Source organism: Thiosulfatihalobacter marinus (assembly GCF_016019955.1).
Taxonomy (GTDB): domain Bacteria; phylum Pseudomonadota; class Alphaproteobacteria; order Rhodobacterales; family Rhodobacteraceae; genus Shimia; species Shimia marinus_A.
In genome coordinates this window covers 569,874-626,861 of sequence record NZ_JAECRZ010000001.1, presented here as the reverse complement: position 1 = coordinate 626,861, position 56,988 = coordinate 569,874, and the positions used below count along the sequence as shown (strand labels likewise).

The window sequence follows — 56,988 nt, the reverse complement described above, 5'->3', positions numbered from 1 at the left end:
TATATTGGCTGTAGAATGCGCCGAACGCAGGTCGGGCCACATTTGTGCCAGCAATGTTGCTCCCTGGACTTTTGCCCGACGCCGGTGATGACGTGGCTGTTCCGCGCCTTTCGAACCGTCATCCATATCAGTGATGCCTTCGGTCCCCAAGCGAAGAGCAGGTGCTGGCCCGGCGGGAGACGAGCCGACTCGTCCAGACCATCGACCTAAAGATCCAGACGACCGAGCGTAAACCGGATGAAATTGTCAGCCGTGGGATCTCTGCGGCGCTCCAACAGGTGGCGGCACCTGCCCGCCTGGCAATCGATCTCCAGGCGGGTTTCCGGGGAATCCCATGCCGGGACTGGTGCCAGAGTTACAACTTAAGCCAAAGACACGACCGGATGGCCGACAGCGCCTTGGCTGCAAAAGCCTATTCGGGCCATGCCGGGACCAGGCCGAAAAATGCGTGACAAACGGGCGCAAGGCCGATTCCGTGCTTGAACCTAAAGCAGCTTGAGGGTGCACAAAGTGGTCAGCGAACCGCATAGTTCGGTTCGAACGTGAATGACAGGAGATGATGATGAAAAGAACTCTGGCGGCGGGCAGCGTGTTGCTCGCAATGACGGGTGCGGCGGTCGCGCAAGGGGCGCCGGTGATCGAGGTGCTGAAGCAAGAGTCTTGCGGCTGTTGCGGGGGGTGGGTTACCGCCATGCAAAAGGCCGGTTTCACACTTGACGTGCGCAACGTGTCGGGCGACGAACTTTATGCCGCAAAAGAAGCGTCCGGTTTTTCCGACGATCTATGGGCCTGCCATACCGCGAGCGTTGCCGGTTATACGATCGAGGGCCACGTTCCGGTCAGCGAGGTCAAACGCCTTCTGGAAGAACGCCCTGATGTATTGGGGATCGCCACGCCGGGCATGCCAACCGGTTCGCCCGGCATGGAATACGGCAATGAACGCGAGGCTTTTGACGTGGTCCTGGTGAACACCGACGGACGCCAGCAGGTCTACGCCTCCTACCCCGGCAACTGAAACCGTCGCCGCGCGCAGAACGCACAATACCCACCGCTGGTCAATTCGTACCGGCGGTGCCTTGCGTTTGTCATTTGACCGGATAAGGGCGGGCCGTGAGTTTTTCTGTTTTCGATCCCCTCGGACCTGCACTGTCTCCGCTGACGCTTGTGGCGATGGCCGGTCCGGTTTGGCTTTACCTGCGTGGAGCGGCCAGGGTACGACTGGTTGGAGAGCGCGTCGGCGCCCTCCGCCATAGCTTGTTCGCCCTCGGCGTAGTTGGTCTTGTGCTGGCCAATAACGGCCCGTTGGCCGATACCGGGCAGCGGTTGTTTTCCGCCCACCAGGTTCAACACCTGATGATCCGGCTTATCGGGCCGATGCTGATCGTGCTGGCGTATCCATGGCCAACCCTGCGCGCCGGGCTGCCGCGCCGGTTCCGGCATATGCTTCGCAGCTTTGCCAGGCGTCCGGCCTGGCAGTTCGCCGCACGCGGCCTGACACGTCTCGATATCAGCTTCGCCCTGATGATCGCCGCACTTTATCTCTGGCAAGTGCCTGCGTTGCACAACGCCGCGCTTGAATGGCCACCGCTTGCGCTTCTTGCGCATCTGGGCATGACAGCTGCCGGTCTCAATTTCTTTGCAGTCACACTCGACCGGCGCGATGCACCCGAAGGCGCGGCCCAAAGTCTGCGGCTGCTGGCGCTGGTCGGGATCATCCTGTCCAACATCCTGTTGGGATCGCTGACGACGATGAAAGGCATGGTGCTTTATGGCGCCTACGATGCCGAACGGCTCTGGGATCTTGCACCGCTGGATGATGAAACAATTGGCGGCTACCTGATCTGGGTTCCATCCTCTTTCGTCATCATCGCCGCAATCATCCTGGTCTTCAATGGTTGGAACAAGGCCGAAATCCAACGATGGAACGCCCGCAATACCTGGACCAGGTCGAATGCCGCCGCGCTGGACTTTCCAGAAACCGCCCAGGAACTGCGCCTCAAGATCGCAGAGCCCAACAGGCGAATGGGCCGAACCCTCGCGCTGGTTGCCGCCGCGATGTTTGCCGCCGTGATGATTACAGGCGCCACGATCATCTATGCGTTCTGACCGCCGCCAGCACCGATCACCGCCGCGTCGTGATGCGCGTGATCGGGATGCTCGAATTCCAGCGTTGAATGGTGGATGCCAAACTCTTTCGCCAACATTCTCTTGATGTCGCGCTTGACAGCTTCCATCCTGTCCCAATGCTCTCGGGCGACAACGATATGCGCGTCCACGCAGACGCGCTCTTCGTCGATCTGCCAGAAATGCACCCGATGCATGTCCTCGACCCCCTGAACGCCGGCGACACACCGGATCATTTCCTCGATTTCAATCTCCGGCGGACTGGCCAGCATCAACAGGCGGATTGTGCCACCGATCTCGGTAAAGGCCAGATAGAGGATGTAGATTGCGATGCCGATCGTGATTGCCGGATCGATCCAGCGAATATCGTAAAGCAGAATAAGCGTTCCGCCCACGATCACCGCGACCGAGGACAACGCATCCGACAGGTTGTGCAGGAACAGCGCGCGAATGTTCACGCTGCCCTTCTGCATGGAATATGTCAGCATGGCCGTAAGCGTATCGACAATCAGCGCCACACCGCCCAGGATCACCACCCACCAGCCAAGCACCTCGGGCGGGTCGATCATCCGCATCCCACCTTCATAGATCAGGTACAGCCCGATCACGATCAACGTGGTGTAGTTGATCAGCGCCGCAACGATCTCGATCCGCTGATAGCCAAAGGTCATCTGCCCATCCGCCGGCCTGCGCGAGATCTTGCGGGCGCCAAAGGCGATGACCAAAGAGGCCATATCCGAAAAATTGTGAATTGCATCAGCGATCAGCGCAAGCGACCCGGCAAAAAGACCCCCGACAATCTGTACGACCGTCAGCAGCCCGTTTGCCCAGATCGCGATCGCAACGCGCCGGTCGCCCGACGAGGGATCGATATGTGTATGGCCTTCGTCGTGTGGCATGTGGGATTTCCATAAATCAGAGAACAGGGATCAGCAGTACCGCACCGGCTGGACAACCCGTTGCGTTTCTTGCCCTCGCGCCCTGCTGGCGCCAACCTCCAGGTCACGCCGGTTGCGCTGGTCGTGGGCCGCATTCCGGCAGCGCCGCGTCAACGGCACTGCGTTCGTTGATCTTGTCCAGGTCACCCCGGTCCGGCCACGCGCCCCGGCATTGCGGACAATCGACGATCACGATTTCCCGCCAATTGGACATCGACCGCGTCACGTTGCACCGCGGGCACAGCGTCTGGAGGTATTGGGAGGCATGTGTTTCTCGGCGTCCCCACCGAGCCCATGAATTCATTGGCCATGCGCCAGAGCCCCCTTTGTCGCGGGCGCGGTTGCACGCTTGCCGCCCGTTGGCGCACCACCATCGGCCTTGCCCTTCAACAGTCTCAGCGCATTCATCACCACCAGTATCGACACCCCCACATCGGCGGCGATTGCCCCCCACATGGATGCCATGCCAAATGCCGTCAGCCCGACGAATATCGCCTTGGTTGCCAGCGACAGGCCAATATTCTGCCGGATGATCCACATGGTCCGGCGCGAATGCCCGATCAGCCAGGGCACCTTGCCGATATCGTCAGTCATCAGGGCGATATCGGCGGTCTCGACCGCCGCATCCGATCCGATAGCGCCCATGGCGATGCCGAAATGCGCCCGCGCCATCGCCGGCGCGTCGTTCACCCCGTCGCCGATCATCGCCACCATGGCGTGGTGTTCCACCAATTCCTCGATCGCCGTCACCTTGTCTTCGGGCAACAGTTCGGCACGCACTTCGTCGATGCCGACTTCGGCGGCGACAGCCCGCGCTGTGCGTTCATTGTCACCGGTCAGCATGACGATGGTTTTCACGCCCTGCGCGTGCAGACGCGCCACGATACCCCGCGCGTCCGGGCGGATGCGATCACGCAGTTCCATCACACCCAGCAGGCCGTTGTCATCGCCAACCGCAACCAGCGTGCTTCCGGCGTCTTCGATCCGGTCGCGCAGCTCGCCCGGCAGACTGGCGTCCGCCTTCTTTTCGGCGGCAAACCGGTCCGACCCAAGCCAGACGGCGCGCCCGTCCAGCACCCCTTCGACACCGCGACCAGGAACGGTCTGCGTGTCCTCAGCCACGTCGGAACCGATGCCGTCCCGCTTGGCCCGAGCCAGAATGGCGCGCGCAAGCGGGTGCGAAGACCGCGCCTCTAATGCCGCCGCGACCGTCAGCAATTCGGTTTCGGATGTGCCGCCCAGCGGATACAGGCCCGCCACCTCCGGCTCGCCTTCGGTAATGGTGCCCGTCTTGTCCATGGCAAGCGCCGTGATCCGCCCCGGTGCCTCGACATAGGCGCCGCCCTTTATCAGCACACCATTTCGTGCCGACGACGCCAGGGCAGCAACAATGGAAACAGGTGTGGAAATGACCAGCGCACAGGGACATGCTATGACCAGCAAGACCAAGGCATTGTAAAACCAGTAATCCCACGCGCCCCCCGCCAGCAATGGCGGCAGCAGGGCGATGGCAATGGCTAACACCATCACGATCGGCGTATAGACACGGGCAAACTTGGCCACCCATTGTTCAACCTCGGCCCGCCGCGAATGCGCTTCGCCAACCATTCGGATGATCCTTGACAGAACGGTGTCGCCGGCCGGCTTGGTCGCGCGTACGGTCAATGTTCCGACGCCGTTGATTGTCCCGGCATAAACTTCATCACCCGGTTCCTTGGGAACTTCCGCGCTTTCGCCGGTAATCGGAGCCTGGTTGACACTGCCGATCCCGTCCACCACTTCACCGTCAAGCGGAATGCGGTCGCCCCCACGCACCACAAACCGGTCCCCCACGGAAACTTGCGCGGCAAGCACGTCTTCCTCGGTGCCGTCCTCGCGGATCACCCGCGCCGTCGGCGGCGCCAGATCCAGCAGCGCGGCGACCGCGTTGCGCGCCCGCCCGACACTCCAGCTTTCCAGATACAGCGAAAGCGAAAAGAAGAATGCCACCGTCGCGGCCTCGAAATATTCGCCCAGCCAGATCGCGCCAGCCACCGCGACGATCATCAACAGGTTCATGTCAGGCGAGAGCCGCCGGGCCGAAGACCAGGCCTTTGGCGCCACAAGCCAGGCGCCAAATATGATGGCCGCCAGGAACACAAGGCTTTCCACCAGCGGCATCGGCACGTCGCCATGTCCCGAGAACAGCCGCACCGCCCCGCCAATGCCGTTTTCGACGATGTGATAGGCAAATCCGGTCGCCCAGAACACGCCGCTGACAGCGGTGAAAAACCGTTGCCGCTTCAGATGTGCCGCCTGATCCGCCGCCGCGCTGTCGGCATCCCAGGGCTTTGCACTCATTCCGGTGCTTCCGACCAGTTTGATGATCCTGTCATCCGCCAGCGCCTTGCCGCTGTCCAGCACGGTCATCCGGCCGTTGATGACATCAAATGCCAAATGCTCGGTCCCGCCAACAACCGGCCCCAACACCTTGTTCAAGATCGCGACTTCCTCGGCGCAATCCAGCCCGTTCACCCGGAAACTGCGCCCTTTTGCGGTCACGTCCCCCACCGGACCAATATCGCCACACATCGCCCCCTGGCCAGAGCCACAGCAGGCGCCCTCGCCCTGACCATGCGTGTGGTCATGTTTGTGATCGGAGTCGTGATCGTGCGAGTGTCCATCATGCGCCATTTATGTCTCCTGGAGCGAATCAGCTTTCCGGTCACAAGATAGGAGCTACAGCAACTATAGGATCAAGCCGGTTTCGCAGAGAACTTTTCAAACGCCCTTGCGCCCGCCGCACTCGCCATTCCTTGGCACAAAGTTGCGCGCCGATCACGACGGGCAAGCGCCAGGCAACACATTCGCCACGCCCTTGCTTGACACCCGACTGCGCGCACCATACTGAGATTGCGAATTGTTCGCATGAAAAGACCCCCATATGTCCGACGCACCCAAAGAGCTTGCGGCCTTCCCCGGCAAGGGCGGTTGGAAACAGGACCGGCGCTCGCCAAGCCTGCCGGAATCGTATCACTCTGTGGCCGTGCGGCCCGGATCGTTCCTGCGGCGTTTCCTGTCCTTTTTCGGCCCCGGCTATCTTGTTGCCGTGGGATACATGGACCCCGGCAACTGGGCCACGTCACTGGCCGGCGGCTCTGCGTTCGGCTATACGCTGTTGTCCGTCATATTGTTGTCGAACTTCATGGCGATCCTGCTCCAGGCCCTGGCCTTGCGCCTGGGCATCGCAAGCGGCCGCGACCTGGCACAGGCCTGCCGCGACGCTTTTCCGGGCTGGACAAGCAACGTGCTCTGGGTGCTGGCCGAGGCGGCAATCATTGCGACGGATCTTGCCGAAGTGATCGGAACGGCGATCGCTCTGAACCTGCTCTTTGACATACCGTTGGAAATCGGCGTGGTTCTGACCGCGCTTGACGTGTTTCTGATCCTCTGGCTGCAAAACAAGGGGTTCCGGTATCTCGAGGCGGTGGTGATTGCCCTGACCACCGTGATTGCCGCGTGCTTTGCGGTCCAGATGGCCTATGCGGACCCGGTGATTGGCGACGTGCTGGCGGGCTTTGTTCCACAAGTGGACCTGATTACATCGCCGGTAATGCTGTACCTGTCGCTTGGCATCATCGGCGCCACCGTCATGCCACACAACCTGTATCTGCATTCCTCGATCATTCAGACCCGCGACATCGGAACCACCCTGAAGGACAAGCGCCAGGCCATTCGCCTGGGGACGATTGACTCGACAATAGCCCTGATGTTCGCCCTGTTCATCAACGCCTCGATCCTTATTCTTGCATCGGCTGCGTTTTATACGACCGGCCAGTTCGAGGTTGCTGAAATCCAGGACGCCCACCGCCTGCTTGACCCGACACTTGGCACCACGATCGCGGGCACCCTTTTCGGAGTGGCCCTTCTGGCTTCGGGATTGAACTCCACCGTCACGGCAACGCTTTCCGGACAGATCGTCATGGAAGGGTTCATTCGCCTGCGCGTCTCGCCCGTGGCGCGCAGGCTGATCACACGCGGCATCGCCATTATACCGGCTGTGTTCGTGACCGTGTTTTTCGGGGAAAGCGGGACGGCGAAACTGCTGATTGCATCACAGGTGGTTCTAAGCCTGCAACTGCCCTTTGCCATCGTACCTTTGATCTGGTTCACGTCCGACCGCGAGAAAATGGGTAGCCTGCCGGCACCGCGCTGGTTGACAACCGTCTGCTGGGGGATCGCGCTGGTTCTGATCGTCCTGAACCTGAAACTGATCTTTGATGTCGCGACAGGGGCTGTCGCGCTGTGAGGCGCGCATGATGCCAGGGCCCCGACAGCACCCGCTGTCCGTGCAGCCCTCATCGCCGCGTGGCCGGTGGCCAAAACCACGGCTCGCCCCCTCCCCGTTCGCTCCGCCTGATCGCAACAGAACTCGGCGGCGTTTCCGGCGGACCTCCATGGCCAACCGGGCCATCACTATGGGATGGCCCGGTCGGATTGGTTTCTCTCACGCTCAGTCGCTGGCTCTTTGCATCGCCGTTTCCAACCGCTTGATATCGGCATCGCTCAGCTTTGGCCGGTCAAGTTTGATGGTCAGCTTGTCGAGCTTGGCGGTCAGCGCGAAAGGTGGCGTATAGTCGGCATCATTGACACCCGTCAACGTGTCCGACCCGATATCAAATGCCTCGTCCCATTGCAGGATCACCGGCAACGTTGCCTTCATCTTCTGCGTATCAACGTCGATGCCATCTACGCGCAACGTACCCGTGCCGCCCTTTCCGATCCCGCTCGAGTCGTTATAGGCCAGTGTTCCATTGCCAAGCCCGTCATATTTGAAGTCGAACTCGACCGTATGTTTGCCTGGTGTCAAGGCGTCCTTGCCTTCCCATTTGATCCGGTTGAGATCAACCATGTTCCAAAGGAACACGGGCTTGCCATCCTTCGGGTAGAACCCGTATCCGCCGAACCGGCCGCCGGACGTAAGGATCATCCCCTCGGCACCGCCTTCAGGCACCTCGATTTCGGCCGTGATCGTGTAAGAAGTGTTGATCAACAGCGGAGAGTCGCCCTGCGGCAATCCTGTCATCGGCCGGATGTAGACAAACTCGTCGCGTCCCGCCGTGATATTCGGGCGTGGCGCCACGAGTCGCGCCTGCACCGAAGCATCCATGGGGAAAACCCGGTACTTCTTGGCTTCCTCGACGAACAGCGCCTTCATTTCCTTGACCTTGTCGGGATGATCCTTGGCAATGTCCGTTGTCTGGTTCATATCCGTGGTCAGGTCATACAGCTCCAGCACCTGATTGTTCAGCGGATCGGGGTTCGCCACCCCGCTGATCTCCCACGGCGCGCGATTGACTTGCGTACTCAGCAGCCAGCCCTCGTCATAAAGCGCCCATTGGCCAAACATTTCAAAATACTGCCGCTTGTGGCGACTTGGCACATCAGCGTTTGCAGCATCAAATGTGTAGGCAAAACTCGTGCCTTCAATCGGACGCTGCTTGATACCGTCTACTTCATCTGGTGCCGGGATACCGGTGACTTCGAGGATCGTAGGGACAACGTCGATCACATGCATGAACTGATCGCGTCTGCCGCCCTTGTCAGAAATACCCTTTGGCCAGGACACAACCATATTCTGACGGATGCCGCCAAGACGCGAGGCATTCTGCTTGAACCAGTCAAAAGGCGGGTCAAAAGCCCATGACCAGCCGGCCGACATGTGGTTATAGGTCTGTTCTGTTCCCCAGACATCGTACCATTTCATCTGGGTTTCGGCCGGAATCGCGTTGAGCCCGTTAAAGAACGCAACTTCGTTCGGTGTTCCAAGCGGACCACCTTCGGCCGAGGTACCGTTGTCGCCATTGATATAGATGATCAGGGTGTTATCCAGTTCCCCGATTTCGTCGATTGCCTGGATCACGCGCCCGATCTCATAGTCACTATAGGCTGCATAGGCCGCGAACACCTCCACCTGCTTGATGAAAAGCTTCTTCTCCGTGTCCGTCAGCTGATCCCAGGGCTTGATCTCGTCGGCTGGCCAGGGGGCCAGCTTGGCATCCTCGGGCACAATACCCATCTTCTTCTGGTTTTCGAAAATGGTCTGGCGCAGCGCCTCATATCCATCGTCGAAAAGGTTCAAGGCTTCGATCTTGTCCACCCATTCCTTTGTCGGATGGTGCGGCGCATGTGTTGCACCGGGGGCATATTTCACCAGAAACGGTTTGGACGGGGCAATCTGGTTCAGATTGGTGATATAGGAAATCGCATCATCGGCCATCGCCGTGACGAGGTTCCACTCATCTTCGGTCTCGTCGAAGGGATAGATCTGGGTGGTATTGCGGAACAGGTTCGGTTGCCATTGATTGGCGTCCCCCCCACAAACCCGTAAAAATATTCAAAACCCATGCCCGTCGGCCACAGGTCGAACGGCCCGGCCTGACTTGCCTGGAACGCGGGCGTGTTGTGGTCCTTGCCAAACCAGGACGTGGCATAACCGTTATCAAGAAGAACCCGCCCGATCGTGGCCGTATCCTTGGGAATGATGCTGTTATAGCCGGGATAGCCGGTCGATTGCTCGGCAATTACGCCAAAGCCCGCTGAATGGTGATTGCGCCCGGTTATCAACGCCGCGCGCGTTGGAGAGCATAGCGCGGTCGAGTAGATATTCGTGAAACTCAGCCCCTCTGCTGCCAGCGCGTCCATCGTGTCGGTCGGGATCACCCCGCCAAAAGTGCTGGGAACACCAAAGCCGGCGTCGTCGGTAATGATCAGCAGAATGTTGGGCGCGTCTTCCGGCGGCACGACCTGCGGTGCCCACCAGGGCGTGGAATCCAGCGCCTGCTGCGTGATCGTGCCGCCAAATGCCGGATCAGGCGCGGGAAGCTGGTTTCCCTTGAGCGTCGTTGTGGCGCTTGGCGAGCCGAGTGTTCCGGTGATCTCCTGTGCGGTCGCGGAAAAGCCCGACTAAGCCAGCAGCATGACACTGGTCGCTGTCAAGTGGCGTAAGGTCATAATATGTCTCCCTGAAAATTCGCCCGTGGCGACTTGATTAACACGGAAGGTCCAAAAAAATTTGCCTTGTGGTGCCAGAACGCAAGTGGGCTTGGCATGTCTGTAATCCGATCATGCACTGCAAAGCCGACAAAAAGCAAAGGACTTGATGGGCAAATCGCGCCTGTCGCTAACATTACCGCCCGGTTCAGGCAAGTTCGCGGCATCCGATGCGCGATACTGAACTTTGGCAGTGCCGTTGAGATAGATCAGTGTCGGACCGCCAATCCGGATTATAATCGGAGCGACCATGCGCAGGAACGCCAGCCGATGAGCCTCACAATCCCCATGATCCGCGCTGGAGCGATGATTCCGATGTTGCGGTGGATGACCGCGAACCGCCGCCCTGTCGAACGGCGCCTGGCCGAGGTGGATCTGTTGGCCGTCACCTTCGTCGAGCCGGACACACCGATCCCGCTGCTGAATGCCGCCGCGTTCTTTGCCAATGCCGCGCGGGTTGAGGGGCCCGACATCGGCTACCGGGTCGTGTCCGAAAACAGCATCCAGGAACTGGCCCTGATCGGTCGCGTCATTCTTGGCGCTAAGACACCCCGCGCTGCGTTGTCACGCGTTTCCGCGATGATGCCCTACCACTGTAGCCACGAAGTTCTGACCGTGTCCGAGACGCCGCAGGGCATCAGGATCGGCGAAGGCTGAACCTTCGCAATCGACGATCCGACACTCCATGTCATTCAGCAGTATATTACGGCCCTCATCCGCGCGATTTGCAGCCTGACGCTCGCGCCGCCGCCCCTGCTGTCTTCGGTCCGAATGGTGCCCCATCCTGAATACGGGTTCACACATCTTGCCGACCGGCTATGCGTCATGCCAACCGCGTCCACGTCCCGGTTTCTTGAAATCGAGATCAAGGCTTCGGTGGCGGATCGACGGTTTTTCAAGATTGCGCGGGACCGCCGGTTGGACCGGTTTGCGCCGGATTCCAAACCGCTGACAGAGGACCGGTCGTTATCGGGACCGGCGCGGGCGGTTCTCAGGCTGCATCTGCGGGACGGGCGCCCGTCGATCGACCGGCTCGCCGTCGCGGCAGGCGTGTCACGCCGCTCTCTGCAACGCCAGTTTGCGGCCGAAGGCACGAGTTTTTCCGACCTCCTAGAAGGGCTCCGCCGCGACATGGCGCTCCAGGAACTGGAACACGGGGGGCGCAGAATTGACGATATTTCCGCACATCTTGGCTATTCCAACCAGTCAACCTTGTCCCGTGCCGTACGCCGCTGGACAGGTCAGCCGCCCAGCGGGCTGCGGCGGCGCGGCCTGTAACTGCGCCGCCGCAGGACACCAGGAAACAAGACGCATCATGGCCTTGGCAACAAGGGTTTTCCCGCCAAATTCGCGGCTTCAAAACGTCGCCCTGGCACGTAGTCCGACAACCGTGACGGTGGTTTGCAAGGGGTTGGCGATTGGATTTCGGATAACCTGGATCGACGGTGTGATCGCGAAATTGTCCAGCAGCTGGAACCGAAAGAACACTTCGCCCGTAATCTGCTCCTGGTAGGCGTCATTGGACGGATCGCCCCATGCAAGCCCCAATCCAAGAACGCTGCGGGCCTTGCTGGCCGTCGCGTCAAGACCGATGCCCACCCCGATCCCGACATCCTGCTTGAACAGCGACGCATTTCCATCCGACACCCCGGCAAAGAAGATCGGCAGCACCATGTCGTTGAACATCAGCTTGCTGGCCACCAGATTGACACCGCTGCTTTGCGGCACACCGGCCTGAACCCGCTTGTCATGGTGCCACACATTGATTGCCAGCTTGTCCCAACGCGCCCGCTCGGGCGTGGTCAGGTACCAGCGCATTTCAAGCGAAGTCAGGAACTCCATTTGCCCAATCGTGTCAAAGGGGCTTTGGGTCGTCTTGGCATTGGCGTCATGGATGCCCAGCAGACCAACCAGTTTCGGAGAAAACTGGTACCCAACCCCAAGACCAAGCCCGCGCCCCGGAAAGGCGCGGGTGTTGCTGGCTTCCAGCGCCGTGTTCTGGAAACCCCGCTTGGGCGAGGACAACGCATGCCCACCATACCAGCCAACCGCGCTGATCTTGCCAAAAACAAAGCGCAGATTTCCATCCATGAGCGATTGCCGCCACGCAAGCTCGGACAGGTTCGCGCTGGAATAATCGCTGAATCCGGTACCGACCAGGGTACCGCTTCCAAACTGGTTGCCCAGCTTCGATGGCGGGATCGCCGTTCCCATGCTCGACCGGTTCTCAAGCCGGAAAGTCAGGCGCCCGGCATTTTTCGTGCCCCGCCCCACCAATGTCCATGACCCGTTCAGCTCGACCCGGCCCGCAGCCGCTTCGTTCAGCCCTGTTGTGTTATCCGATTTCTGGCGCAGCGTCTGGATACTGAAGTTCAGCTTCAGCCCGTATTTTTCGTTCCAGCGCTTCTTCATGTCGAACCAGGGCTTCAGCGGCCGTCTTGGCAAACGAATGACCGCGCCAACGTTGATATCGTCCTCGTGAATATCCTCGACAACGCTGTCTCCGCCTTCCAGCGAGGGTGACGGCCCGTATCCAGACTGGGATTGCGCCATTGCCCCGGACCCCGCTTGCATCAGGACAAGAGCAGCGGCGGTCACAAGAGCCCAGCCGCCCGCCGCGCCGCACACCCTGCGTGCCCAATAGTCGCCGATGCGTTCACCGATCGGGACCACGGATGATCGCTGGCGGCCCGGTTTCGTCATTTGGCGGTTTCAAGCGAATAGTATTGGCGGTAGGCATCGCCCACCATCGAGGAGTCCACATCGCCTTTCTGATCGATGACAAGATCGCGTTCCGGGCTGCGCACCCGGTATGTCCAGCCATCCGGTACAGGCAACACGCCGTCCAGCCTGGCGGGATCATTATCGGGCACCCTGTCTCCAAAAGCGTTCATCACAAAGATATTGCCCTTGGCGTCAACCAGCTCATAAACCGGCCGGCCAGCCTTGAAAACCATTCTCTGCGCCTTTTTCGTCACATAAGGCTTATAGGGATCAGCGCCCTCCCCCGAACCCAGCGCCGCCAGGGGCAGCTTGGCTGCCAGGCGCGCCTTGATGCCGCCAAAGTTGCGGGCTTCGCCCAGTCCCAGCGTCTGCTCATCCATGATCCAGTATTTGGGCCCGTTCAGCTGTGCCTTCCTGGCACCGTGCTCCCGGGCAAGATCACCGGGATCGATTCTTGAAAAGGCGTCCAGGTCACACGGGCCGTCCGCCGAAGTATTGTAGATCGTCACATCGGTCTCGCTGATCAGCAGGAACTCGCAAAATACCATGCCGCGAATTTCCGTCAGCGTGATGCTTTCGCTCTGCTGTGCTTTGGCAATCCCCCAAGTACCGATAGCCAGGGCTGCGGCCAGTGCCAGAATAGATTTCGTCCTCATGTGGTCTTCCTTCCTTGCAGTTGGGCCTAACAGCTTGCTCCGTCGGCACAGTTTTTCACCGCCACCCCGGCCCAGCCGGTAACTCCGGGCCCGCGCGCGCCGACGCCAACACCATGGAACCCGGCGCCAACACCGCCGCCGGGCCCAAACGTATCGATAAACACGGACGTGGCGCCACCGCGTGTCGGCATGGCCCCGTCAACGATCCTGTAGCTGTAAACCAGGTCACTTCCGTCCATCACCGGCGCCGACAATTCGACCACCGCCGTGACATTTTCTTCGAGGCTGGTTTCATACACCGACACAACCGCATTCGGCGGGTTGGCCGCAAAGCTGTCTTCACCCTTGCTCCAGCCCTTGACGAACCGGTCCAGCGGAATATGCCCGGCGATGCGGTTGGGCCGGTCGGAGAAATAGATTGTCTGGTCGTTGGCTTCAATCAAACGAAAAGACTGCGCATCCGACGCAATGGCCTTGGAAGTTTGCACGAATAACAGCGAGATTTGCGTATCGTGATCCTGCTCGGCATAAGTTATGCCAGCAGACATCACGATTGCAGTCAGCGTTCCAAGTATTCCAGGGGTATTGTCTTGCATTCCCATCTCTCCCGGCTGGTCATGTTGCAGGTGCGGCCGTGTGGCCACACTGTTGCCGATACGGTTTATCCACCACGTTGCGGCATGGGCTGAAGCACGATGAACCCCTTGTCCCACATATAATAGAACCGCCCACCGAAGCCCGGCGACAGCAATGTGTTGAAATTCATGGGATCAAGGAAATCTGATTCCGCCAAAAGCTTGCCGGTCCTGGCATCAAGCCAGATTGCCTGTTGTTTGTAGGGCGGATTTGACGTTTGCATCAGATCCTTCTGAGTCACGCCAGGCGCCGCCCTCGCGGTGCCAAGAACCCGCTTGTCAGCCGGGCCATACAGTGCCTGAAGCGCTGTGGTGGCGCCATCCCTGGTCCAGACCACAGACATTTCACCCGTGGATTGATCCAGTTTCACGGCCCCGATCTTCATCATGTTCTGGTCGGCCGAGAACACCATGCTGTTGGCGGCATCAACAGCGGCCTTCGGCGGCGCCCAACTCAGCCCGGTCGGCAGGTCCGTGCCAAAAGGATAGACGCGGGTGATCTTCGTGGGGTCGCTCTGATTGATCGCCACAAGCGACGACGCCGCCTTTTGCGTCGGCAGTCCGTTGACCTGGATCACCACCCAATCCCCCAGAATGCCCGGCGCGTCGCCTGCGGTTTGACCGGCATCAAGATAGGTGCCAATCACCCAGTTTTCGTCCCTGGACAGTTTCTTTTCCTCCGGGTTCCAGAAAAACCGGTGCACGCGTGCCACCGTCGGCGCATAGATCGCGATCTTGCCGTCATGCCGCGTGATCGTGTGCGGGGTCACGGCGTTTTCGGGGACGCGCGCGCGGTCAAGTATCTCGAAAGTCGCCGGATCAATCGCAAGGATCGTCGATCCGGGGGACTGGGCCGCGCCGCCGGGGCACTGGAACGCCGCCAGCGTTCCCTGGATGTTGCAGGGCGTGGCGCGTGTCTGGTTCTTGACGATCAGCGTGCCGTCCGGTGCGATTGTAAGATGCTTGTAATTGCTGCCCTCGGGCGGCGCGTCCGCCGGCAGCATGACATGTTGCAGGATACGCCCCGTGTCGCCATCCAGCTTGACCAGGTGATTGCCGAAAGCGATCGGAATATTGCCATCGGGCAGAATATTCAGGTTGGCCGCCCCGACCCAGGATCCCGAGACATTGCCGTTTTCCAGAACCGTGCGCCAGATCTCCTTGCCCGTTGTCGCGTCAACCTTGGCCACCCACGGCCCCGGTGGGACCACGCCCTGTGCCGGCGGATTGTTGCCGCCGGTCAGATACACTTCCCCCGGATAGCGATTGTTCATGAAAAGAACACCCTGATACTCTCCGTCTCCCCGCCAGGCATACACGTCGTTCGGCCCGTCCCAGCTTCCGAGGAAACTGGCGCAGGGATACACTTGGCTGCGGGTGCTGTCGGCCACCTCTGCCCCATTCAACGATTTGAAATATCCCGGCGTATCCAGATCCTGCGTGCATTCCCATTCCCGGGTGATCCGTCCAAGATCGCCCGGCATCGGACCGTTGGCCGCTGAAAATCCACCCTGGGCCAGGGCCGCTGTGGCCACGAAATGCGCCAGGGCCAAAATCTTCGCGATCACTCGCATCACGCTGTCCTCCCGAACAAAATGTGCCGCCATCGGTTGGCCGCAAGGGTCCAGGTGGAAGAATAGTCAGAGAGGCAGCACAGGCTTTTAACCTTGCGCGCCAAAAACTGGCGATACGCTCAGCCGCCCTGGCGATCCGCCAGTTGCGAAGGCGTGCGGCCGGTCAGCCGCCGAACCGCGCGTGTCAGCGCGGACTGCACCCAATATCCCAGCCTTTCGGAAAGATCGGCCAGCGACACACCCTCATCTGCCGCATGTTTCATCGCCAGATCGCGCCGCACAATGTCAAGCTGCCGCGAATAGCTGGTGCCTTCCTCGGCAAGCCTGCGTTGCAGGCTGCGCGGGCTGATATTGCCTGCGCCGGCAATTCTGGCAATCGTCGGCTCGCCGCCATGCAGCATGGCGGCAATGACGGAACGCACCGACGCGGCAAGGCTGCGGTCTTCCGCCAGCGGCGCGATTCCGGTGATGTTTCCATTGGCCAGGCGGTCGCGCGCAATCACGCGGAACGGGTTCATTGCCACATTGGCGGCCATGGTAATCGTCAATGCCGCGCCTTCCGCCGGACGCAATCGATCGGAAAAAAGGGGCGGCAGATGGCTCAACCCAAGGTCGGGATGGGGCACCATGTCCACCTGCTCGAACAGTGGGGCCCGAAGCCCGGTAAACCCGAAAAGCTGATGCAACATTGCAATCAGCAGAACGTGCACCGCGTGCAGGCTCTCGGGGTCAAGAGAAAAGGCAAAGGCGTGGTGTATCGTGATCCGTTCATCGGTGACGATCAGGCGCAATATTTCGTGGCTGGAGTGCATTGGCATCGCGGCATTCAGCCTGTGGAGCGCCTCCAGCGGACTGCGCGCGCCCAGGGCCACCCGCCCGATAAAGCCAAGCTCCGCGATGCTGGCCTGATTCACGATCTCGGCAGCGACTCCGGGACCATGATCGCGTGACAATTCTCTCAGCATCGCGATCCCGTTATGCGTCGGGATCGGATCAAAGGGCGACAACGCGAACCAGTACCCAAGATCGGCGCGTTCCAGATAACGATCCGCATCCAGACGGTTCACCTCGATCCAGCGTATCAGTGGCAGGACATTCGCGGCACGTATCAATGGAACAGTCTGCGTCAATTGGACAATACGACCTTTCTGTCGGGCACCGTTTGCGCGCCGGACCCGCCAACCATCCGACACATGGGCACCCCTGTCAACGCAATGGACCGGGCACGGGAACAGGGCGTGATCCGCGCCACTTCACGTGCGGCGTCGCCGACATTCCCCCTTGCCTCCGCGCCTCTCTCTGGCACTCTGCACCAAACCCACCTTCTGTCCGAGGTCCGAATGACTGTTCCTGCCCCGATCCGTGCCGCCGATCACCTGATCGACCAGCTTGTCGCCCAAGGCTCCGACCTGATATTCGGCGTCCCCGGAGAAAGCTATCTGCCGGTTCTGGATGCGCTGCATGGGCGGGATAATGAAATCCGCTTCATCACCTGCCGTCAGGAAGGCGGCGCCGCGATGGCGGCGGATGCCCATGGCAAACTCACCGGCCGCCCCGGCATCTGCTTCGTCACCCGTGGCCCCGGCGCCACCAATGCCAGCGCCGGCGTGCATGTCGCGTTTCAGGACAGCACGCCGATGATCCTGTTCATCGGGCAGGTCGCGCGCGACATGGTGGAGCGTGAGGCGTTCCAGGAGATCGACTACCGCCGCATGTTCGGGCAGATGGCCAAATGGGTGGCCCAGATCGACGATGCCGCGCGCCTTCAGGAATACATCACCCGCGCCTATCGCGTCGCCATGTCCGGCCGCCCCGGCCCCGTGGTGCTCGCCCTGCCCGAGGACATGCTTTACGACATGCTCACCCCGCCTCCTGCCCCGGCCCGGATCGCGCCCCCGCGCTATCTTCCCGCCCCCGATCAAATGGCGGCCCTGCGCGAGCGGATCGCGCGGGCCGAGCGGCCACTGATCATGGCGGGCGGCGGCGGATGGACTCCCCAAGCCATTGCCGCTCTTGACACATTCGCCCGCGCCCAGGCCCTGCCTGTTGCCGTTTCCTTCCGCTCGCAAGGGCTGATCGACAACGACCACCCGTGTTACATGGGACATTTCAGCACCGGACAGCCGCCCTATCTGGCCACGGCTCTGGCCGAAACCGACCTGCTGATCGCCCTGGGTCCCCGGCTGGGCGAAATCACCACCGCCGGATACACCGCTCTCACACCGCCCGTGCCCGGCCCCGACCTGATCCATATCTATCCTGAACCCGAAGAGCCGGGACGCGTCTATGCACCCGAACTGGCGCTGGTGGCGGATATGCACAGTTTCTGCACCGCCCTGACCGAATGGGCGCCGATCAAGCCTGCGGCCTTTGCGCCGCGCACCGCCGCGCTGCGGGCGACCTATGAAGTATTCAACAGCCCCGCCTCGGTGCCGGAAGATCCCCTCGCCCCCTATTTTGCGCATCTGAACGCGGTGGTGCCAGAGGATGCCATCTTCTGCAACGGCGCTGGCAATTATGCGGTCTGGCTGCACCGCTTCGTGCGCTACCACAACCCCGGCAGCCAGCTTGCCCCAACGTCCGGCTCCATGGGATATGGCCTGCCCGGCGCGATTGGCGCCGCCCTGACCGAACCCGGACGCGAAATCTATGCCGTCGCCGGGGATGGCTGTTTCATGATGACCTGCCAGGAATTGGCCACCGCCGCCCATCACGGCCTGAACCTCACGATCATCGTGGTGGACAATGCCCGCTACGGCACCATCCGCGCCCATCAAGAGCGCGAATACCCGCAACGTGTCTCGGGTACCGGGCTGACCAACCCCGATTTTGGCGCCTTTGCCGCCGCATTCGGCGCGGCCACCTGGCGTGTGACCTCGTTGTCGGCGTTTGAAACCGCCCTGGCCGAGGCCCGCGCGCACCCCGGCCTCAAACTTATCGAAATCCCGCAAGACCCGCGCTGGCTGGCCCCCGGCAAACGCTTGCCGGATTAGGGCGCGTCAGCTTTACACCCTTTCGCTTTGCCGCTAGCACTCGGGCCAACCCACGCAAGGAGATCGCCCCATGCCAAACCGGTCCATCAAGATCGCCGATCGCGAAATCGGCCCCGATCATCCGCCGCTGGTGATTGCCGAGATCGGCATCAATCATGGTGGCGATCTGGAGGTGGCCAAGGACATGGTACGCCTGGCGGCCGGCGCCGGTTGCGAAATGATCAAGCACCAGACCCATTTTGTCGAAGACGAGATGACCGACGAGGCCAAGGACATCTTTCCGCCCAATGCCGATGTGTCGATCTGGGAAGTCATGGCCCGCTGTGCCCTGTCCCCCGAGGACGAACTGGACCTGAAACGCTACACCGAAGAGCTGGGCATGATCTTCATCTCCACGCCCTTTTCCCGCGCCGCGGCCGATTTTCTGGCAGAGGCCGATGTGCCCGCCTTCAAGATCGGCTCGGGCGAGGCCGACAACCTTCCGCTGATCCGCCATATCGCGCGGTTCGGCAAGCCGGTGATCATGTCCACGGGGATGCAAAGCATCCAAACCATGCGCCGTTCGGTGGCGATTCTGGACGAGGCCGGCGTGGATTATGCGCTTCTGGAATGCACCAACCTTTACCCCTCCCCTCCGGAAATCGTGTCCCTGCAAGGCGTGACAGACCTTAGGACCGCTTTCCCAAACGCGGTGGTCGGCTTCTCGGATCACTCTATCGGCCCGGAAATGGCGCTGGCCTCGGTGGCGCTGGGCGCCTGCATTCTGGAGCGCCATTATACCGACACACGCTATCGTCAGGGCCCCGACATCATCAACTCCATGGATCCGTCCGAACTGCGCCACCTGATCGACCGATCGCGCGAAATCTGGATCGCGGCCAACAATCCCAAACAACGCACCGAGGCCGAGGAATCGGTTTACAAATTCGCCCGCGCCAGCGTGGTCGCCGATCGTGACCTGCCCGCCGGTCACGTGATCGCCGAAGCCGATATCTGGGCGCGCCGGCCCGGCTCGGGCGAGATTGCGGGCTATGATTTCGACAAGGTCGTGGGCAAGACCCTCACGCGCGCCGTTACCCGCAACACGCAACTGACATGGGCCGATCTGGGCTAAGCGCATGATCCTGTCCCAGACCCACAGCTTTATCTTCGTGCATGTGCCCAAGACCGCCGGCACCGCGATGACTTCGGCGCTCGATCCCTTCGGCATCTACCCGCCGCGTACCCTGTGGCGTTCATTCCTGCGCCGCCTGCCTCTCCGCGAAGCGCCCGACAAGGTTTACCTGCGCAAACATGAAACCGCCGCCGGGGTGCGCCGCAAACTGGGACCGGACGTGTTCGACCGGTTCCACCGCTTTGCCGTGGTGCGCAACCCATATGACCACGCGGTGTCGCATTACGAATTCATGAAACAGTTCCGCATCCCGAAGATCGCGCAAAAGGTCGCCAACATGTCCTTTGCCGATTATCTGCGCTACCGCATGAAACCGCCCTTCTGGAACGATACGTTCTTTGCCCGCCTGCCCAACCAGTCCTATTTCCTCGTCGATGAGGCCGGCGCGTTGTTGGTGCACCGCCTGTTGCGTTTCGAGACGCTGGCGGACGATTTTGACGTGATGGTGCATGACCTCGGCATGGGTGACGTGACCCTGCACCGCGAAAACGAAACCATCTCCCGTGCCGACAAGCGCCCGTGGCAGAGCTATTTTGACAGCGAATCCAAGGCACTGGCCGACGAACTTTATGCACCGGATTTTGCCCTGCTGGGCTATGATCCAATGATTGCCTGACTATTCCAGCGCCGACAGATCCGGCAGCTCGCTCACGCGCCACACACCCATGAACTTGTCCTTCCGGCTGCCCTTCAGGTCGGGCATGCTCTCGTCGATCATGCGCTCTGCCTGGCCAAAGGAAAACGGCGGTAACATCAGGTTCAGGGCCCGCCACTGACCCGTTGAAATATCAACGTTTTCCTGTGTCTCCGGGTTGGTCGTGGTGATCAGCCAGGTCGCGCCGGACGCCTTGATATTGCGGATAGCGGCGGCGATATGCGCATTGGACAGGTGCACCAGGCAATCGCGCACGAACACGATATCGTGCCCCGGCACGGGCCCCTGGATCAGGTCGATCACTTCGAATCTCACGCCCTCGCGGCCATGGGCCTTCTGGTTCTGTGCGATCATCGGCGCCACGATATCGCCGCCGGTATACTGCGCAACGCCCAGATCCACCGTCTTCATCCAGAAATAGTCGCCACATGGCAGGTCAAGAAAACTCTGCGCGCCCAGATCGCGCACCACTCCGGGCAGGGCGGCACGGATCATTTCCGTGTTGGGCATGTTCGATCCCTTGCCCGAGCGGCTGTCGGCATCGCCCCACTTGTTGCTTTCGTAATATGTGGTGAACACATCCGACGGATTGCGCCCGCGCAGCTTCCATTTGCGGATTTGTTCCTTCAGCGTTGAAAACAGCCCCATCTCACCCTCTCACTTATGCCTCAAAGGGCGGCAGACGGCCGCCGTTATCCACCCAATAATCCCGCAACCACCGCACCTGTCCATGCCCCAAATGCGGAAATCTGTCCCAGAACCCGGCCTTTTGCGGCAAAAGATCGATCGGGCGCGGGTCGCCGTGAAAGGCCACGATCCTGGCCGATTCCGGCGGCGGCTTGGGCGGCAGCAAAAGGTCCACCCCCGGAGGGCGACGCAGGTAGCGTTTGAAACTGATCACCCAGCCGCGAGGCCAGAATTGCACGTCCCGGACATGGCCCAGCACAAAATCCTGTTCGTTGGCAAACCGCGCTCTGGCCGCTTCCCTGTCCGCCTGAAACGCCGCCAGCACATCGCCATGCGCCCCGGCCTGAAACGCGAACACACCGGTGCCAAGCTGGCGGGGCACGTCCGGCCCGGCCCTGGGATGCCAGCCCGGCCCCACCCCGATCCCGATGAATGGCGCGGGGTGGTCAAACATCCCGTCCAGCCCGCCCAGCACCATCATGTCCAGATCAATGAACAGGCAACGACCGGTGATATCGTGCAATCGCGGCGCATATAGCGCCAGCTTGGGCCAAACGCCGGGGGTAAACCACTCTTCTTCACTCAACCCGATATCGGGGATCGGCAGCGCCTCGATTCCCTCTGCCAGCCCAAAGCCGTCATCCGTCAGGCAAACAAACCGGAACGGGCCGGAAATGGCCCGGCGGCAGGCATTGAACAGCACGTTCACGTAATCCGGGGGGAACAATGGCCCCCATTTCATGCAGATGACCGTGCGGTTTTGCGATCCCACCCTGCGGCTCCTTCCTTCATCGCTTTCCGGTTAAGCGACGATCCCGGCATTGTCCAGCAAAGCGATATGCTTGAGCTTGTTCACCCGCTGGGCTAGGGTCCGCGTCACCTCTGGCGACATGGCTTTCGGCGCATCCCGCACATGACACGTTCAATCCTGTTTCTTACCGGCACCCGCGCCGATTTCGGCAAGCTGGAACCGCTTGCCACCGCCTGCCGCGACGCCGGTTTTGCGGTGTCGTTCTTTGTCACCGGCATGCACATGCTGGATCGCTACGGGCTGACCAAGATCGAGGTGCATCGCCTGCCTGGCGTCACCGTGCATGAATTCCTCAACCAGCGCCCCGGCGATCCCCAGGACATCATCCTGGCCAAGACCGTGGTGGGGTTTTCTGATTACGTCACCGAAACCCGCCCCGACCTTGTCGTCGTGCATGGCGACCGGATCGAGGCGCTCGCCGGTGCGCTTGTGGCCGCGACCAACTATGTGCCTTGCGCCCATATCGAGGGTGGCGAAGTGTCCGGCACGATTGACGAGATCTACCGCCACTGCAACACCAAGCTGGCCAGCCATCACTTTGTCAGTTCCCAGGATGCAAGGCGCCGCGTCATGGCCATGGGCGAACCCGAAGACAAGATCCACGTCATCGGCTCGCCCGAACTGGACTTTCACGCCGGTCCGTCCGGTGTCACGCTGGATCAGGTGCGCGCACATTACGATATCCCCTTTTCGGAATTCGGCATCGTGGTTTTCCATCCCGTGACATCCGAACAGGCCAGCATGGGCGCGCAGGCACGGGCGCTGTTTGACGGGCTGGCCGCATCGGGCCGCAATTTCATCGTCATTGCCCCAAACAACGATCCCGGCTCCGAAGACATCTTTGCCGTTCTCGACACTCTGCCAAAGCTCCGCTTCCGGCAATTTCCGTCCATGCGGTTCAACCATTTTTCCGAACTGATGAAAAACGCCGCCGTCATGGTGGGCAATTCCTCGGCCGGCGTGCGCGAGGCGCCTTTTCTTGGCCTGCCCTCGCTGGATATCGGCACCCGTCAGACCAATCGCGCACAATCGGAATCGGTGTTTTCCTGCGCGGCCACTGACCGCGCCGCAATCGATACTTTCCTGACAATCCAGTGGGGCCGGCGCCACGCCCCCCATACCGGCTTTGGCGAAGGTCGCGCGGCGGATCGGTTTGCCGCGATCTTGCAGAATGGCAGCTTCTGGCAACAGGGCCTGCAAAAGGCGTTTCAGGACATTGCCTGACACCACTCCGTCCCACGGCGCCGCGCTGGCCGCCTATGCGCTGGCCGCCCGCGCCCTTCCGCTTCTGGCCGCGCCCGTGTTGCGCCGTCGTCTGAAACGGGGCAAGGAAGACCCGGCGCGCTGGCGCGAAAAGCTGGGCGAACCCACCGCCAGCCGCCCCCGGGGCACTTTGGTCTGGTTGCACGCTGTCGGCCTGGGCGAAGTGCTGGCCCTGCGCGGCCTGATCGCCGCCATGGCCCGCCAACAGCCCGGCTTGTCCTTCCTTGTCACCTCCACCGCCCGCTCCTCGGCACAGGTTATGGCGGCCAACCTTCCGCCCGACACACAACACCAGTTCCTGCCACTGGACGCGCCTCAATACATCGCCCGGTTCCTCGATCACTGGCGACCGGACCTGTCGATCTGGTCCGAACAGGATCTCTGGCCCAACGCGATTTGCGCCTCACATGCGCGTGCCATTCCACTGGCGCTGGTCAATGCACGCATCACCGCCGCCAGCTTTGAGCGGCGCAAACGGGGCCGGGCGCTGTATCGCGCGATCCTGTCGCGCATGTCTCTGATCTGCGCGCAGGAAACCGGCACCGCCAGCCGCCTTTCCGCTCTTGGCGCGCGCGATGTCCGTGTCACCGGCTCGCTCAAGGCCGCCGCCCCGCCGCTGGGGCATGACGTGGCTGCATTGGTGGCCCTGCAAGCCGCCTGTGCGGGGCGCCGGGTCTGGCTTGCCGCATCCACCCATCCCGGCGACGAGACCGAGGCCATTGCCGCGCAGTCCACACTTATTGCCGCCGATCCCGCTCGGCTGCTGGTTCTTGTCCCGCGCGATGGCCACCGCGCGCCCGAGATCGCACAAGCCTTGCGGGCCCGGTCGCTGCCCTTTGCCCAACGCAGCACCGGCGCCCTGCCGTCGGCCCGCGATGCCGTCTATCTTGCCGATACCTATGGCGAACTGGGCCTGTTCTACCGCCTTGCAGACACCGCCCTGATCGGCGGCGGTTTCGATGCCATCGGCGGACATAACCCGTGGGAGGCCGCCGCGCTGAACACCGCGATCCTGTTTGGCCCCGACACACATAATTTCGCCGCCGACTATACCCGGTTGACCAAGGCCAGCGCCGCGCTTTGCACGCCGCCGGGCAGCCTGGCCGCCGCCCTCACCGATCCGCGCCTGCCGGATATGGCCGCCGCGGCCCATGGTATCTGGCAACAAGCGCGCGGCGCGCTTGATCCGCTTGCCGGTGATCTGCTCGCCCTCGGGAAACACGCCCCATGAGTCTGAAACTGCGCGCCTTTCTGGGCCTCTGGTCCGTGCTCTGGCATCTCGGGATGCCCGTGATCCTGCTCTATATCCGCAAACGCGCCCGCAAAGACCCGGCCTATGGCGCGCATCTGGCCCAGCGGTTTGGTCGGTATCGCAACCCCTTGCCGGGTTCGGTCTGGGTCCATGCCGTCAGCCTGGGCGAGTTGCGCTCTGCCGTTCCGCTGATCCATGCCCTTCTGGCGCGCGGCGAAACCGTGGTGACAACCCATTTCACCCCCGCCGGGCGCGGTGAATCCGAACGTGTCTTTGCCGATGCCATCGCCAGGGGTCAATTGCGCGCCGTCTGGGTGCCATTCGAAACCGCCTGGGCCTTTGCCGGTTTCTTCCGCGCCTTCCGCCCGAAATACGGGCTGGTCATGGAGATCGAGATCTGGCCGCGCATGGTTATGGCCGCACGGCGCGCCGGCATCCCGCTTTTCATGTGCAACGCGCAATACCCCACCAAATCCATGGCCCGCGATGAAAAATACTGGGGCCTGATCCCGGAAATCATGTGCAACATGGCCGGCGGCTTTGTGAAATCCCGGCTTCAGGCGGATCGGTTTGCCTCGGTCGGTGTTCGCAACCTGCATGTCACCGGCGAGCTGCGCTTTGATCAGCCGATCCCCCCCCACCTGCCCGGCGCGGGCATCGCCGCACGCCGCTGGCTGGGCGGCGAAAACCGCCCCGTGATCGCCTTTGCCTCCACCGTCGAAGGCGAAGACGACCTCTACCTGGACGCCATCACCCGGTTGCGCGACACCAGCGATCCCAAGCCAATGATCGTCTATATCCCACGCCGCCCGGAACGCTTTGATGCCATCGGCGATATGCTCGATAAAACGGGTCTGACCGTCCTGCGCCGGTCGCGCGCCCTGCCAAATGATCTGCGCGACGCCGCGTTTGGTGATCCCGTCGCCCCCCCCGACATCCTGTTGGGCGACAGCCTGGGCGAAATGTATTTCTACCTCGCCATGGCCGACCGCGTTGTAGTGGGCGGCGGATTCACCCAAGGGGGCGCGCATAACATCATCGAGCCGCTGGCGCTGAAGAAACCGGTAATCACCGGTCCCGAGATCTGGTCGATTGAATACCCGTTCACCGAGGCCGAAGCGGCCGGCGTGGCCCTGCGCGCGCGCCACGCAACCGCCCTTGCACAGGCGTTGACCACGTTTGCGCCCTCGCAGACTTTGATCGAGACCTTCTTTGCCGATCATGCGGGTGGTACGGACAAGTTCTTCGCGGCCCTTCCCGACGCGCTGTCAGATGCGCCGCGTTGACCTCAGCCCATATCCATGTCCACCACACCCGAAAACCTGCGCGCCTCCCAGGCCCGCGCGATCATCAGGCTGGCGTCGCGCATCCGGTCAAACCGCGGGATCAGCGGGTTGCCCGACCCCGCAAGCCCCCGCACCAGCGCAAGAAAGTCGCGCATCATGTCCATGAACATGTCGTTGCGGTCAAAGTCATAGCGCCGCACTTGCGTGCCCGCCGCGTCTGCGATCCGCATCTCGGGCACCAGGAAATCCAGGTCGATGATCTCGTCCCGTCCCCGCAACGCGGCCCGGCGCACCGACACCGGGCTGATATAATCCATCGCCACGCCGCCCACCGCCGAACCGCTGGCCAGGCTCAGTCGCGCCGCGAAATCCACGCCCGGAAACGCACCATGTCCCACCGCGTCGCAGCTGCGCAGCCCGCAGTCGGGAAACAGCGCCATTGCCATGTCGATCTCGTGGCACAAATCCAGCAATACACCGCCGCCTTCCGGCTCGGCCGCATAGCTCCCCGCAAAAGACCAGTTCTCGCGCCATTGGCGCACGTCATGCCCAATCTCAAAGGCAAACCCGTATATCTGCCCCAGATCCCGCGCCGCCAGGTCGCGTACCGCCGGGTGGTAGCGCATCATGAAGCCCACCATTGACCGTTTGGCCACCGGTGTCCCGGCCGCGTGAATCGCTTCGGCCTGCGCCACCCGCCAGGCCAGCGGTTTTTCCGCATAGAAAGGCCAGCCCCGCGCGGCGCACATCTCGATCAGCTCCAGGCGGATCGGCGTCGCGGTGGCGATCACCACCGCCTCGATATCGCCGCGCGCCTCGAACGCGGCCCGCTCAAACCCGCGCCAGCCGATCAATGCCACCTTTTCACCCAGGGATTCCAGGTTGGCCGCGTGGCGACGCCCGATCGATCCGGCGCCGATGACCGCGATCACCACGCCGAAAAACCCCCGTCCACATTCACCATCTGCCCGGTCATATGCCCGGCCTGCGCGCTGGCAAGGAACAGCATCACATCGGCGATCTCGTCAGGCTGCGCCATGCGGTTCTGCATGATCAATTCGCCCACACGGCGCTGAAACTCTTCGGAATGCCCGTTGAACACCGCGCCCGGCGCAATCGTGTTCACGGTCGCATCGCGCCGCGCCCAATACCCGGCCAGCCACACCGTCAGCCCGTGAATCCCCGCCTTGCTGACCCCATAAGCCGAGAAATTCTTGAACGGCATCCCGTCATAGATCGGGTGATGCGCACCGTTCAGCGCATACATCGACGCCACATTGATCAACGTGCAGGGCCATTTGCCCACGATGTCGCGATCCATCTGGCGCGCCACCATGAAGGCGCCGGTCAGGTTGGTGCGCAGCGTGCGTTCGAAATCCGCCACACTGGTGTCTGCAAAATCGGGAAACGGCTTGCCCGCGCCCATCAGCATTTCGCCGGTAATGGCGGCATTGTTCAGCACAACATTCGGATTCCAGCCATCCGCCATCACCCGTTTGAAGATTTCAGTTACCTGAGCTTCATCCCCTACATCCATGTGATAAAATGCAAAATTTGGATCATTCCCATGCCGCTCCATCAGCCCGTCGGCCCGTGCCCCCTCAAGATCGGTGGCCACCACCCTGGCCCCGCCCGCCAGCATCCGCCGCACATAGGTTGATCCCAGCACGCCCCCCGATCCGGTGATGAAAACCGTGCGTCCATCCAGTTGCCTGTCCATTATGCTCTCCTGGGGGTCTGGCTCAGATATTCCTGCATCAGGAACTCTACAAGCTTGAAATCAAAGGGTGAATCGATGTCCACACATCGTTCGGCGGGCATTTCGAACGGGATCACACGGCCCTCGTAGATCGTTTCCGCGCGCCGCAGATAATGCGGATCCACCACATAGGTGCTGGCCGCATGTTCATATACCCTGGGCGCCGCCTGGCGCGACCACACGCCGCCCGGCAAGGGTTTGGACACATGCAGCGCGCCGGTTTCATCCGGCTCGACCAGATTGAAATAGGGGTTCTTGCGCGCCTCGCACACGCTCATCACCATGTCGGGCTTTTCCGCAAAGAACAGATCCAGCGCGCCCTCGATGTCTTCGGGCGCGCGCAACGGAGAGGTACAGTCCAGGTCCAGAAACGCCGTCACCGCCTGCCCGGCAGCGGCCTGCCCGGCCTCCAGCGCGTGTTGCCACACGCCCCATTTGGGCGCCGCATCCGTGGCCAGATGCGCCGGGCGCAGCCCGATCTCCAGCGCGCCCTTCTTCACCGCATGGGCGTATATCTCTTCATCATCGGTCGACACCACCACGCCGTTCACGCGGTCGCTCTCCAGCATCTGGTCCAGCGACCAATCGATCAGCGGCTTGCCGCACAGATCGCGGAAATTCTTGCCCGGTACCCCCTTGGAGCCCTTGCGTGCCCCGATATGCCCAAGGATCATCGCCACCGCCTCTTTCGCATTGCGCCTTGTTCCAGTTAAATTGCCCCCCGGCATGTTGCAACCGCTAAGCGGGGCTTGCCCTTGCGCGGCATTCATTCGCAGACTACATCTCGCCCATCCGCTCACGAACCGGCGACCCTGCAATTCATGCCCAGCACTCTTGAAAAGATCGGCTACCGGATTTCCGACACCGCCATTCGTGGCTTTCTCGGCGCCATGCGGCTGTTGCCCTATGACACCCGCCTGCATGTCACGGGGCTGTTCGGCGCCCATGTTCTGGCCCCGCTGACCGGCGCGCGGCGCCGTATCCGCAAGAACCTCGCGCTGGTCATGCCCGATCTCTCCGGTCAGGACATCCGCCGCCTGACGCGGGCGGTACCCTACAATATGGGCCGCTCCGCGATGGAGCATTTCTCTCCCGATGAATTCGCCGCCCGCATCCGACAGATCGACATCGAAGGCCCCGGCCTTCAGGCGCTCGAAACCGCCCACAAGAACGGGCAAGGTGCCCTGCTGGTGACGGGGCATTTCGGCAATTACATGGCGGTGCGCGCGGCCTTCGTGGCGCGTGGTTACAACATGGGCGGCCTTTATAAACCCATGTCCAACCCCTATTTCAACGCGCATTATGTCACCGCCTTTTTGCGCCACGGCGAGCCGATGTTCGAACGCAGCCGGCGCGGCATGGCGGCGATGGTCAGGTTCCTGCGCAAGGGCGGGTGGGTCGGCATCGTGCTGGACCAACGCATGAACGATGCCCCGATCCTGTCCTTCATGGGGAAACCGGCCCGCACCTCCTTGTCGGTGGCCGAACTGGCGCTGAAATACGATGTGCTGGCCATTCCGGCCTATGGCATCCGCCAGCCCGATGGCAATTACCGCATCGTTATCGAAGCCCCGATCGCACCGGACACCCCCGAGGCGATGACCCAGGCTCTCAACGACAGCCTCGAAGCCCAGATACGCGCCCACCCCGAGCAATGGATGTGGACCCATAACCGCTGGAAAAACGCGGGCAACACGGTCTGACCGGATTTCGACCAACCGGCAGCAGCCCCAATCACCTAAAAATCACCGCATTTTCGTAAGAATATCGCCATGGCGCGGTGTCATGTTGACATCGTGACCCCTGCTCGCCGGTCACGGCTGCCAATGGAGACTTCCCATGAAACACGTGCCCCCTCCGGCACAGGCCGCGCCACGCCATGCCCGGCTGTTCGAACTGATCCGCCAGGAAAACCTCGCGCAGGAACGCACGTCACACGCCAAACCCCGCGCGCCGGTTGGATCCGTGTCCGAATTCCTGAAACAATCCGCAGCCGCATCGCTACGAAAAAAACATTAAGTTCAGCCGCGAAATCCCCTTGCCACAACGAATTTTTCAGAACTGTCTGCGCGTGATGCGGGTGGTTTGACATTCGCCACGCTGGTGAATTTCTGCTTCAACAGCTTTTGCAACTCGCCCTCGGCGCCCCCGGCCAGAACCTTGGCCACAAACGTGCCACCCTCTTCCAGCACATCAAAGGCGAAATAAGCCGCCGCCTCGCATAGCGACATGATGCGCAAATGGTCGGTCTGCTTGTGCCCCGAACTTGACGCCGCCATGTCGCTCATCACCACATCGGCCTTGCCGCCCAGCCAGTCTTTGACCTGATCGTCGGCGCCCTCATCCATGAAATCAAGCTGATGAATCTCGCATCCCGCGATCGGCTCCACCTCTTGCAGGTCGATGCCCAGGATGCGGCCCACCTTCTTGCCGGATTTCTCGCCCAATGCGTTCACCCGCGGCACCGCCACCTGACACCATCCCCCCGGCGCACAGCCCAGATCCACCACCCGCGCGCCGGGTACAAGAAAGCGAAACTTGTCATCCAGTTCCATGATCTTGAACGCCGCACGCCCGCGATAGCCCTCGGCGCGCGCCTGTTGCACATAGGGATCGTTCAACTGGCGCTGCAACCAGCGGGTCGAGCTAAGCTTGCGCCCGCGCGCCGTCTTGACCTTGACGGTCAGGTCACGCCGCCCGCGTCCCGATGTGTTCTTGCCGGTAGGTTTCTTTGCCATTTCTGTCGTCCCGCGTCAGTCCTGCGCGCCTCATACCCTTAATACGGCCCGTCTTCCAGCACCCCATCGCGGCTCATCTGCGCATAAAGCAACCCTTCACGCAGCCCCCGGTCCGCCACCGACAGCCGGTTCGTGGGCCAACACCGCAGCAGCGCCTGCAAGATCGCCGATCCGCTCATGATCAGCGCCTGACGGTCCTGCCCGATGCGCGGATCGTTGCGCCGCCCGATCGGGCCAAGATCCAGATAGCCCCGGATCACCTTGTCGATCTGGTCACTGGTCATGCGCAACCCGTCAACCTTGGTCCGGTCATAGCGGCGCAGCCCCAGATGGCTTGCCGCCACCGTGGTCACGGTGCCGCTGGTGCCCACAATCTGAAAGCCCTCGACGGGCGGGTCGTCCTTGTAGGGGGTAAACTCGGCCAGATTTTCCTCAAAGAACCAACTCATCAGCGCAAAGCGCGCCGCATCGTCCTCGACATCGCGGAACTGATCGCGCAGCGTCGCCACCCCCAGCGGCACGCTGATCCAGTCCACCACCTTGGCCGCCGGAAACGGGCTGTCAGGCGTATGGAACCCACTATGCAGCCGCATGATCGCGCGCGGCCGTTCCAGCGCGGGCACCGCGCTCAGATCAATCCACACCAGCTCCGTGGACCCGCCCCCGATATCCACCACCAACAGGTGTTCGGTCTTGGTGCTGACCAGCGGCGCACAGGAAATCACCGCCAGCCGGGCTTCTTCCTCGGGCTGAATGATCTCAAGGCTCAACCCGGTCTCACGCCGCACCTGCCGGATGAAATCGCGGCTGTTGCCGGCCCGCCGGCAGGCTTCAGTCGCCACCAGCCGCATCCGCTGCACCTTGTGGCGCTTCAGTTTCTGCTGACAGATACGCAGCGCCTGGATCGTGCGCCGCATCGATCCGCGCGACAGACGCCCGGTGCTTTCCAGCCCGGACCCGAGCTGAACCGATTTGGAAAAGCTGTCCACCACATGAAACTGGTTGCCCTTGGGTTGGGCAATCAGCATGCGGCAGCTGTTCGTACCCAGATCCAGCGCCGCATAAAGCTCGCTGGGATCGGGCGGTTTCGGCGCGGGGCTCTCGACCGGTTTCAGGAAGGCGCCCGCACCTCTGGGACGCTTGGGCGCCATAACTCACGCCCTCCATTTCGTGTTGCCTTCAACCTAGTCGCTTGCCCCCACCCGCGCAATCCCCGCCGAACGCGCGGGCTCATCTTCTTCTTGCGAAACTTTCAACCCCTGCCCTGTGGTCAAACCCTGCCGCCCCCCGTTAGAAACGCCCTCATCGCGGGGCACTGTCGCTCCAAGCCGACCACTTGTCGAAAATGAGCAAAACGCTTTTCGCTCTCTGCCCTAGGACTGTCTTACCAAAACCGGAGGAATCAGCCCCCATGCCTGACGTCACCATCGTCTATTGGCGCGACATCCCCGCCCAGATCATCGTGGGCAAGGGCCGTCGCGGCGCCAAGAAGCAACTTGCCGAACGCTTTGAACAGGCGATCGACAGGGCGGCGATGAAGGTGGGCGCATCCCAAACGGATGCCTACCTGGCTGAATGGCGCAAGGGCGAACCCTACCCGGTCGAGGGCGATCCGCACGCCGTTGTCGAAAGCGAAACGGCGCGGATCGAAGCTGAATACGATCAGGCCCGCCTGAAGGCGCTGATCGACAATGACGGCCGGGCATGATCAAACGCCCCTCTTTACTGGAGTCCGCGATGGCTTTGTTGAATTTCAAGCGCAAAGGCGACGAGGCAAAACCCACCTCCGCCCATGTCGAGGCCTTCCTGCAAGGCTACTCGATCGAGGTGATGCCCCGCACCGCCGCCAAGATCGAGGATTTCCGCGCCCTGCTGCCCGCCGGCACCCGCGTCTATGTCGCCCATATCGAGGGCACTCCGATCACGGAAATGGTTGAAACCGCCAAGCGCATCGCCGCCGAAGGCTATGACGTGATGCCGCACTTCCCGGCCCGCATCATCAAGGATGCCGCCACCCTGGAAAACTGGATCGCCATGTACCAGGGCGAAGCGGGCGTGAAACAGGCGCTGCTGCTGGCCGGGGGCGTGCAAAAACCGCACGGCGCATTCGACTGCTCCATGCAGCTTCTGGAAACCGGCCTGTTCGACAAGGCCGGGTTCACCCGCCTGCATGTCGCGGGCCACCCGGAGGGCAACAAGGATATCGATCCCAAGGGCGGAACCGCCAATGTCGATGCCGCGCTGCGCTGGAAACAGGATTTTTCGAACCGCACAGATGCCGACATGGCCATCGCCACCCAGTTCGCCTTTGATGCCAAACCGATCATTGCCTGGGCCGACAGCCTCAGCGCGGCGGGCATCGACCTGCCGATCCATATCGGTATTGCCGGCCCGGCCAAGTTGCAAACCCTGATCAAATTCGCCATCGCCTGCGGCGTCGGCCCCTCGCTCAAGGTTCTGCAAAAACGCGCCATGGACGTGACCAAGCTGCTGTTGCCCTATGAACCCACCGAGATCCTGACCCAACTGGCCGATCACAAGGCCGCCAACCCCGGCTTCAACATCGAGCGCGTGCATTTCTTCCCGCTGGGCGGCATCAAGACCAATGCCACCTGGGCCATTGAAAACGGCGGTGCCTCCGGCACCCCGGCCAACCCGCAATAACAAGGACCAACCATGACCCGCACTGTCGTCGAGTCCCAGACCAAGACCGCCATCATCGGCTTTGACGAGCCCTTCTGCGTGATCGGCGAACGCATCAACCCAACCGGGCGCAAGAAACTGGCCGCCGAACTGGAAGCGGGCGATTTCTCGACCGTGGAACAGGACGCGCTGGCGCAGGTCGCCGCCGGGGCCTCCGTTCTCGATATCAACGCGGGTGTGGTTTATAATTCCAACCCCAACCCGAACGAAACCGAACCGCCCCTGATGCGCAAGATCGTCGAACTGGTGCAGGGGCTTGTCGACGTGCCGCTCTGCATCGATTCCTCGGTGCCCGGCGCGCTGGAGGCAGGGCTGGAAGCCGCCAATGGCCGCCCGCTGCTGAACTCGGTCACGGGCGAGGAAGAGCGGCTTGAACAGATCCTGCCCCTGGTCAAGAAATACAACGTGCCGGTCGTGGCGATCTCCAACGACGACACCGGCATTTCCGAAGACCCTGACGTGCGCTTTGCCGTAGCCAAGAAGATCGTCGAACGGGCCGCCGATTTCGGAATTCCGGCGCATGACATCGTCGTCGATCCGCTGGTCATGCCAATCGGCGCCATGGCCACCGCCGGACACCAGGTCTTTACCCTTGTGCGCCGCTTGCGCGACGAACTGGGCGTCAACACCACCTGCGGCGCCTCCAACATCTCTTTCGGCCTGCCCAACCGACACGGCATCAACAACGCCTTCCTGCCCATGGCCATGGCCGCGGGTATGACCAGCGCGATCATGAATCCGGTGGCGCTGCCCGTCGGCCCCAGGAAACTGGCCGAAAAAAGAGCCGAGGTCGAGGCCGCCGGGATCATCCTGCCTGCCGATATGGACGATGAAACCTTCTGCCAGATATTCGGCATCGGCTCGACCAAACCGCGCGCCGGCAAGGAGATGGAGGCGATCCGCGCCGCCAACCTGCTGACCAACAACGATGCCCATGGCGGCGACTGGATTCGCTTCAATCAGCCAGCCGGGTCCGCCGGGGCCGAGGGCGCATCGCGAGGCCGTCGTGGCGGCGCCCGCCGCCGCCGCGCCTGAGAACTCGACGAAAAAACAAGGCCGGGCCGCCAAGCGACCCGGCCAGGTCACAGCGATTGCCGCTCATGGTTCAACGTCGCCCTATTTGGCGGCGCGGGCGCTTTTTGAGTATTTTTGGAACACTGAAAGCAGCGCGCGCGCCATATCTTTCATTGTTCCGCAAATACTCCGGGGGTTTGGGGGCAGCGCCCCCATTCCATTCAGGACAAACACGCCTCACATCCATGCCAAGGCATCGATCTTCGCAGAGTATCAACCGCGTTTCTTCCGGTCTCTGAAATCATGCGCACTGTCGGTGGCGGCCTCCCCCGGCGCAAACATCGCGTGTTTCTGGATTTTCTGTGTACCTGTCACCGGAATGTCATCCAGAAACCGCACCCAGCCGGGCGCCTTGTAATAGGTCAATCGTTCGAAGCACCACGCGAAAAGCGCCTCCGCCATGGCCGCATCCCGGGCGCCGTCCACCTGCACACAGGCCATCACCTCCTCGTCGCGCATCGCGTCGTCCACCGCGATCACCGCCACGCGCAAAACACGTGGATGTTCCTGCAAACAGGCTTCGATCTCTGCCGCGGCAATGTTCTCTCCGCTGCGCCGGATGATGTTCTTCTTTCGGTCGACAAAGCAGATCATCCCGCTGTCATCCATCACCACCGTGTCCCCGGTGTGAAACCACCCGCCCCGCCACGCGTCTTCGGTGGCGTCCGGCAGGTTCAGATATCCCGAAAACGCGCCACGGCGCGGGGTGTCGACGCTGTGACGCAGCACCATTTCGCCAGGAATCCCGCGCGGCTGTTCGTGGCCCGCGTCATCCACCACGCGCACCTCCAATCCCTGCACCGGCCGTCCCATGGCGCGCGTGTCCACATGGCGCGGAGGATGACAATCGGCCAGGATGCGGCACATCTCGGTCATGCCCCACACCTCGATCAGCGGAAAGCCGAACCGGTCCTCAAAGGCGCGATGCAACGTCGGCTCCACACCCGCGCCCACTGCAAATTCGATGTTGTGGTGTTTTTCGAATTCTTCAGGCGCGCGGTTCATCAGCGCCGGAATGATGATTCCCAGGTAATGCGCCACGGTGGCCCCTGTCTCGACAATCTCGCGCCACCAGGCGCCGGCCCGGAACCGTTCGGGAATGATCTGGGTGATACCCTGATCGATCGCGCACATCGTCAACAGGATCGCCGCGTTCACATGGAACAGGGGCAACGGGCAATACACCCTGGAGCGTCCGGCATCAAACCGGATCAGCCCACCGCGCGATCCGTACCATTGCCCCATCTCGATCTCATAGCCATGGCTCATGATACAGCCCTTGGGCCGCCCGGTCGTGCCGGAGGTATAGATCAGGCTGGCCTCGCTCGTCCCTGTCACCGGCCCGGCCTGTGGCGGCGCTATCGTGGCCTTGGGTAGATCCGGCAGGTCCGCCGCCATCTCCGACAACGGTACCGCCCGTCCGCTTTGCGCGATCCCCTGCGCCATCAGCTCCGCCAGGTCCGGTGCAGCCAGGGCCAGCACCGCATCGCTGTCTTGCAACAGATAGGCGATTTCGGCAGGCCTGTAATCGGGGTTCACCGGAACCCAGCTTATCCCGCGCGCCGCCAGCGCCAGCTTGACCAGCAGCATCTCGGGCCGGTTGCCAAGCAAGACCGCGACGCGATGCCCGTGCCCGTATCCCGCCGCCGTCAGCCGTTCGGCCCAGCCGGCCACCACCTGCGCGGCCCCGTCAAAAGAAATCGCGTACCCGTCAGGATGATAGCCCCGCCCGGCATCCGCCGGCACCACAAGAAACGTGGTTTCGCCATGTGCCTGCGCGCGTGAACTGAAAAAAGCGCCGATCGTGTTGCTCATTGCCCACTCCCTCGATATCGACACACCATAACCGGCCCGCGCCCGCGCGCAATCCGCCTGGCTTTCCAGTCCCGGCGCAATCGGCTAGCCTGCCGCGAAACAGGAGGCGCTCGTGGCATCGATTTTTGTGTTTCTCTTTGTCCTGGCCGAGGCGCTGGCGGTTGTCCTGGCCTTTCGCGCCATGACCTGGTCACGTACGCCACAGGGCGCGGTCGCCTGGGTCGTGTTCCTGATATCAGCACCCTATATCGCCATTGTCAGCTACCTGTTCCTGGGACATTCGCGCATACGCGGCTACGTAGTGGCCCGCCGCGAATACGAGGAAATCCTTACCGGGGTCGAGGCCGCCCGCGTGACATTCCCTCCCAGATGCGACGGCCGTACAGAAGGGCTTGCCGCGCTTGAAACCATAGCGGCAAGTCCTGTCCTGTCGGGCAACGGGTTCGAGTTGCTGGTCAACGGCGATGAAACCTTCGATGCGATGTTCGCGGCGATTGACGGCGCGCAAACCTATATCCTGTTGCAATCCTATATCATCCGCGACGATCAGATCGGCCGCGATCTGAAAACCCGCCTGATTGCGGCCAGGAACCGCGGCGTGCAGGTCTATGTCCTGTATGACTCGATTGGCTGCTCGCGCCTGCCCAATGCCTATGTCAAGGAGCTCTCGGATATCGGCGTCCGCATCTATGACAGCAACGCCCTGCGCGGCCCGACCAAGCGGTTTCAGTTGAATTTCCGCAACCATCGCAAGACCCTTGTGGTGGACGGGATGACCGGGTTTACCGGCGGGCTGAATATCGGTGACGAATATCTGGGGCGCGACCCCAAGGTTGGCCCATGGCGCGACACGCACTGCCTGTTGCGCGGCCCGATCGTGTTGCAGTTGCAACTGGCCTTTTGCGAAGACTGGCACTGGGCCACCCAGGAATACCTTTATGATCAGATCGACTGGCCCCGCGAAGCGGCCCCCGAAAGCCGCGACGCGTTGCTGCTGACGTCGGGTCCGGCGGACGAGATGGAAACCGGAAACCTGTTTTTCAACACCACGATCTCCACCGCACGTCGCCGGATCTGGATTGCCTCGCCCTATTTTGTGCCGGACCCCGACATCATCACCGCACTCAAGGTGGCCGCGCTCAAGGGGCTGGACGTGCGCATCCTTCTGCCCGCCAATGCCGATCATTGGGTCACGTGGCTGGCCGCCTTCGCCTATTTCGATGAATTGCGCACCGCCGGGGTGCAGTTCTGGTTCTATGAGCCGGGCTTCATGCACCAGAAGGTCGTGCTGATCGACAATAGCCTTGCCTCGGTGGGCACGATGAATCTCGACAGCCGATCCTGCCGGCTGAATTTCGAGGCGGTCGCGATATTCCTGGATTCGACCGTGGCCGAAGATATCGAGATCATGTTCAAGGAAGATTTCGCCCGCGCCTATCCGCTGGAAAAGACCATTATGGAGCAGCCTGTGTTCATTCGCCTTCTGGCGCCGTTTGCCCGCCTTTTCGCGCCCCTGCTGTAGTGGCGCGCCGCCGGTCGAACAGGCTTCCGTTGAACTCGGCGCCCAGCACGAATATCGCCGACATCATGTATAGATAGATCAACGCCGTCATGATCCCGGCCAGCCCGGCATAGGTCACGGAATAGGTGGAAAACTTGCTGAGGTAAACCGCAAAGCCCTTTGACGCCCCCCACCACAGAACCACCGTCAGCACGATCCCCGGCGCAAGCGAACGGTCGGAATGGCGAATGCCGGGCAGCCACTTGTGACAGGCATAAACCGTAAACAACAGGACGGCCGTGGTCACAAGGGTGCGGAACTGCCCGCTGCTCAGGATCGAATTGCTCAGCCACGGTACCCATTCTTCAAAAAAGAGAAGCGCCAGCGGAACCGCCACACTCAGCGCCCCCACCAGAACAAAAAGCGCCGTGCCGCCCAACACGAAAACCAGCGCCAATAGCCGATTCTTCCAATAGGGGCGCGGATCGTGATCGCGATAGGCGCTGGTGATCACCAGCCGGATCGCCTCGATCCCGTTGGACGCGAACACAACCGACAACACCGCGCCCAGCGTCAGCGTGGTCGATCCATGTTCCAGAACCGCCTTCAACTCGTCGGCAATCGGCGCCGCAATCTGTTCGGGCCAGGTACCCAGCACGAATTGCACAAGGTCATCCACCTGCGTGTCCGCGCTCAGAACTCCGGCCAGGGCCAGCGCAAAGATGCAAAACGGGAAAACCGCCAGCATCACCGCCAAGGTAACATGACTGGCGCGCACGAACCCACCCTTGTCGGTAAAGCGCTGCACCGCCTCGATAAATGTCTTCCAATAAAGCTTCATTCACGCGATCCCGTGCCCGGCCCCACCTTGCGGTGCCCCGCCGCGATCCGTCAAGCCACCGTTCCGCCCCTTGCGTCAGCTTCTGCAAAAAACGGATCGCCTTCTCCAAAGTCCGCGCGCCGCCCGATCCCCATTTCCCTGACAGAGAGGCACAAGGCCCAGGGCCAGAGCGCCTCTCGCCAGACACAACACGGATAACCGGCCCCGCCCCTCCTCCGTTTCTCGTGTCGGGGCCGGCAGACGGAGCCTTTCTCCTGACCTTTGGGAAAGGCGCCGCCGGACCATCAGCGTCCGCCACTCACGGCAAAGGTCGGTGCCGGCCCCACAGATGCGGGGTCGGCACATCCCGAACGCCCGTCATGCCGGGTGCCCGAGGCGGCGTGCGCCCCGGACCGTTTTCTCCTCCCTCCGGTCCGGGGCGCCCCGCAATCCCAGAATCAGGAGACCGACATGACCCGGGATTACAGTCAGTCATCGCCGCTCGGCCCGCTTGTGGGCAGTGCGCGCACGGCACGGCTCTATGGCAGGGCCGTCGGCAGCGGTCCAGCCGGCGCGACCGCCTTGATCCTGCCCAGTCTGGAATGCGACCCGCCTTCGGACCGGTTTGCGACCGCCGCCCAGCTTTTCACGGCTTTTGGACATGGCACGCGGCGCAACGTATGCCATCTGCAATGGGATCGGCATTGGTGCCGCGGGGGTGGAGAACGGTTCAGCCCTCTGGTGCGTGATCTTGACCGGGTCGTGACCGGGGGATTGCCCGATACATCCGGCCCGGTACACCTGGTGGCGCTCGGCTCGGGCGCACTGGTCGCACTGAAATGGTTCACCCACCGGCAACGCGAAAAACAACCCGCCCCGGCGCTCAGCCTGTCGCTGATCGCCCCCGCCCTCAGCGTTGCCGGACGCCGGCCCCGCACCTCGCTGGCGCATGTCACCTGCCCGGTCTTTCTGGCCGTGGATCATGCCAACCGCGGGGCAAGCCAGATGGATGTGCACATGCTGGCCACGCGCCTGCCGGATCGTCCTCATCTGGTGGTCGCGCAACCGGGCACGCGCTATCTCGAACCGCACCCGCCATCCGCCGCCGCGATGCACTCCGCGGCCAGCGGCGTCACCCTGGCCGGATCGTGGCGCCATCGTTGGGCCGACTGGCTGGCCCAACGCGAGGGTCGGGCCGCCGCCGTCAACACGCGCTCGGCGCGCGGCCACTAGGGTCAGGATCCATTAATCCTGCGCCACTGGTTTGACAGATTTGCTGTCTGACTACGTACAATGCCGCAGGAATAGTGGTTCTATTTCAAGGCATTGAAAGGACGTCAGGCGGCAAATCCGTCAAATCCGCAGGACGCCAAATCCACTTCATCTCAGCGGCTTGGCACGCTTGGAAATAGAGCCACTATGTCCGGCGCGCGCCAAACCCCCGATATTTCGTGGATTTGGCGCCAGTGGTGCAGGATTAATGGGTCCTGACCCTAGGCCATCAACCCCGCGTGCCGTCTGACCTTTAGCGGCGTCTTGCCAAACCAGCGGCGAAACGCCTGATTGAACGCGGTCTGGTCCGAATAGCCCACCGCCAGCGCCACTTCGCCCAGCGGCAGGTCGGTCTGTTGCACCAGGGCCAGCGACCGGCGGCGGCGCTGTTCGTCCATGATTTCGCGGAAATTCGTGCCCTCCTGCTTCAGTCTGCGCTGAAGCGAGCGGGGTTGCATCTTCATTGCCGCCGCCACCTTGTCCTGCGAACACACGCCCAGGGACAGTTGCCGGAACACCTCCAGCCGCACGGTCTCTGCAAAAGGCACGCCCTTTTCCAGTTCGATTTCGGCCAGATAGCGCCGGATGATCGGGTGAAAGGCGACATCCTGTTTTTTCAGGCGCAGGTCCAGAATGTCCCGACGGAACAGAAAGGAATAGCTATTGCCGCCATAGCGCACCGGGCAGCCCAGTTCGGCGGCAAGATGGTCCTTGCCCAACGGCGCCGCAAACATCACCTCCGCCGACAGAATATCCGGCGCCCGCCCGGCCAGGTCGCGCAGCACGTTGCGCCCCATCACCAGCGACATCTCGCGGGCCTGGCGCGGTCGCGTGATCGACACGGGCGCATAGATCACCTCGGCCAGTCCGTCCTCGGGGATTTCTCGCAGCGAACTCACCGCTCCGTTGGTGTGCAGGAACTGAAACCGCAACAGGGCCAGCGCCGCCGTGCGCACTGTGGTTTCCATACGAGTCACAAGGCTCACCACGCCCAAGGTATCCAGCGAATGCAGGCGGGCCAGCCGGATACCCAGATCCGGCATCTTCCAGGTGCGCGCGCAATCCTCCAGGATCATGCACATGTCCTCGAAATCAACCTCGGTTTCACAGGCCCGGAATATCGAACTGTCCAGGCCATAACGCGCCAATATCGGGGTCAGATCCTGTTTTTCGCGTGCCGCGATCTTGTCCAGCCCCTCCAATACCGATGCCCGGATATAACCTGCCACCTGAACGCCCCCGTCAAATTCATTTACCCAATGCGGACAGGATAAACCGCCCCGCCAGTCAGCGCCAGTGCCGGCCTCAGCGCAAACCGTCGGCGCCGGTCACGTCTTCGGCCTGCAAGCCCCCCATACGGTGATGAATGCGTCCGCCCCGGCTCATCGCCAGCGCAAACAGCAATTCATCCGCCTTCGGTCCATCCGGAACGCCCACCTCCATACCGTCGAAATGGCTGCGCACATAGGCCGCGTTGATATGGCCCAGCGGAATGTCGATCCGCGTGCCCACCCCGCCGATCTTCATCGACGAGGGCACAATCGCCTTTGCCTCGCCCAGCCGGGCGCGCATGGCATAGCCACCGGGCACGTGCCACAGCGCCGTATGTTCCAGTTCGCCCCCCTCCCCGGCCAGCCCGGCCTTGCCATAGCCGTCGATACCCGCGATCCCGCCCATGGCCTCGATCAGCCGGTCGGTCATCTCCAGCCCCAAAGGCTTCAGATCCTCCATCGCCGATTGCAGATCCTCGACAAAGCGCCCCGCAAACGGGTTCTTCACCAGCGCCACAATCGCCGCGCGCCGGCGCGGGGTGTCGGCCGCCGGGCCGCCATCGTGATGGATGTCCTCCACAAAAACCATCGTCTTGCGCAGGGTGAATTCAGGCATGTTCCGCCTCCTTCCGGTCAAACAAAAGGGCATCTGCCCCACAATGGCGCGTTGCACCGTTCAAACACAGCCACGCGCCCTCGATCAGCCCGCGCGCCTTGCAGGTCTCGGCATAGGCCGCTCCCGCCGCAAGCGCCGCGCCCACGTCTTCATCGCGCAATGGGCCCACACCAGTGGTCACGCGCCGCGCCCCCAGATCGCTGTCGGGCCATATGTCAACCGCGCGGTCGCGAGTTATGGCGGGATGCCCGGGCAGGTTTACATGGTTGGCGATCAGCGTCGCCGCCACATCCGCCTCTGCGGCGCTGGCGGCCAGTACTGTCACCGCATCGGCAATGCCAAATGACAGGCTGCGCCCCCGCCAACCCGATGTCGCCACCCCGCGCACCGGGCTGAGCGAACCAATCCGCGTGCGGACGCCACCGCCAAGTTCCGCCGTCAACCCGTGCCCCTCGCCAATCACCAGCGCCACATCGCCGCCGTTGTTCACATAGGCCGTGTCGATCCCGCCAACCTGCGCGATCACCCGCGCCATTTCATCCGCCACCGCACCCGCCACCGCGGCCATCGGGGTCACGAATTCCGGCAGGAACCGGGCAGACACCGCCCGCATCCGCGCCGCCACCGGGCCCAGCGGGCCTTTGCATTTTTTCACGGGCTGGCGCAGCATGTCCAGATCATCAACCAATTCCTGCAAAATGCCATCAAACCGCGCCACCACCGCGCGCAGCGCTGCTTCGCGCCCTGGCCCGGTTACATCGACAATCAGGTCAATCGGCCCGTGATGCAGATGCAGCCGCCGCCCATCGCCCAGCAATGCCGCCTGCGCCCCCACGCTCAAGGGTCCTCGCCCTTGTCGGGCACCGCGCGCATGTCCTTGCCGTATTCGCCGCCATGTTCCAGCACATCCTCCAACGAGCGCACCGCGCCGTCATGCCCGCCAAGCGCACGGTATTCCTCGCGCGGCACGGTAAATTCCAGCGGCGCGACAATCGCCGGGGTGGGCACATAGCCAAAGGAATTGTCGGGCATCCGCGTGACATCCGCCATCAGCGTGATGCCGCCGCCGGGCCAGACATAGGCCTCGGCCCCACCCACCGTCACACAGGTGCGCCGCGCCTGCACCGACCGCGTCAGCCGCACCGGGTTTTTCGTCACCCCCGAACGCAACGACCCGCCAGCACCCCCCATGAACATCACCGTGCACAGGGCGGGCTCACAATTCTCGGCAATCAGATCCACCGAAGGTTTCAACGCGTGCGGCAACGGGCGTTTTTGCGGCACAAGATCATCGTCCAGCACGTAATAGCCGTATTGCTCGCCCGTGGTGGACACCATCAACAGCGTCAGACCGGGCCGCGCGCCCTTTTTGGGCAGCCAGTCCCCCAGAATGGTCAAAGGATCCTCGATATCGGTGCCTCCCCAACCCAGTCCCGGCGCCGCCACCTGGAAATACCGCCCCGGCGTTGAACGTCGGCCCTTGACGCGAATGCCGGTATCGGGCCAGCCCAGCACCTTGCCCGCCTGATGCTCGCTGACCACGCCGGTGATGTGATCATCCACCACGACCACCTCGTCCACCAGCCCCTGCCACTGGCTGGCGAACATGCCGATCGTGGCCGAACCGCATCCCACACGCATCCGCTCTTCGCGATGCCCATCGACGATCGGCGCCTGCCCGGCCTGCACGATCACCGTCGCGCCCCCGTCCACCGCCAGCTCCACCGCCTCTCGATTGCACAGCCGCATCAGCACATCGCAGGTAACGCGCCCCTCGGGCTTGGAGCCCCCGGTCAGGTGATCCACCCCGCCCAGGCTCATCATCTGGCTACCATATTCGCTGGTGATCATCAGCCCCACCGCCTCGCCCGCATGGCGCACCACCGCGCCCTCGTGGCCCAGATGACGGTCCGTGTCGATCTTCACCTTGACCCCGCAATAACTGAAGATCGCCTCGGTCACGACGGTCACGAAATCCGCGCCATCCACCTCGCGGCTGACAAGAAAGGGCGCGGGTTTGTAATCGGGATAGGTGGTGCCCGCGCCCACCGCGGTGACAAACAGGTCATCCATTTCCAGCCGCCCGTCCCAATCGGCCTGCAAGAACGGGCGCAGCTCGCGCCCATCCGCAATGGCCCGGTCCAGCACGGTCAGCGGATCACAGCGCACGATCCGCCCGCCATCATTGGCATAGCGGTCACAGGCGCCGATCCTGCCCTCGGCGATGTAGCACATCACCGGGCAGGCATCGCAGCGGATCTTTTCCTCGCGCACGCGTTCGCTCACCGCACCACGCCTCCCACCAAGCCATCGCGCCGCGGTGACAGCGCCCGCCCGCCCCCACGGCGGGCGCTTTCAACGCCGCAACCATATGATCCCTCGCGACTTTCACGACCCGAGCCACGCGTTTCACCGCTCCGCCAAAGCGCCCATCCGGGCGAGCGCAGCCACCGCTCACCGCTCATGACTCCGCCTCCCGTATCGCCGCCAGCACCCGGTCGGGCCGCGCCGGCAACCGCGTGATCCGTGCTCCGCAGGCATGGCGGATCGCGTTCAAGATCGCCGGTGCCGTGGGGATCAGCACATGTTCGCCCAGCCCCTTGGCGCCCATCGGCCCTTCGGGGTCCGGCACCTCGATCAGGATCGAGCGGATTTCGGGCATGTCGCCCACTGTCGGGATCAGATAATCATGCAGATTGTCCGTGCGCCCCGGCACATATTCCTCCATCAGCGCAAGCCCCAGCCCCTGCGCGATTCCGCCCTCGATCTGCCCTTCGGCCAGTTGCGGATTGATCACCCGGCCCAGATCATGCGCCGCCACCATGCGCAGCACCCTCACCGTGCCCAGCCTTGTATCCACCTCCAACTCGGCCATCTGCGCGCCATACCCATAGACCGCATAGGGCGCGCCCTGCCCGTTCTCGTCCAACGCCTGCGTCGGCGGATCATAGGTTTCCTCGGCCACCAGCACATAGCCCAGCGGCCCCACCGACAGCCGGGCCGGCTCCACCACCGCGCGCCGCGCGCCATCGCTCACCACCAGCGTGCCGTTCTCCAGCGCCAGCCGCGCGCCATCCCCCATATTGGTCAGCGCCAGTATCCGAGCACGCAACGCCTGCCCGGCGCGCAACGCGGCATTGCCCGTCACCACGGTCTGTCGGCTGGCAGAGGTCTTGCCGCAATCGGGCGTCTGCGCGGTATCGGCATCCACCAGCTCCAGCGCATGCACCGGCAGCCCCAGCGCATCCGCCGCGATCTGCGCAATCACCGTGTTGGCGCCCTGCCCGATATCCATTGCCCCCTGATGCAGCCGCACCGCGCCCGCCGGGGTCACGCCAATACGGATCGTCGAGGGGTTGGGCAGCGCCGTGTTGCCACACCCATACCAGCAACTGGCCACGCCCAGCCCCCGTCTCATGTCGCCACCTTTCGCATTGAACGCCGCCACCCGCGCCGATCCGGCGCGCCACTCCTCCTGCAATGCCTCCAGACAGGCCGCGATGCCAACGCCCTGCAACACCTGTCCGCATACGCTCGCCTGCCCGTCGCGCAGCGCGTTTACCCGGCGAAACTCCAGCCGATCCAGCCCGACCGCATCCGCCAGTTCGTCAAACATCGTTTCCTGCAAGATCGCCGCCTGCGGCACGCCAAAGCCGCGAAACGCGCCCGCCACCGGCCCGTTGGTATGCACCGCCCGCGCCTCGGCCCGGTAATGGGGCACCTTATACGGCCCCGACGCATGAACCGGCACCCGCACCGCCACTGTCGGCCCCCAGCTGGCATAGGCGCCGGTATCAAAATCCCCGTCAAACCACATCCCGCACAGGCGTCCGCCGGCATCGGCACCGATCCGCGCGCGCATCCTGGCAGGATGGCGTTTCGTGGTCGCCGCCATGCTCTCGCGCCGGGTAAAGACCATGCGCGCCGGGCGCCCGGTCTTCAGCGTCACCAGCCCGATCAGCGGTTGCAGCGACAGGTCCAGCTTTGCGCCAAACCCGCCCCCCGTGGCCGCAGGGCGTATCCGCACCCGCCCAGGCGGCAGGCCCAGCACCCGCGCCGTGTCATCGCGGTCCATCACCGGCGCCTGTGTGCAGGCCCGGATATTCAGAACATCGCCCTCCATCCAGGCAACACCGGCCTCGGGCTCGATATAGGCATGTTCCACCCAGCCGGTCTCGATCTCGCGCGCCACCACATGCGCCGCCCCGTCCAGCGCGCCCAGCGGATCGCCGGTCCTGACATGCCCCTTGATCAGCACGTTGCCCGCGCGATCCGCATGTATCCGCGCTACGCCGTCGCCTTGCGCCGCACACGCATCCTCCAGCGCCTCCCGCGGCTCCCATGTCACCGGAAAGTCGCCGAATTCCAGCGCTTCGATCACCTCTGGCGCACCGGCCACCACCGCCACAGCCTCGCCGCGCATCCGCGCCACACCATCGGCCAGCGCCGGCTGATCGGCAAAGGCCGGGATCACGCTGAACCGGTTGTCACCGGGAATATCAGCGGCGGTGAACACCTCCACGCCATGGCGCGCGGACCAGGCCGCCAGATCGCCAAAATGAAATCCCGCATGGGCATGGGGCGATCGCACCGCCCGCACCAACAGCGCGCCCTCGGGCACCTCGTCAGCCCCGAACCGTTCGGTCCCAAGCACCTTGGGCACACCGTCCAGCCGCTCGACAGACGCGCCCACCGCCGCGCCCCGCCCAGGCACCGGACCAGACGCCGCTCCGGCCACATCCATCACCGCATCCACGATCCTGGCATAGCCGGTGCACCGGCACAGAACGCCCCCAAGCGCCTCCTCCACCTCGGCCCGCGTCGGGGCCGGGCTGCGCCGGATCAACGCCGTCGCCGCCATCAACATGCCTGGCGTGCAAATCCCGCACTGCGCCGCCCCGTGGCGCAGAAAGGCGCGCTGCAACGCATCAGGCCCCCCCGGTCCCAACGCCTCGACAGTTTCCACCGCGCGCCCCGCCGCCTGGGCAACCGGCATCAGACAGGCGCAAGTCACCGCCCCATCCATCAGCACCGAACAGGCCCCGCAATCGCCCGCGTCACAGCCCACCTTGGTGCCGCGCAAACCCAGATCCTCGCGCAGCACCTGCGACAGCCGCCGCCCCGGCCCTGCCGAAACCTGGCAAGGGGTTCCGTTCACGATCAGCGGAATACCCACCTCGTCCTTCATGACGCCCCTCCGGCAATTTCCCGCAAGGCCCGCCGCACCAATTCGCCCGCCGCCGCGCCGCGATAGCCCGCCCCGGCGCGCATGTCGGTGATCGGATCCAGCGCCGCGCCAATTGCGGCCGCATCCACCGCGCCCGCCGCCCTGGCCAGGGGCAGCCCGGCAAGCGCCGCCTCAACCGCCGGCAGGCGGCGCGCCACCGGGCTGCACGCGCCCACGGCAATGGCCGCCCTGTCGATACGGTCCTGCGTCAACACCACACGCACGGCCACCATGGCAATCGAGATCACCATATAGCGGCGCGCGCCCAGCTTCAAAAACCGGCTCTGCCCATCTGCGCCATGGCGCGGCACATGCACCGCCAGCACCATTTCATCGCCCGCCAGTGCCGTCTGCCGCACCCCGGTCAGAAAATCCTCCAGCCGCACCCGCCGCCGCCCCCGAACCGAGGCCAGTTCGACCTCCGCCTCCAGCGCCAGCAACGCCGGCACGCCATCGGCGGCGGGCGAGGCGTTGCACAGGTTGCCGGCCACCGTAGCGGCATTCTGGATCTGCACCGACCCCACCTCGCGCGCGGCCGCCCGCAACATGTCAAACCCGCCCGGCAAGGGCGCGCGGGCAATCTCCGCCCAGGGGGTTGCCGCGCCAATCCGCCAGCCCTCGGCCGTCGCCTGCACTCCGCGCAACGCGTCAAGCGCGGTGATGTCCAGAACCGGCCCCGCCAGTTCCGGCGCGTCCGTCGCCGCAAACAGATCCGTGCACCCGGCCGCAATCGTCACCCCGCCCCCGGCCAATACCCACAGCGCGTCTTCGAGGTTGCATGGGCGGTGATATATCCCCATTCTGGCCTCCCACCCTGTTTCCGGGGTGATCCATATTGTTTGTACGCAAATGGATTTTGCGGCACCGTACAAACCCTGTCAACAACAGCCGCACAACCCAAGGACACCGCGATGACCGCGCCCGCCGCAACCGACCCGATTGACTATAAACTGGACGATCAGGTGGGCTTTGTCATGCGCCGCGCCAACCAGCGCCACCTGGCCCTGTTCGCCAGCCTGATCCCGGAACTGACGCCCACCCAGTTCGCCGCCCTGGCCAAGCTGTGCGAACTGGGCGAGATTTCCCAGAATGCCCTGGGCCGTGCCACCGCGATGGATGCAGCCACGATCAAGGGGGTGGTCGATCGGCTGCGCCGCAAGGGCTTTGTCGCCGACAAGCCCGATCCGACGGATCAGCGGCGGCTTTTGCTCAAACCCACCGCCGCGGCCTGGGCCGCCTATGACCGGCTCCTGCCCCGCGCCCAGGAGATCACCGCATCCACACTCGCGCCCCTGACCGAGGGCGAACGGGCGGTGTTCCTGCTGTTGTTGCGCAAGCTGACCTAGGGTCAGGACCCATTAATCCTGCGCCAGTGGTGCAGGATTAATGGGTCCTGACCCTAGGGCACGCCCCCCCTGCGAAACCGCGTCACACCCCCAGATGCCGCTCGACAATCGCGTGATCGGCGCGCAGCGCCTCGGCCGGCAGGGTCTCCAGGTTGCGGCCGTTCTCGATAAAGGCCACCCGGTCGGCGACACTCAGCACCGCGTCCACACGCTGCTCCACCAGCAAAACGGCAACCCCCCGGTCGCGCATGACTGTGATCACCTGCCGGATCGCCTCGATCATCGACGGTTGCAGCCCTTCGGTCGGTTCATCCAGCAACAAAACCGACGGCTGCAAACACAAGGCCCGCGCGGTGGCCAGCATCTGCTGCTCCCCGCCCGAAAGCGTTTGCGCCCGCTGCGACCAACGCTCTGCCAGCCGCGGGAACAGCGCCAGAACCCCGTCCAGAACCTCCGGCCCGCCGCGCCGCACCCGCAGGCCGATTTCCAGGTTCTGCGCCACGGTCAATTCGCCAAACAGCCGCCGCCCCTGGGGCACATACCCCACACCAACCGCGGGCACCTTGTGCGCCGGCAGGTCCGACACCGCCGTCCCATTCACCACAACCCGCCCCGACATCAGCGGCAAAAGCCCCATGATCGCCTTCATCGTCGTGGTCTTGCCCGCGCCATTGCGCCCCAGCAGACACAGGATTTCCCCAGGCGCCACGCTCAGCGATACATCCCTCAGCACCTGCGCCTTGCCATAGGCCACATTGATCCCGTCCAGTTCCAGCATCACCCCGTCCCCAGATAGGCCGCCTGCACCGCCGGGTTGGCGTGAACGGCCTCGGGCGGGCCTTCCGCCAGCACCTCTCCGAAATTCAAAACCGTCACGATATCAGCGACTTCCATGACCACGCTCATGTTGTGCTCGATCAAAAGAATCGTCGTTGTCGCCTTCAGGTCGCCAATCAATGCCTTGAAGTCGGCGATCTCCTGATCGGTCAGCCCCTGCGTCGGTTCATCCAGGATCAGCAGCCGGGGCGCCTGCGCCAGCCCCATGGCGATCTCCAGCAGGCGCTGGTGGCCATAACTCAGGTCTCCGGCGTTCTGGTCAGGGCGCTCGTGCAGCCCGACACGGCCCAGCACCGCGTTGACAACCGGCGCCACCTCTGCCCCGGCCACCCGACGGCGCGCCGCAAGCGCGACGTTTTCGAACACGCTGAGATTGGCAAAAACCGACGTGATCTGGAACGTATAGGCCATGCCCAGATTGATGCGCCGATGCGCCGGCAGATGGGAAATGTCCTTGCCGCCGAACATCACCCGGCCCGAACTGGGCAGGATGCGGCCACACAACATGCTCACAAACGTGGTCTTGCCCGCGCCATTGGGCCCGATCAACGCACGTACCTGCCCCTCCGGCAGGTCGAAATCCACGTCATGAACGGCGCGCAACCCATCAAAATTCCTGGATAAACCCTGCGTTGACAAAAGCGTCACGGCAACCACCTCCAAACCCGGTTGCGCAGCTCCCCCGCCAGCCCCTGCGGCGCGAAAAGCGTCAACAGCACCAGCGCCACCCCCGCAATCAGCATATAGGCGGTGGTCAGCCCGGAACTCAGGTCGATCAGATAGAACATGAACAGCGTGCCCAGAAACGGCCCGATCACCGTGCCCGCCCCGCCCAGCAAGACCCAGAGCAGCGGAAAGATAGAATATTGCACAGACGCGAAACTGGCCCCCACATAGCCGAACAACAGCCCGTAACTTGCGCCCGCCATTGCGGAAATCGTTCCCGACAACACCACCGCGCCCAGCTTGTGGACAAACACGTCATAGCCCAGCATCCGGGCGCGTTCCTCGTTTTCGCGAATGGCGATCAACACCCGGCCAAAACGCGTCCGCACTAGCCACAGGTTGATCAGCATGGCCAGCCCGAACACCAGCAGCCCCGCGAAATACCGGTTGGACGGATCGCTCAGGTCGATCCCCGCCATCACCCGTTGCGCCTGCTGGATGACAAACCCTTCATCGCCCCGCGTATAGGCCCCGAAATACAGCACGGTCAGGTATCCCGCCTGCGCAAACATCAGCGTCACGATCATAAAGGCCACGCCCTCGGTGCGCAGCGCCAGCACCCCCAGCGCCGCCGCCACCAGCGCGCCGGCGATCACCCCGGCCATCAGCGCCGCAAGTGGCGCCGCGCCGGTCTGATTGACCAAAAGCCCCATGCCATACATCCCGGCGGCAAAGAACAGCGCATGGCCAAGGCTCAGAAGCCCGGTATACCCGAACAGGATATTGTAACCCACCGCATAGGCCGCCAGCACCATGATGCGGGCAAGGTTGCCGTGATGATAGGCCGGCAGCACGAACTGCAACGCGAACAACAGCGCCAACAGCCCCAGATGCAGCCCCAGCGTCTTGCGCCCGTCCCTCATCGCGGTCTGGCTCCGAACAATCCCTGCGGGCGGAACACCAGCACCAGCGCCACCAGAAGCGTCGCCAGGATCTTGGCCAGCGTGGGCGAGAAAAACACCGAGATGATTCCGTCCGACAGCCCGATCAGCACCGCCGCCAGCACGGTGCCCGGCAGGCTCCCCAGCCCGCCGATGATCACCACGATGAACGACAGCAAAAGCGGGTCGCCCCCCATCAGGTAATGCGCCTGCTGGATCGGCACGATCAGCACCGCCGCCAGCGCCGCCAGCCCGGCGCCGATGCCAAAGACCAGCGCATAGACCCGCTCGACCGGGATGCCAAAGGCCAGCGCCATGTCGCGGTCCAGCTGCGTGGCGCGCATCAACAGCCCGATTCGCGTGCGCGCCATCAACGCCCAGACCCCCACCAGAACGCCCCCCGCGGCGGCAATCACGCCCAGCTTGTAACTTGTCGTGCTCAACCCCCAGGGCCAGTAAAGCCGCGGTGCGCCGTCGGCGAATTCGACCCAGGGCAGCGCCAGCCGCGTGTTGAAAGGCGGCGTGACGGGACGCGCCTCCGGCCCATAGGTCATAAGCGTAACCTGCTGAATGATATATAAAATACCAATTGTCGCCACGATGGTCCGCTCGGGATCATAGGCGATCCGCTTCAGGATCGTCATGTCCGCCGCCACGGCGATCCCCGCCACCAGCACCGGCACCAGCACCAGCGCCATTGCAAACCCCAGCGCCGGATGCCCGCCAATCAAACCAGTCACCCACCAGGCCAGCACCGCGCCCAGCATGAAGAACTCGCCATGCGCCACGTTGACCACGCGCATCACCCCAAAGACCAGGCTCAGCCCCACCGCCGTCAATGCCAGCACCGCCGCCGTGACCGCGCCCTCCAGCGAGGCCAGCATCAGATAAGGCCCGATTTCCATGAATTGCCCCCGCCTCGCCTGAAATTCCAGCTATCTCAGTGTTTTACCCGGCCCAGTTTATGTGGGCCGGGCCTGTGGTGCGGCGCCTAGAACGCCTGCGTGGTGTAATCCGCCTCGTCAGGATACAGCGTGTCCTCGATCGACGTGGTATGCACCAGCAACAGCTTTCCGCCCGTCACCTTGGTGATATACTGATGCCCGAACACCTGGTGCGTCTTGCCGTTGAACAGCTTGGCGCCCTGCGGATGGGCATTGGAATGGGGCATGTCGGTCATCGCCTCCACCGCCTCGATCAGGCTGGCGCGGTCCTGCGGCCCGGCATATCCGGCGGCCTCCATCCCGGCCTTGACCACATGCAGCGTTTCCCAACAGCCGAACATATGGGAATAGGTGGACACATCCCTGGCATCGTCCACCGAGGCGCCATTGGCATCCACCCCGACACGTTCGCGATAGAACGCGTCATAGGGCGACTGGTCCGCCTGCGCCTGACGCGGGTTGCCTTCCCAGAAATAAGTGCCCTCCAGAAATTCCAGCCCCGGGCTGGAAATGTCCACCGCTTCCAGACTGTCGATAAAGCCGAACATCTCGGGCCGCTGGGGGCCAAAGAACTCGCCCAGCTCCTTCACAAAGGTCAGCACCGCCGGCCCCACCATCACATGATAGATCACTTCGGTATCGCGCGGGATTTTCGGGAAATACTTGGTAAAAGAGGTTTCCGTCGGCGGAATGGCAATATGTTCCAGAACCTGCCCGCCCTGCGCCTCGATCGCGGCGGTGAAATAGTCGCGGTGATCATGGCCGAATGCAAAATCCGGGAAGATCATCGTCACCTTCTTGCCCAGCGTGTTGGCCACGAACGGCGCCATCGCCTGAACCTGGCTTTTCACATCGGTGATGCCCGGTTGCAGCGTATAGCGGTTCAACATGCCGCTGGCCACGTGATGCCCCTCGGACACCACAAAATAGGGCAGCTTCAGCTCGCCCGCGCGCGGGGCCGAGCCGATCACCACATGCGAAAACAGGGTACCGAACCCGATATCGCAATTGTACTGGGTGGCAAATTTCTCCACCACCTCGGCGCCGCGCTTGGGATCGGTGCCATCATCCTCGGCGATGATCTCCACCGGGCGCCCGTTGATGCCGCCCCCTTCGTTGATCAGCGCCGCCGCGGCGGTGGTGGTACGGTCATACCAGCGCCCGTAGGCCGCGCCGATCCCGGTGCGGTGCACCTGGAAACCGATACGGATCGGCGCACTGCTTTGCGCCCCGGCATAGCGCGCCCAAAGCGGCAGGCTCGCGGCCCCCGCCCCAAGCGCCAGCGTCTTCATCGCCTCGCGCCGGGTGGGTGTCTTGTTGGATTTGGTCATGGAAATTCCCCCTTGTCGGTGTGGCAGGACGGGCCGTTTTCCGGTCTCTTTGCTGTTGTTAGAGTGCAAACGAACCGGCCTTGTGTCCAGAGGGAAGGTCTTTTTTCAAAGACCGCGCCGCGATGCAAGCCACCAAAGCGCGAAAAATGTGTAATAAATCATGAACATGGCAAGAGTTGCCTGCAAAAGCGCCGCCCGGCGATGCGGCGTGGCCGGGCCCGGCACGCCGGTTTGCACGCGTATCAACGCCGCAACCAAAGCCACACACCCTGATCGACATCAATCATCCGTCACGCCGCCCGATGCCCCCAAAGCCGTATGGACAGGGCGCTGCGTGGATTGACAGACGGGGCGCCGGGCAGACATCATTCGCACACAAACAAATTCGGCAACAGGGGACTGGCATGGGCGATTCTCGGGGCGCGGTGGTCGGTGTCGACGTGGGGGGCACCTTTACCGATCTGGTGGCGCTGGATCCGGCCCGGGGCCGCGTCCGGCTGGCCAAGGTGCCCAGCACGCTCGACAATCAGGCCTTTGGCGTGATGCACGCGCTGTCCACCGCCGAAATCGACCTCGCCGCGCTGGACCTGATCGTGCATGGCACCACCACCACCACCAATGCCGTACTGGAGCGCAAGCTGGCGCGCACCGGGCTGATCACCACGGCCGGATTCCGCGACATCCTGGAACTGGGCCGGCGCACGCGCCCACAGGCCTATGGCATGACCGGGCAATTCACCCCCCTGATCCCGCGCGATCTGCGTCTGGAGGTGCCCGAACGCATGGATGCCGGCGGGCAGGTCGTCACCCCGCTGGACGAAACCGCCCTGCGCGGCGCGGCGCAGGCCCTGCTAAGCGCGGGCTGTGTCTCGGTCGTCGTGCATTACCTGCACGCCTATGCAAACCCCGTCCACGAATTGCGCAGCGCCGAAATCCTGCGGGAACTCTGGCCCAACGATCACATCACGCTGGGCCATGCGCTCCTGTCGGAAAGCCGCGAGTTTGAACGCGGCGTGACAGCCGCGGCCAATGCCGCCGTTCAGCCGTTGCTGGATCGCTATATCCGCCGCCTTGTCGACGAGTTGTCCGGCGGTGGCTACAGCGGCGAATTGCTGGTGATGAACGGCAATGGCGGCATGGTCAGCGCGGCGCATGTCTCGCGCGAAGCGGCCAAGACGGTGATGTCCGGTCCCGCCTCGGGCGTGATGGCCGCCGCCTATACCGGGCGGCGCGCCGGGCTGGAGAACCTGATCACCTATGACATGGGCGGCACGTCCACCGATGTCGCCCTGATCCGCGATGCCGAACCGGCGGTCTCCAACGAGATCGAGGTGGAATACGCCATGCCGATCCATGTGCCCATGGTCGATGTGCGCACCGTGGGCGCCGGGGGCGGGTCCATCGCGCGGGTCAACGCCGCCGGGCTGCTGCAAGTCGGTCCCGACAGCGCCGGCGCCACACCGGGGCCGATCTGTTACGGCAAGGGCGGCACCAACCCGACCATTTCGGATGCCAACCTGCTGTTGGGGCGGCTCGATCCCTCCCGGCTCAACACCATCGACGGCGGTATCGGCGCGCCCGACATCGCACAGATATTTGACCGGAAACTGGGCCAGCCGCTTGGCCTCTGCGCCACCGATGCCGCAGATGCCGTGATCCGTGTGGCCAACATGAAAATGGCCGGCGCCATCCGCATGGTCTCGATCTCGCTGGGCGCCGATCCGCGCGATTTCGCGCTGTTCGCCTTTGGCGGCGCGGGACCGTTGCACGCCTGTGCACTGGCTCGCGAACTGGGCATTCCCCGCGTGCTTGTCCCGGCCCGCCCCGGCATCACCAACGCCATCGGCTGCGTTGTCGCCGATCTGCGCCACGACTTTGTGCGCACCATCAACACGCCGCTTGATGCGCTGGAGCCTGGCCGCATTGCCGCCATCCTGCGCGAACAGGCCGACGAGGGCGCGCGCCTGATCGCCAAGGAAAGGATCGCCATCAGCGCAACCCGCCAGCTTTATTCGCTGGACATGCAGTTCATCGGCCAGACCCACCTGCTGCGCGTGCCCCTCTCCGATCCCGACCCCGATCGCGCCACGCTGCAATCGCTGTTCGAAAAAGCCTATTTTGACCGGTTCCGCGTGCGGCTCGATACGATCCGCGCCAATGTGGTCAATGTGAACACCTCGGTCATCGGCACCCGCGCCGCGCTGGATCTCTCTGCCCTGCTGGATCCGGCGGCGCGCAAGCCCTCGCTGGATCAGGCCCGGACCGGCGCCCGGCCCGTGTTCTTTGACGGCACCTGGCACGACACGCCGATCTATCGCCGCGAACACCTGCCCGCGGCCTTCGCACTCACCGGTCCGGCCATTCTCGATCAGATGGACACCACCGTCCTGATCGAACCGGGCGATCGCGCACAGGCGGATCGCGACGGCAACCTCATCATCACCATAGGCCCCCGCCATGACCCTTGATCCCATCACCCTCACCGTCATCCAGGCCGGGCTGCAACAGGTTTGCGACGAGATGGACCTGTCATTTTCGCGCGCCGCCTTCTCCCCCGTCATCGCCGAGGCCAATGACCGCTCCGACGGTATCTATGCCGCCCGCGATGGCGCGCTGATCGCGCAGGGCGCGGGCGGATTGCCCGTCTTCGTGGGCACCATGCAATATTCCACCCGCGTGCTGATCGAGCGCATCGCAAACGGCAAGACCCCACCACCGCAACCCGGTGACATCTATATCGTCAACGATCCCTATCTGGGCGGCACGCACCTGATGGATGTGCGCTTTGCCAAACCCTTCTATCGCGGCGGCAAACTGTTCTGCTGGCTCTCCAATACCGGCCACTGGCCCGACACCGGCGGCGCGGTGCCCGGCGGGTTTTCGGCCTCGGCCACGGCGGTGGAACAGGAAGGGCTGCGCCTGCCCCCGGTGCGCCTGTTCAAACAGGGCGAACTGGACAGCGAAATCTTTTCCATCATCTGTTCCAATATCCGCGTGGCCGATCAGCGTATCGGCGACGTTCAGGCCCAGGCCGCCGCGCTGCTGGTGGGCGAAGACCGCCTGAACGCGCTGATGGATCGCTACGGCGACGACGACGTGGCCCAGGCCATTGCCGAATTGCGCCGCCGCGCCGCCACCCAGATGCGCGCCTTCATCGCCGACATCCCCCGGGGCCGCCACAGCGCGACCGCCTGGATCGACAGCGACGGCGTGGTCAACGAACCGCTCGCGATCAATCTGACCGTGTTCCGCGACGGCCCCGATCTGGTGTTCGACTTCGCAGGATCCAGCCCGCCCTGCATGGGCCCGATGAACTCGGTGCGCGCCACAACCCTGTCGGCGGTCTATCTTGCCATGCGCCACATCTTCCCCGAAGTCCCGATGAGCGCCGGGGCGTTCGAACCGCTGCGCGTCAGAGGCATCGAAAACACCTTTCTGGATGCCCATTACCCCCGCCCGGTCTCGGGCTGCGCCGCCGAAGTTTCGCAACGCATTGCCGAAGCGGTCTTTGCCGCGCTCGTCCCCGCCCTGCCCGATCGTGTCACCGCCGCGCCAGCCGGAACCAGCGGCAATTTCGCCCTTGGCGGCCATGACCCGGCGCGCGGGCGCGATTTTGTCATGTACCAGATTTCCGGTGGCGGTTACGGCGGCAACGCCACCCATGACGGCCTTTCCAACGGCTGCTCCACCATCGGCATTTCCAAGGCCCCCCCGGTCGAGATCATGGAACAGGCCTTTCCGGTGCTCTACCACCGCTACGCCCTGCACGAAGGCTCGGGCGGCGCGGGTTGTCATCGCGGTGGCTTCGGCATTGATTACGAGGTCGAACTGCGCCGGGGCACGGCGCTGGCCAGTTTCGTGATGGATCACGGCCGCTTTGGCCCGCAGGGCGTTCTGGGCGGCGCGGATGGCGGCGTGAACCGCGTGACCGTCACGCGCAACGGCCAGCCCCATACGCCGCCGCATCTCTCCAAGGAACAGGACATCCCGCTCCGCGCGGGCGACCGCGTGCATGTGCGTACACCGGGCGGCGGCGGCTATGGCGATCCGCTCACCCGCCCGCCCCAGGCCGTGTGCGAAGACGTGCGCCTTGGCCGCTACACGCCCGATCAGGCGCGCGAGCTCTTTGGTGTCGCCCTCACCGGCACCCCGCCTGAAATCGATGCTACGGAAACCGCCCGCCTGCGCGGCTAAAGCCGCCTGGCCACCTCTTCCAGCATCACTTCGGTGGCGCCCCCTCCGATGCTTTGCACCCGCGCATCCCGCGCCATGCGCTCGATCGGGCTCTCGCGCATGAACCCCATGCCGCCGTGGAACTGAACG

Annotated in this window: 52 protein-coding genes (1 of these 52 cut by a window edge); 21 read left to right on the top strand and 31 right to left on the bottom strand. The window is 63.2% G+C overall.

From position 1 onward, the window contains the following. Positions 1–562 precede the first annotated feature (562 nt). A complete protein-coding gene (locus I3253_RS02985) occupies positions 563–1,015 on the top strand; it encodes a DUF411 domain-containing protein (protein WP_232236844.1) in 453 nt (150 codons plus the stop codon). 95 nt (positions 1,016–1,110) lie between these two features. Continuing rightward, entirely contained in the window at positions 1,111–2,106 is a 996-nt protein-coding gene (locus tag I3253_RS02980; protein ID WP_332255651.1) for a cytochrome c oxidase assembly protein, read from the top strand. Here the strand turns inward: I3253_RS02980 and I3253_RS02975 are convergent. The 3 genes from I3253_RS02975 to I3253_RS02965 all read right to left on the bottom strand — a co-directional run bounded on the left by I3253_RS02975 (position 2,094) and on the right by I3253_RS02965 (position 5,735). Further along, positions 2,094–3,023: a cation diffusion facilitator family transporter gene (locus I3253_RS02975; RefSeq protein ID WP_197916129.1), complete on the bottom strand. Its 930-nt coding sequence runs from the start codon at positions 3,021–3,023 to the stop codon at positions 2,094–2,096. The two genes, I3253_RS02980 and I3253_RS02975, sit on opposite strands and share 13 nt — an antisense overlap. A 103-nt stretch (positions 3,024–3,126) precedes the next feature. Next, complete coding sequence (locus tag I3253_RS20565; protein ID WP_197916128.1) at positions 3,127–3,366, bottom strand: TFIIB-type zinc ribbon-containing protein; 240 nt, start codon at positions 3,364–3,366, stop codon at positions 3,127–3,129. After that, positions 3,363–5,735 carry a heavy metal translocating P-type ATPase gene (locus I3253_RS02965; RefSeq protein ID WP_197916127.1) on the bottom strand — a complete coding sequence of 791 codons (2,373 nt, stop codon included), beginning with the start codon at positions 5,733–5,735 and terminating at the stop codon, positions 3,363–3,365. Before I3253_RS02965 ends, I3253_RS20565 begins: the two co-directional genes overlap by 4 nt. 250 nt (positions 5,736–5,985) lie before the next feature. On the opposite strand from I3253_RS02965, the gene I3253_RS02960 reads away from it, so the two are divergent. Next, the gene (locus I3253_RS02960) at positions 5,986–7,350 is read left to right on the top strand and encodes an Nramp family divalent metal transporter (protein WP_197916126.1); all 1,365 of its coding nucleotides are present in this window, start codon (positions 5,986–5,988) and stop codon (positions 7,348–7,350) included. 204 nt (positions 7,351–7,554) lie between these two features. On the opposite strand, the gene I3253_RS02955 is transcribed toward I3253_RS02960, so the two are convergent. Together I3253_RS02955 and I3253_RS20560 are read right to left on the bottom strand one after the other, a co-directional pair. Continuing rightward, positions 7,555–9,321: a sulfatase-like hydrolase/transferase gene (locus I3253_RS02955; protein WP_332255652.1), complete on the bottom strand. Its 1,767-nt coding sequence runs from the start codon at positions 9,319–9,321 to the stop codon at positions 7,555–7,557. Next, positions 9,285–9,845, bottom strand: coding sequence for a sulfatase-like hydrolase/transferase (locus I3253_RS20560; RefSeq protein WP_332255653.1), 561 nt, complete (start codon positions 9,843–9,845; stop codon positions 9,285–9,287). The genes I3253_RS02955 and I3253_RS20560 overlap by 37 nt, the downstream gene beginning before the upstream one ends. A 519-nt stretch (positions 9,846–10,364) precedes the next feature. On the opposite strand from I3253_RS20560, the gene I3253_RS02950 reads away from it, so the two are divergent. Continuing rightward, positions 10,365–10,751: an AraC family transcriptional regulator ligand-binding domain-containing protein gene (locus I3253_RS02950; protein ID WP_197916125.1), complete on the top strand. Its 387-nt coding sequence runs from the start codon at positions 10,365–10,367 to the stop codon at positions 10,749–10,751. A 168-nt stretch (positions 10,752–10,919) separates the two neighbouring features. Beyond that, entirely contained in the window at positions 10,920–11,372 is a 453-nt protein-coding gene (locus tag I3253_RS02945; RefSeq protein WP_197916124.1) for a helix-turn-helix transcriptional regulator, read from the top strand. 78 nt (positions 11,373–11,450) lie between these two features. Here I3253_RS02945 and I3253_RS02940 read toward each other — a convergent pair whose 3' ends face one another. The 5 genes from I3253_RS02940 to I3253_RS02920 form a co-directional block, all read right to left on the bottom strand. Next, positions 11,451–12,797 (bottom strand): carbohydrate porin, encoded by a 1,347-nt coding sequence (locus I3253_RS02940; RefSeq protein ID WP_197916123.1) that lies wholly within the window; start codon positions 12,795–12,797, stop codon positions 11,451–11,453. Continuing rightward, complete coding sequence (locus I3253_RS02935) at positions 12,794–13,474, bottom strand: hypothetical protein (RefSeq protein ID WP_197916122.1); 681 nt, start codon at positions 13,472–13,474, stop codon at positions 12,794–12,796. The genes I3253_RS02940 and I3253_RS02935 overlap by 4 nt, the downstream gene beginning before the upstream one ends. Before the next feature lie 26 nt (positions 13,475–13,500). Continuing rightward, complete coding sequence (locus I3253_RS02930; protein WP_197916121.1) at positions 13,501–14,070, bottom strand: hypothetical protein; 570 nt, start codon at positions 14,068–14,070, stop codon at positions 13,501–13,503. A gap of 65 nt (positions 14,071–14,135) precedes the next feature. Next, positions 14,136–15,683, bottom strand: coding sequence for a hypothetical protein (locus I3253_RS02925; RefSeq protein ID WP_197916120.1), 1,548 nt, complete (start codon positions 15,681–15,683; stop codon positions 14,136–14,138). 119 nt (positions 15,684–15,802) lie between these two features. Then, positions 15,803–16,813, bottom strand: coding sequence for a helix-turn-helix transcriptional regulator (locus I3253_RS02920; protein ID WP_197916119.1), 1,011 nt, complete (start codon positions 16,811–16,813; stop codon positions 15,803–15,805). 210 nt (positions 16,814–17,023) lie between these two features. On the opposite strand from I3253_RS02920, the gene I3253_RS02915 reads away from it, so the two are divergent. The 3 genes from I3253_RS02915 to I3253_RS02905 all read left to right on the top strand — a co-directional run bounded on the left by I3253_RS02915 (position 17,024) and on the right by I3253_RS02905 (position 20,466). Beyond that, positions 17,024–18,676, top strand: a complete 1,653-nt coding sequence (locus I3253_RS02915; protein WP_197916118.1) for a thiamine pyrophosphate-dependent enzyme — start codon at positions 17,024–17,026, stop codon at positions 18,674–18,676. A 70-nt stretch (positions 18,677–18,746) separates the two neighbouring features. Continuing rightward, a complete protein-coding gene (locus I3253_RS02910) occupies positions 18,747–19,790 on the top strand; it encodes an N-acetylneuraminate synthase family protein (protein WP_197916117.1) in 1,044 nt (347 codons plus the stop codon). A gap of 4 nt (positions 19,791–19,794) precedes the next feature. Beyond that, positions 19,795–20,466: a sulfotransferase family 2 domain-containing protein gene (locus I3253_RS02905; RefSeq protein WP_197916116.1), complete on the top strand. Its 672-nt coding sequence runs from the start codon at positions 19,795–19,797 to the stop codon at positions 20,464–20,466. On the opposite strand, the gene I3253_RS02900 is transcribed toward I3253_RS02905, so the two are convergent. Continuing rightward, a complete protein-coding gene (locus tag I3253_RS02900) occupies positions 20,467–21,153 on the bottom strand; it encodes a class I SAM-dependent methyltransferase (RefSeq protein WP_197916115.1) in 687 nt (228 codons plus the stop codon). Positions 21,154–21,166: 13 nt separating this feature from the next. Continuing rightward, positions 21,167–21,964: a hypothetical protein gene (locus I3253_RS02895; RefSeq protein ID WP_197916114.1), complete on the bottom strand. Its 798-nt coding sequence runs from the start codon at positions 21,962–21,964 to the stop codon at positions 21,167–21,169. A 141-nt stretch (positions 21,965–22,105) separates the two neighbouring features. On the opposite strand from I3253_RS02895, the gene neuC reads away from it, so the two are divergent. From neuC to I3253_RS02880, 3 genes are read left to right on the top strand one after another with little or no spacing between them, the layout of a single operon-like run. Continuing rightward, a complete protein-coding gene (neuC, locus tag I3253_RS02890; protein ID WP_197916113.1) occupies positions 22,106–23,227 on the top strand; it encodes a UDP-N-acetylglucosamine 2-epimerase in 1,122 nt (373 codons plus the stop codon). Next, complete coding sequence (locus I3253_RS02885) at positions 23,220–24,497, top strand: 3-deoxy-D-manno-octulosonic acid transferase (protein WP_232236846.1); 1,278 nt, start codon at positions 23,220–23,222, stop codon at positions 24,495–24,497. The genes neuC and I3253_RS02885 overlap by 8 nt, the downstream gene beginning before the upstream one ends. Then, positions 24,494–25,804, top strand: a complete 1,311-nt coding sequence (locus I3253_RS02880) for a 3-deoxy-D-manno-octulosonic acid transferase (RefSeq protein ID WP_197916111.1) — start codon at positions 24,494–24,496, stop codon at positions 25,802–25,804. The genes I3253_RS02885 and I3253_RS02880 overlap by 4 nt, the downstream gene beginning before the upstream one ends. Positions 25,805–25,806: 2 nt before the next feature. Here I3253_RS02880 and I3253_RS02875 read toward each other — a convergent pair whose 3' ends face one another. Genes I3253_RS02875 through I3253_RS02865 form a run of 3 tightly spaced genes read right to left on the bottom strand, consistent with a single transcriptional unit; the run spans position 25,807 to position 28,237 of the window. After that, positions 25,807–26,739: a Gfo/Idh/MocA family protein gene (locus I3253_RS02875; protein WP_197916110.1), complete on the bottom strand. Its 933-nt coding sequence runs from the start codon at positions 26,737–26,739 to the stop codon at positions 25,807–25,809. Continuing rightward, a complete protein-coding gene (locus tag I3253_RS02870) occupies positions 26,733–27,524 on the bottom strand; it encodes an SDR family NAD(P)-dependent oxidoreductase (protein WP_197916109.1) in 792 nt (263 codons plus the stop codon). Before I3253_RS02870 ends, I3253_RS02875 begins: the two co-directional genes overlap by 7 nt. After that, positions 27,524–28,237: an acylneuraminate cytidylyltransferase family protein gene (locus I3253_RS02865; protein ID WP_197916108.1), complete on the bottom strand. Its 714-nt coding sequence runs from the start codon at positions 28,235–28,237 to the stop codon at positions 27,524–27,526. The genes I3253_RS02870 and I3253_RS02865 overlap by 1 nt, the downstream gene beginning before the upstream one ends. Positions 28,238–28,384: 147 nt before the next feature. Here I3253_RS02865 and I3253_RS02860 point away from each other — a divergent pair, with 147 nt between their 5' ends. Both I3253_RS02860 and I3253_RS02855 read left to right on the top strand, forming a co-directional pair. Further along, positions 28,385–29,266 (top strand): lysophospholipid acyltransferase family protein, encoded by an 882-nt coding sequence (locus I3253_RS02860; RefSeq protein WP_197916107.1) that lies wholly within the window; start codon positions 28,385–28,387, stop codon positions 29,264–29,266. A 136-nt stretch (positions 29,267–29,402) separates the two neighbouring features. Continuing rightward, positions 29,403–29,582 (top strand): hypothetical protein, encoded by a 180-nt coding sequence (locus I3253_RS02855; protein WP_197916106.1) that lies wholly within the window; start codon positions 29,403–29,405, stop codon positions 29,580–29,582. Between the two features lie 2 nt (positions 29,583–29,584). On the opposite strand, the gene I3253_RS02850 is transcribed toward I3253_RS02855, so the two are convergent. Together I3253_RS02850 and I3253_RS02845 are read right to left on the bottom strand one after the other, a co-directional pair. Beyond that, complete coding sequence (locus I3253_RS02850) at positions 29,585–30,301, bottom strand: RlmE family RNA methyltransferase (RefSeq protein ID WP_197916105.1); 717 nt, start codon at positions 30,299–30,301, stop codon at positions 29,585–29,587. A 38-nt stretch (positions 30,302–30,339) separates the two neighbouring features. Further along, positions 30,340–31,452: a Ppx/GppA phosphatase family protein gene (locus I3253_RS02845; RefSeq protein WP_197916104.1), complete on the bottom strand. Its 1,113-nt coding sequence runs from the start codon at positions 31,450–31,452 to the stop codon at positions 30,340–30,342. Positions 31,453–31,712: 260 nt separating this feature from the next. Between I3253_RS02845 and I3253_RS02840 the strand changes: the two genes are divergently transcribed. From I3253_RS02840 to I3253_RS02830, 3 genes are read left to right on the top strand one after another with little or no spacing between them, the layout of a single operon-like run. Beyond that, positions 31,713–32,009 carry a virulence factor gene (locus I3253_RS02840; protein ID WP_197916103.1) on the top strand — a complete coding sequence of 99 codons (297 nt, stop codon included), beginning with the start codon at positions 31,713–31,715 and terminating at the stop codon, positions 32,007–32,009. 29 nt (positions 32,010–32,038) lie between these two features. Further along, positions 32,039–32,965 (top strand): methylenetetrahydrofolate reductase, encoded by a 927-nt coding sequence (locus tag I3253_RS02835; protein WP_197916102.1) that lies wholly within the window; start codon positions 32,039–32,041, stop codon positions 32,963–32,965. A gap of 12 nt (positions 32,966–32,977) precedes the next feature. Then, positions 32,978–34,039, top strand: a complete 1,062-nt coding sequence (locus tag I3253_RS02830) for a methyltetrahydrofolate cobalamin methyltransferase (RefSeq protein WP_197916101.1) — start codon at positions 32,978–32,980, stop codon at positions 34,037–34,039. Between the two features lie 252 nt (positions 34,040–34,291). Here the strand turns inward: I3253_RS02830 and I3253_RS02825 are convergent, their stop codons facing one another. After that, complete coding sequence (locus I3253_RS02825) at positions 34,292–35,893, bottom strand: AMP-binding protein (RefSeq protein ID WP_197916100.1); 1,602 nt, start codon at positions 35,891–35,893, stop codon at positions 34,292–34,294. Positions 35,894–36,005: 112 nt separating this feature from the next. Here I3253_RS02825 and cls point away from each other — a divergent pair, with 112 nt between their 5' ends. Next, on the top strand, positions 36,006–37,415 hold the full coding sequence (gene cls / locus I3253_RS02820) for a cardiolipin synthase (RefSeq protein WP_197916099.1): 1,410 nt from the start codon (positions 36,006–36,008) through the stop codon (positions 37,413–37,415). Here cls and I3253_RS02815 read toward each other — a convergent pair. Beyond that, entirely contained in the window at positions 37,366–38,235 is an 870-nt protein-coding gene (locus I3253_RS02815) for a YihY/virulence factor BrkB family protein (protein WP_197916098.1), read from the bottom strand. The genes cls and I3253_RS02815 overlap by 50 nt on opposite strands. A gap of 450 nt (positions 38,236–38,685) precedes the next feature. Between I3253_RS02815 and I3253_RS02810 the strand changes: the two genes are divergently transcribed. Then, entirely contained in the window at positions 38,686–39,447 is a 762-nt protein-coding gene (locus I3253_RS02810) for a hypothetical protein (protein WP_197916097.1), read from the top strand. A 260-nt stretch (positions 39,448–39,707) separates the two neighbouring features. Here I3253_RS02810 and I3253_RS02805 read toward each other — a convergent pair whose 3' ends face one another. The 6 genes from I3253_RS02805 to I3253_RS02780 all read right to left on the bottom strand — a co-directional run bounded on the left by I3253_RS02805 (position 39,708) and on the right by I3253_RS02780 (position 47,400). Beyond that, a complete protein-coding gene (locus tag I3253_RS02805; protein ID WP_197916096.1) occupies positions 39,708–40,715 on the bottom strand; it encodes an AraC family transcriptional regulator in 1,008 nt (335 codons plus the stop codon). A 76-nt stretch (positions 40,716–40,791) separates the two neighbouring features. Further along, positions 40,792–41,373, bottom strand: coding sequence for an amino acid synthesis family protein (locus I3253_RS02800; protein WP_197916095.1), 582 nt, complete (start codon positions 41,371–41,373; stop codon positions 40,792–40,794). Then, entirely contained in the window at positions 41,366–42,208 is an 843-nt protein-coding gene (locus tag I3253_RS02795; protein ID WP_197916170.1) for a UPF0280 family protein, read from the bottom strand. The genes I3253_RS02800 and I3253_RS02795 overlap by 8 nt, the downstream gene beginning before the upstream one ends. A 2-nt stretch (positions 42,209–42,210) precedes the next feature. Beyond that, positions 42,211–43,608: a 6-hydroxynicotinate reductase gene (locus I3253_RS02790; RefSeq protein WP_232236876.1), complete on the bottom strand. Its 1,398-nt coding sequence runs from the start codon at positions 43,606–43,608 to the stop codon at positions 42,211–42,213. A gap of 226 nt (positions 43,609–43,834) precedes the next feature. Continuing rightward, complete coding sequence (locus I3253_RS02785; protein WP_197916093.1) at positions 43,835–46,561, bottom strand: molybdopterin-dependent oxidoreductase; 2,727 nt, start codon at positions 46,559–46,561, stop codon at positions 43,835–43,837. After that, positions 46,558–47,400 carry an FAD binding domain-containing protein gene (locus I3253_RS02780; protein WP_197916092.1) on the bottom strand — a complete coding sequence of 281 codons (843 nt, stop codon included), beginning with the start codon at positions 47,398–47,400 and terminating at the stop codon, positions 46,558–46,560. The genes I3253_RS02785 and I3253_RS02780 overlap by 4 nt, the downstream gene beginning before the upstream one ends. Positions 47,401–47,511: 111 nt before the next feature. Between I3253_RS02780 and I3253_RS02775 the strand changes: the two genes are divergently transcribed. After that, positions 47,512–47,946, top strand: a complete 435-nt coding sequence (locus I3253_RS02775) for a MarR family winged helix-turn-helix transcriptional regulator (RefSeq protein WP_197916091.1) — start codon at positions 47,512–47,514, stop codon at positions 47,944–47,946. A gap of 82 nt (positions 47,947–48,028) precedes the next feature. Here the strand turns inward: I3253_RS02775 and I3253_RS02770 are convergent, their stop codons facing one another. The 5 genes from I3253_RS02770 to I3253_RS02750 all read right to left on the bottom strand — a co-directional run bounded on the left by I3253_RS02770 (position 48,029) and on the right by I3253_RS02750 (position 52,665). Beyond that, positions 48,029–48,724, bottom strand: coding sequence for an ABC transporter ATP-binding protein (locus tag I3253_RS02770; RefSeq protein WP_197916090.1), 696 nt, complete (start codon positions 48,722–48,724; stop codon positions 48,029–48,031). After that, positions 48,724–49,431: an ABC transporter ATP-binding protein gene (locus tag I3253_RS02765; RefSeq protein ID WP_197916089.1), complete on the bottom strand. Its 708-nt coding sequence runs from the start codon at positions 49,429–49,431 to the stop codon at positions 48,724–48,726. Before I3253_RS02765 ends, I3253_RS02770 begins: the two co-directional genes overlap by 1 nt. Continuing rightward, complete coding sequence (locus I3253_RS02760) at positions 49,428–50,372, bottom strand: branched-chain amino acid ABC transporter permease (protein WP_197916088.1); 945 nt, start codon at positions 50,370–50,372, stop codon at positions 49,428–49,430. Before I3253_RS02760 ends, I3253_RS02765 begins: the two co-directional genes overlap by 4 nt. Beyond that, a complete protein-coding gene (locus I3253_RS02755) occupies positions 50,369–51,295 on the bottom strand; it encodes a branched-chain amino acid ABC transporter permease (RefSeq protein ID WP_197916087.1) in 927 nt (308 codons plus the stop codon). Before I3253_RS02755 ends, I3253_RS02760 begins: the two co-directional genes overlap by 4 nt. An 86-nt stretch (positions 51,296–51,381) precedes the next feature. After that, positions 51,382–52,665 (bottom strand): ABC transporter substrate-binding protein, encoded by a 1,284-nt coding sequence (locus I3253_RS02750; RefSeq protein ID WP_197916086.1) that lies wholly within the window; start codon positions 52,663–52,665, stop codon positions 51,382–51,384. Between the two features lie 404 nt (positions 52,666–53,069). Between I3253_RS02750 and I3253_RS02745 the strand changes: the two genes are divergently transcribed. Then, positions 53,070–55,133, top strand: a complete 2,064-nt coding sequence (locus tag I3253_RS02745; protein WP_197916085.1) for a hydantoinase/oxoprolinase family protein — start codon at positions 53,070–53,072, stop codon at positions 55,131–55,133. Then, entirely contained in the window at positions 55,123–56,859 is a 1,737-nt protein-coding gene (locus I3253_RS02740) for a hydantoinase B/oxoprolinase family protein (protein WP_197916084.1), read from the top strand. The genes I3253_RS02745 and I3253_RS02740 overlap by 11 nt, the downstream gene beginning before the upstream one ends. On the opposite strand, the gene I3253_RS02735 is transcribed toward I3253_RS02740, so the two are convergent. Next, a protein-coding gene (locus I3253_RS02735; RefSeq protein ID WP_197916083.1) for an acyl-CoA dehydrogenase family protein crosses the window boundary here: on the bottom strand, positions 56,856–56,988 show its 3' end. 1,031 nt of this gene lie beyond the right edge of the window; the window shows 133 of its 1,164 coding nt (coding positions 1,032–1,164); its start codon lies off the right edge, out of view; it ends in the stop codon at positions 56,856–56,858. The genes I3253_RS02740 and I3253_RS02735 overlap by 4 nt on opposite strands.

What these genes read in the sequence shown, in the direction of transcription:
- I3253_RS02940 (WP_197916123.1), bottom strand. Translation starts at nt 12,797, where the DNA reads ATGACGAAACCGGGCCGCCAGCGATCATCCGTGGTCCCGATCGGTGAA.
- I3253_RS02950 (WP_197916125.1), top strand. Translation starts at nt 10,365, where the DNA reads ATGAGCCTCACAATCCCCATGATCCGCGCTGGAGCGATGATTCCGATG.
- I3253_RS02860 (WP_197916107.1), top strand. Translation starts at nt 28,385, where the DNA reads ATGCCCAGCACTCTTGAAAAGATCGGCTACCGGATTTCCGACACCGCC.
- I3253_RS02840 (WP_197916103.1), top strand. Translation starts at nt 31,713, where the DNA reads ATGCCTGACGTCACCATCGTCTATTGGCGCGACATCCCCGCCCAGATC.
- I3253_RS02935 (WP_197916122.1), bottom strand. Translation starts at nt 13,474, where the DNA reads ATGAGGACGAAATCTATTCTGGCACTGGCCGCAGCCCTGGCTATCGGT.
- I3253_RS02845 (WP_197916104.1), bottom strand. Translation starts at nt 31,452, where the DNA reads ATGGCGCCCAAGCGTCCCAGAGGTGCGGGCGCCTTCCTGAAACCGGTC.
- neuC (WP_197916113.1), top strand. Translation starts at nt 22,106, where the DNA reads ATGACACGTTCAATCCTGTTTCTTACCGGCACCCGCGCCGATTTCGGC.
- I3253_RS02785 (WP_197916093.1), bottom strand. Translation starts at nt 46,561, where the DNA reads ATGAAGGACGAGGTGGGTATTCCGCTGATCGTGAACGGAACCCCTTGC.
- I3253_RS02965 (WP_197916127.1), bottom strand. Translation starts at nt 5,735, where the DNA reads ATGGCGCATGATGGACACTCGCACGATCACGACTCCGATCACAAACAT.
- I3253_RS02815 (WP_197916098.1), bottom strand. Translation starts at nt 38,235, where the DNA reads ATGAAGCTTTATTGGAAGACATTTATCGAGGCGGTGCAGCGCTTTACC.
- I3253_RS02770 (WP_197916090.1), bottom strand. Translation starts at nt 48,724, where the DNA reads ATGCTGGAACTGGACGGGATCAATGTGGCCTATGGCAAGGCGCAGGTG.
- I3253_RS02955 (WP_332255652.1), bottom strand. Translation starts at nt 9,321, where the DNA reads ATGGCCGATGATGCGATTTCCTATATCACCAATCTGAACCAGATTGCC.
- I3253_RS02830 (WP_197916101.1), top strand. Translation starts at nt 32,978, where the DNA reads ATGACCCGCACTGTCGTCGAGTCCCAGACCAAGACCGCCATCATCGGC.
- I3253_RS02900 (WP_197916115.1), bottom strand. Translation starts at nt 21,153, where the DNA reads ATGGGGCTGTTTTCAACGCTGAAGGAACAAATCCGCAAATGGAAGCTG.
- I3253_RS02790 (WP_232236876.1), bottom strand. Translation starts at nt 43,608, where the DNA reads ATGTGCTACATCGCCGAGGGCAGGATCGGCGCCTGTGACCGCTATGCC.
- I3253_RS20565 (WP_197916128.1), bottom strand. Translation starts at nt 3,366, where the DNA reads ATGAATTCATGGGCTCGGTGGGGACGCCGAGAAACACATGCCTCCCAA.
- I3253_RS02740 (WP_197916084.1), top strand. Translation starts at nt 55,123, where the DNA reads ATGACCCTTGATCCCATCACCCTCACCGTCATCCAGGCCGGGCTGCAA.
- I3253_RS02930 (WP_197916121.1), bottom strand. Translation starts at nt 14,070, where the DNA reads ATGCAAGACAATACCCCTGGAATACTTGGAACGCTGACTGCAATCGTG.
- I3253_RS02960 (WP_197916126.1), top strand. Translation starts at nt 5,986, where the DNA reads ATGTCCGACGCACCCAAAGAGCTTGCGGCCTTCCCCGGCAAGGGCGGT.
- I3253_RS02945 (WP_197916124.1), top strand. Translation starts at nt 10,920, where the DNA reads ATGCCAACCGCGTCCACGTCCCGGTTTCTTGAAATCGAGATCAAGGCT.
- I3253_RS02870 (WP_197916109.1), bottom strand. Translation starts at nt 27,524, where the DNA reads ATGGACAGGCAACTGGATGGACGCACGGTTTTCATCACCGGATCGGGG.
- I3253_RS02780 (WP_197916092.1), bottom strand. Translation starts at nt 47,400, where the DNA reads ATGGGGATATATCACCGCCCATGCAACCTCGAAGACGCGCTGTGGGTA.
- I3253_RS02925 (WP_197916120.1), bottom strand. Translation starts at nt 15,683, where the DNA reads ATGCGAGTGATCGCGAAGATTTTGGCCCTGGCGCATTTCGTGGCCACA.
- I3253_RS02985 (WP_232236844.1), top strand. Translation starts at nt 563, where the DNA reads ATGAAAAGAACTCTGGCGGCGGGCAGCGTGTTGCTCGCAATGACGGGT.
- I3253_RS02745 (WP_197916085.1), top strand. Translation starts at nt 53,070, where the DNA reads ATGGGCGATTCTCGGGGCGCGGTGGTCGGTGTCGACGTGGGGGGCACC.
- I3253_RS02865 (WP_197916108.1), bottom strand. Translation starts at nt 28,237, where the DNA reads ATGATCCTTGGGCATATCGGGGCACGCAAGGGCTCCAAGGGGGTACCG.
- I3253_RS02910 (WP_197916117.1), top strand. Translation starts at nt 18,747, where the DNA reads ATGCCAAACCGGTCCATCAAGATCGCCGATCGCGAAATCGGCCCCGAT.
- I3253_RS02775 (WP_197916091.1), top strand. Translation starts at nt 47,512, where the DNA reads ATGACCGCGCCCGCCGCAACCGACCCGATTGACTATAAACTGGACGAT.
- I3253_RS02825 (WP_197916100.1), bottom strand. Translation starts at nt 35,893, where the DNA reads ATGAGCAACACGATCGGCGCTTTTTTCAGTTCACGCGCGCAGGCACAT.
- I3253_RS02800 (WP_197916095.1), bottom strand. Translation starts at nt 41,373, where the DNA reads ATGCCTGAATTCACCCTGCGCAAGACGATGGTTTTTGTGGAGGACATC.
- I3253_RS02755 (WP_197916087.1), bottom strand. Translation starts at nt 51,295, where the DNA reads ATGGAAATCGGGCCTTATCTGATGCTGGCCTCGCTGGAGGGCGCGGTC.
- I3253_RS02750 (WP_197916086.1), bottom strand. Translation starts at nt 52,665, where the DNA reads ATGACCAAATCCAACAAGACACCCACCCGGCGCGAGGCGATGAAGACG.
- I3253_RS02855 (WP_197916106.1), top strand. Translation starts at nt 29,403, where the DNA reads ATGAAACACGTGCCCCCTCCGGCACAGGCCGCGCCACGCCATGCCCGG.
- I3253_RS02975 (WP_197916129.1), bottom strand. Translation starts at nt 3,023, where the DNA reads ATGCCACACGACGAAGGCCATACACATATCGATCCCTCGTCGGGCGAC.
- I3253_RS02760 (WP_197916088.1), bottom strand. Translation starts at nt 50,372, where the DNA reads ATGAGGGACGGGCGCAAGACGCTGGGGCTGCATCTGGGGCTGTTGGCG.
- I3253_RS02915 (WP_197916118.1), top strand. Translation starts at nt 17,024, where the DNA reads ATGACTGTTCCTGCCCCGATCCGTGCCGCCGATCACCTGATCGACCAG.
- I3253_RS02905 (WP_197916116.1), top strand. Translation starts at nt 19,795, where the DNA reads ATGATCCTGTCCCAGACCCACAGCTTTATCTTCGTGCATGTGCCCAAG.
- I3253_RS02880 (WP_197916111.1), top strand. Translation starts at nt 24,494, where the DNA reads ATGAGTCTGAAACTGCGCGCCTTTCTGGGCCTCTGGTCCGTGCTCTGG.
- I3253_RS02810 (WP_197916097.1), top strand. Translation starts at nt 38,686, where the DNA reads ATGACCCGGGATTACAGTCAGTCATCGCCGCTCGGCCCGCTTGTGGGC.
- I3253_RS02850 (WP_197916105.1), bottom strand. Translation starts at nt 30,301, where the DNA reads ATGGCAAAGAAACCTACCGGCAAGAACACATCGGGACGCGGGCGGCGT.
- I3253_RS02835 (WP_197916102.1), top strand. Translation starts at nt 32,039, where the DNA reads ATGGCTTTGTTGAATTTCAAGCGCAAAGGCGACGAGGCAAAACCCACC.